This window comes from Streptomyces cyslabdanicus (genome assembly GCF_052663305.1).
On the sequence record NZ_JBQRUW010000048.1, the window covers coordinates 1 to 57,671 of the forward strand.

The 57,671-nt window shown below is 71.7% G+C and carries 49 protein-coding genes and 2 pseudogenes (1 of these 51 running past the window's edge); 28 read left to right on the forward strand and 23 right to left on the reverse strand.

Going from position 1 to position 57,671, the window contains the following annotated elements:
- Nucleotides 1-445: 445 nt before the first annotated feature.
- On the reverse strand, nt 446-712 hold the full coding sequence (gene rpsT, locus ACTYVM_RS27605) for a 30S ribosomal protein S20 (RefSeq protein WP_400025241.1): 267 nt from the start codon (nt 710-712) through the stop codon (nt 446-448).
- Nucleotides 713-933: 221 nt separating this feature from the next.
- Between rpsT and lepA the strand changes: the two genes are divergently transcribed.
- From lepA to hemW, 4 genes are all read left to right on the forward strand, one after another.
- Nucleotides 934-2,802 (forward strand): translation elongation factor 4, encoded by a 1,869-nt coding sequence (lepA, locus tag ACTYVM_RS27610; RefSeq protein ID WP_445528551.1) that lies wholly within the window; start codon nt 934-936, stop codon nt 2,800-2,802.
- 291 nt (nt 2,803-3,093) lie between these two features.
- Nucleotides 3,094-4,968: an AMP-dependent synthetase/ligase gene (locus ACTYVM_RS27615; RefSeq protein ID WP_445528552.1), complete on the forward strand. Its 1,875-nt coding sequence runs from the start codon at nt 3,094-3,096 to the stop codon at nt 4,966-4,968.
- Between the two features lie 229 nt (nt 4,969-5,197).
- Nucleotides 5,198-7,147, forward strand: coding sequence for a SpoIIE family protein phosphatase (locus ACTYVM_RS27620; protein WP_445528553.1), 1,950 nt, complete (start codon nt 5,198-5,200; stop codon nt 7,145-7,147).
- 82 nt (nt 7,148-7,229) lie between these two features.
- Nucleotides 7,230-8,462 carry a radical SAM family heme chaperone HemW gene (gene hemW / locus ACTYVM_RS27625; protein WP_400025248.1) on the forward strand — a complete coding sequence of 411 codons (1,233 nt, stop codon included), beginning with the start codon at nt 7,230-7,232 and terminating at the stop codon, nt 8,460-8,462.
- Between the two features lie 108 nt (nt 8,463-8,570).
- On the opposite strand, the gene ACTYVM_RS27630 is transcribed toward hemW, so the two are convergent.
- Both ACTYVM_RS27630 and ACTYVM_RS27635 read right to left on the reverse strand, forming a co-directional pair.
- Entirely contained in the window at nt 8,571-9,338 is a 768-nt protein-coding gene (locus ACTYVM_RS27630) for a DUF3097 domain-containing protein (protein WP_445528554.1), read from the reverse strand.
- A gap of 198 nt (nt 9,339-9,536) precedes the next feature.
- A complete protein-coding gene (locus ACTYVM_RS27635; protein WP_445528555.1) occupies nt 9,537-10,268 on the reverse strand; it encodes an MBL fold metallo-hydrolase in 732 nt (243 codons plus the stop codon).
- A gap of 258 nt (nt 10,269-10,526) precedes the next feature.
- On the opposite strand from ACTYVM_RS27635, the gene hrcA reads away from it, so the two are divergent.
- The 13 genes from hrcA to ACTYVM_RS27700 all read left to right on the forward strand — a co-directional run bounded on the left by hrcA (nt 10,527) and on the right by ACTYVM_RS27700 (nt 27,295).
- Nucleotides 10,527-11,543, forward strand: a complete 1,017-nt coding sequence (gene hrcA / locus ACTYVM_RS27640) for a heat-inducible transcriptional repressor HrcA (RefSeq protein WP_445528556.1) — start codon at nt 10,527-10,529, stop codon at nt 11,541-11,543.
- Nucleotides 11,544-12,683 (forward strand): molecular chaperone DnaJ, encoded by a 1,140-nt coding sequence (dnaJ, locus tag ACTYVM_RS27645; RefSeq protein WP_445528557.1) that lies wholly within the window; start codon nt 11,544-11,546, stop codon nt 12,681-12,683.
- 241 nt (nt 12,684-12,924) lie between these two features.
- Nucleotides 12,925-14,013, forward strand: coding sequence for a nitronate monooxygenase (locus ACTYVM_RS27650; protein ID WP_445528558.1), 1,089 nt, complete (start codon nt 12,925-12,927; stop codon nt 14,011-14,013).
- Complete coding sequence (locus tag ACTYVM_RS27655) at nt 14,010-14,750, forward strand: 16S rRNA (uracil(1498)-N(3))-methyltransferase (RefSeq protein WP_445528559.1); 741 nt, start codon at nt 14,010-14,012, stop codon at nt 14,748-14,750. Before ACTYVM_RS27650 ends, ACTYVM_RS27655 begins: the two co-directional genes overlap by 4 nt.
- A 214-nt stretch (nt 14,751-14,964) precedes the next feature.
- Nucleotides 14,965-15,498: a hypothetical protein gene (locus ACTYVM_RS27660; RefSeq protein ID WP_445528560.1), complete on the forward strand. Its 534-nt coding sequence runs from the start codon at nt 14,965-14,967 to the stop codon at nt 15,496-15,498.
- Between the two features lie 109 nt (nt 15,499-15,607).
- Nucleotides 15,608-18,859 (forward strand): S41 family peptidase, encoded by a 3,252-nt coding sequence (locus tag ACTYVM_RS27665; protein ID WP_510187051.1) that lies wholly within the window; start codon nt 15,608-15,610, stop codon nt 18,857-18,859.
- Between the two features lie 100 nt (nt 18,860-18,959).
- Nucleotides 18,960-19,313 carry a histidine triad nucleotide-binding protein gene (locus ACTYVM_RS27670; RefSeq protein ID WP_445528562.1) on the forward strand — a complete coding sequence of 118 codons (354 nt, stop codon included), beginning with the start codon at nt 18,960-18,962 and terminating at the stop codon, nt 19,311-19,313.
- Nucleotides 19,314-19,319: 6 nt separating this feature from the next.
- Nucleotides 19,320-20,225: a ribonuclease Z gene (locus ACTYVM_RS27675; RefSeq protein WP_445528563.1), complete on the forward strand. Its 906-nt coding sequence runs from the start codon at nt 19,320-19,322 to the stop codon at nt 20,223-20,225.
- Between the two features lie 20 nt (nt 20,226-20,245).
- A complete protein-coding gene (locus tag ACTYVM_RS27680) occupies nt 20,246-21,238 on the forward strand; it encodes an adenosine deaminase (protein ID WP_445528564.1) in 993 nt (330 codons plus the stop codon).
- Nucleotides 21,239-21,437: 199 nt separating this feature from the next.
- A complete protein-coding gene (locus ACTYVM_RS27685; protein ID WP_445528649.1) occupies nt 21,438-22,403 on the forward strand; it encodes a 5-dehydro-4-deoxyglucarate dehydratase in 966 nt (321 codons plus the stop codon).
- Nucleotides 22,400-23,689: a glucarate dehydratase family protein gene (locus ACTYVM_RS27690; RefSeq protein ID WP_445528565.1), complete on the forward strand. Its 1,290-nt coding sequence runs from the start codon at nt 22,400-22,402 to the stop codon at nt 23,687-23,689. The genes ACTYVM_RS27685 and ACTYVM_RS27690 overlap by 4 nt, the downstream gene beginning before the upstream one ends.
- Nucleotides 23,690-23,857: 168 nt before the next feature.
- Nucleotides 23,858-24,979, forward strand: a complete 1,122-nt coding sequence (locus ACTYVM_RS27695; RefSeq protein ID WP_445528650.1) for a carbohydrate kinase family protein — start codon at nt 23,858-23,860, stop codon at nt 24,977-24,979.
- Between the two features lie 210 nt (nt 24,980-25,189).
- Nucleotides 25,190-27,295, forward strand: a complete 2,106-nt coding sequence (locus ACTYVM_RS27700; RefSeq protein ID WP_445528566.1) for a glycoside hydrolase family 31 protein — start codon at nt 25,190-25,192, stop codon at nt 27,293-27,295.
- Nucleotides 27,296-27,353: 58 nt separating this feature from the next.
- Here ACTYVM_RS27700 and era read toward each other — a convergent pair whose 3' ends face one another.
- The 9 genes from era to ACTYVM_RS27745 form a co-directional block, all read right to left on the reverse strand.
- On the reverse strand, nt 27,354-28,307 hold the full coding sequence (era, locus tag ACTYVM_RS27705; RefSeq protein WP_445528567.1) for a GTPase Era: 954 nt from the start codon (nt 28,305-28,307) through the stop codon (nt 27,354-27,356).
- A 124-nt stretch (nt 28,308-28,431) separates the two neighbouring features.
- On the reverse strand, nt 28,432-28,794 hold the full coding sequence (locus ACTYVM_RS27710) for a cytidine deaminase-like protein (protein ID WP_445528568.1): 363 nt from the start codon (nt 28,792-28,794) through the stop codon (nt 28,432-28,434).
- Between the two features lie 66 nt (nt 28,795-28,860).
- Nucleotides 28,861-29,220, reverse strand: a complete 360-nt coding sequence (locus ACTYVM_RS27715; RefSeq protein WP_445528569.1) for an MmcQ/YjbR family DNA-binding protein — start codon at nt 29,218-29,220, stop codon at nt 28,861-28,863.
- On the reverse strand, nt 29,217-30,524 hold the full coding sequence (locus ACTYVM_RS27720) for a hemolysin family protein (protein WP_445528570.1): 1,308 nt from the start codon (nt 30,522-30,524) through the stop codon (nt 29,217-29,219). The genes ACTYVM_RS27715 and ACTYVM_RS27720 overlap by 4 nt, the downstream gene beginning before the upstream one ends.
- Nucleotides 30,525-30,532: 8 nt before the next feature.
- Nucleotides 30,533-31,030, reverse strand: a complete 498-nt coding sequence (gene ybeY / locus ACTYVM_RS27725) for an rRNA maturation RNase YbeY (RefSeq protein ID WP_141361081.1) — start codon at nt 31,028-31,030, stop codon at nt 30,533-30,535.
- Nucleotides 31,031-31,042: 12 nt separating this feature from the next.
- Nucleotides 31,043-32,134 (reverse strand): PhoH family protein, encoded by a 1,092-nt coding sequence (locus ACTYVM_RS27730; RefSeq protein WP_445528571.1) that lies wholly within the window; start codon nt 32,132-32,134, stop codon nt 31,043-31,045.
- 199 nt (nt 32,135-32,333) lie between these two features.
- The gene (locus ACTYVM_RS27735; protein WP_445528572.1) at nt 32,334-33,698 is read right to left on the reverse strand and encodes a GH1 family beta-glucosidase; all 1,365 of its coding nucleotides are present in this window, start codon (nt 33,696-33,698) and stop codon (nt 32,334-32,336) included.
- 46 nt (nt 33,699-33,744) lie between these two features.
- Complete coding sequence (locus ACTYVM_RS27740; RefSeq protein ID WP_445528573.1) at nt 33,745-34,011, reverse strand: protealysin inhibitor emfourin; 267 nt, start codon at nt 34,009-34,011, stop codon at nt 33,745-33,747.
- A gap of 20 nt (nt 34,012-34,031) precedes the next feature.
- Complete coding sequence (locus tag ACTYVM_RS27745) at nt 34,032-35,105, reverse strand: M4 family metallopeptidase (RefSeq protein WP_445528574.1); 1,074 nt, start codon at nt 35,103-35,105, stop codon at nt 34,032-34,034.
- A gap of 310 nt (nt 35,106-35,415) precedes the next feature.
- On the opposite strand from ACTYVM_RS27745, the gene leuA reads away from it, so the two are divergent.
- From leuA to ACTYVM_RS27760, 3 genes are all read left to right on the forward strand, one after another.
- Nucleotides 35,416-37,137, forward strand: a complete 1,722-nt coding sequence (gene leuA / locus ACTYVM_RS27750) for a 2-isopropylmalate synthase (protein WP_445528575.1) — start codon at nt 35,416-35,418, stop codon at nt 37,135-37,137.
- Between the two features lie 195 nt (nt 37,138-37,332).
- A complete protein-coding gene (locus ACTYVM_RS27755; protein ID WP_445528576.1) occupies nt 37,333-38,031 on the forward strand; it encodes a TerB family tellurite resistance protein in 699 nt (232 codons plus the stop codon).
- Between the two features lie 93 nt (nt 38,032-38,124).
- The gene (locus tag ACTYVM_RS27760; RefSeq protein WP_445528577.1) at nt 38,125-38,622 is read left to right on the forward strand and encodes a protein-tyrosine phosphatase family protein; all 498 of its coding nucleotides are present in this window, start codon (nt 38,125-38,127) and stop codon (nt 38,620-38,622) included.
- Nucleotides 38,623-38,713: 91 nt separating this feature from the next.
- Here ACTYVM_RS27760 and ACTYVM_RS27765 read toward each other — a convergent pair.
- Nucleotides 38,714-38,942: pseudogene (locus tag ACTYVM_RS27765) on the reverse strand (Scr1 family TA system antitoxin-like transcriptional regulator); the annotation flags it as partial.
- A 71-nt stretch (nt 38,943-39,013) separates the two neighbouring features.
- Here ACTYVM_RS27765 and ACTYVM_RS27770 point away from each other — a divergent pair.
- On the forward strand, nt 39,014-39,976 hold the full coding sequence (locus tag ACTYVM_RS27770) for an FAD-dependent oxidoreductase (protein ID WP_445528578.1): 963 nt from the start codon (nt 39,014-39,016) through the stop codon (nt 39,974-39,976).
- On the opposite strand, the gene ACTYVM_RS27775 is transcribed toward ACTYVM_RS27770, so the two are convergent.
- A complete protein-coding gene (locus ACTYVM_RS27775; protein ID WP_445528579.1) occupies nt 39,966-41,183 on the reverse strand; it encodes a GNAT family N-acetyltransferase in 1,218 nt (405 codons plus the stop codon). The two genes, ACTYVM_RS27770 and ACTYVM_RS27775, sit on opposite strands and share 11 nt — an antisense overlap.
- A 379-nt stretch (nt 41,184-41,562) precedes the next feature.
- Nucleotides 41,563-42,437, reverse strand: a pseudogene (gene bla, locus ACTYVM_RS27780) (class A beta-lactamase).
- 182 nt (nt 42,438-42,619) lie between these two features.
- Between bla and recO the strand changes: the two are divergent.
- The 3 genes from recO to ACTYVM_RS27795 all read left to right on the forward strand — a co-directional run bounded on the left by recO (nt 42,620) and on the right by ACTYVM_RS27795 (nt 44,844).
- Nucleotides 42,620-43,366, forward strand: coding sequence for a DNA repair protein RecO (gene recO, locus ACTYVM_RS27785; RefSeq protein ID WP_445528580.1), 747 nt, complete (start codon nt 42,620-42,622; stop codon nt 43,364-43,366).
- A 32-nt stretch (nt 43,367-43,398) separates the two neighbouring features.
- Nucleotides 43,399-44,232 carry an isoprenyl transferase gene (locus tag ACTYVM_RS27790; protein WP_445528581.1) on the forward strand — a complete coding sequence of 278 codons (834 nt, stop codon included), beginning with the start codon at nt 43,399-43,401 and terminating at the stop codon, nt 44,230-44,232.
- A gap of 72 nt (nt 44,233-44,304) precedes the next feature.
- A complete protein-coding gene (locus ACTYVM_RS27795; protein ID WP_445528582.1) occupies nt 44,305-44,844 on the forward strand; it encodes a YcxB family protein in 540 nt (179 codons plus the stop codon).
- 7 nt (nt 44,845-44,851) lie between these two features.
- Here the strand turns inward: ACTYVM_RS27795 and ACTYVM_RS27800 are convergent, their stop codons facing one another.
- Genes ACTYVM_RS27800 through ACTYVM_RS27815 form a run of 4 tightly spaced genes read right to left on the reverse strand, consistent with a single transcriptional unit; the run spans nt 44,852 to nt 47,992 of the window.
- Entirely contained in the window at nt 44,852-45,268 is a 417-nt protein-coding gene (locus ACTYVM_RS27800; RefSeq protein WP_445528583.1) for a Fur family transcriptional regulator, read from the reverse strand.
- 59 nt (nt 45,269-45,327) lie between these two features.
- The gene (locus ACTYVM_RS27805) at nt 45,328-46,230 is read right to left on the reverse strand and encodes a metal ABC transporter permease (RefSeq protein WP_445528584.1); all 903 of its coding nucleotides are present in this window, start codon (nt 46,228-46,230) and stop codon (nt 45,328-45,330) included.
- Nucleotides 46,230-47,012, reverse strand: coding sequence for a metal ABC transporter ATP-binding protein (locus ACTYVM_RS27810; protein ID WP_445528585.1), 783 nt, complete (start codon nt 47,010-47,012; stop codon nt 46,230-46,232). The genes ACTYVM_RS27805 and ACTYVM_RS27810 overlap by 1 nt, the downstream gene beginning before the upstream one ends.
- 17 nt (nt 47,013-47,029) lie before the next feature.
- Complete coding sequence (locus tag ACTYVM_RS27815) at nt 47,030-47,992, reverse strand: metal ABC transporter substrate-binding protein (protein ID WP_445528586.1); 963 nt, start codon at nt 47,990-47,992, stop codon at nt 47,030-47,032.
- Nucleotides 47,993-48,165: 173 nt separating this feature from the next.
- Here ACTYVM_RS27815 and ACTYVM_RS27820 point away from each other — a divergent pair, with 173 nt between their 5' ends.
- Nucleotides 48,166-49,548 (forward strand): glycine--tRNA ligase, encoded by a 1,383-nt coding sequence (locus ACTYVM_RS27820; RefSeq protein ID WP_445528587.1) that lies wholly within the window; start codon nt 48,166-48,168, stop codon nt 49,546-49,548.
- 106 nt (nt 49,549-49,654) lie between these two features.
- On the opposite strand, the gene ACTYVM_RS27825 is transcribed toward ACTYVM_RS27820, so the two are convergent.
- Complete coding sequence (locus ACTYVM_RS27825) at nt 49,655-50,707, reverse strand: chitinase (RefSeq protein ID WP_445528651.1); 1,053 nt, start codon at nt 50,705-50,707, stop codon at nt 49,655-49,657.
- A 234-nt stretch (nt 50,708-50,941) separates the two neighbouring features.
- Between ACTYVM_RS27825 and ACTYVM_RS27830 the strand changes: the two genes are divergently transcribed.
- Both ACTYVM_RS27830 and ACTYVM_RS27835 read left to right on the forward strand, forming a co-directional pair.
- Entirely contained in the window at nt 50,942-51,958 is a 1,017-nt protein-coding gene (locus ACTYVM_RS27830; RefSeq protein WP_445528588.1) for an aldo/keto reductase, read from the forward strand.
- Between the two features lie 25 nt (nt 51,959-51,983).
- Nucleotides 51,984-52,574 carry a TetR/AcrR family transcriptional regulator gene (locus tag ACTYVM_RS27835; RefSeq protein ID WP_445528589.1) on the forward strand — a complete coding sequence of 197 codons (591 nt, stop codon included), beginning with the start codon at nt 51,984-51,986 and terminating at the stop codon, nt 52,572-52,574.
- A gap of 19 nt (nt 52,575-52,593) precedes the next feature.
- Here ACTYVM_RS27835 and ACTYVM_RS27840 read toward each other — a convergent pair whose 3' ends face one another.
- Both ACTYVM_RS27840 and ACTYVM_RS27845 read right to left on the reverse strand, forming a co-directional pair.
- Nucleotides 52,594-53,013 (reverse strand): hypothetical protein, encoded by a 420-nt coding sequence (locus ACTYVM_RS27840; protein WP_445528590.1) that lies wholly within the window; start codon nt 53,011-53,013, stop codon nt 52,594-52,596.
- A gap of 359 nt (nt 53,014-53,372) precedes the next feature.
- Nucleotides 53,373-54,818, reverse strand: a complete 1,446-nt coding sequence (locus ACTYVM_RS27845; protein WP_445528591.1) for an MFS transporter — start codon at nt 54,816-54,818, stop codon at nt 53,373-53,375.
- A 118-nt stretch (nt 54,819-54,936) separates the two neighbouring features.
- On the opposite strand from ACTYVM_RS27845, the gene dusB reads away from it, so the two are divergent.
- Nucleotides 54,937-56,076, forward strand: coding sequence for a tRNA dihydrouridine synthase DusB (gene dusB / locus ACTYVM_RS27850; protein ID WP_445528592.1), 1,140 nt, complete (start codon nt 54,937-54,939; stop codon nt 56,074-56,076).
- Nucleotides 56,077-56,178: 102 nt separating this feature from the next.
- Here dusB and ACTYVM_RS27855 read toward each other — a convergent pair whose 3' ends face one another.
- Nucleotides 56,179-57,671, reverse strand: the 3' portion of a protein-coding gene (locus ACTYVM_RS27855) for an alkaline phosphatase family protein (protein WP_445528652.1). 202 nt of this gene lie beyond the right edge of the window; the window shows 1,493 of its 1,695 coding nt (coding positions 203-1,695); the start codon falls outside the window, past its right edge; it ends in the stop codon at nt 56,179-56,181.

The following is a 57,671-nucleotide window of genomic DNA, read 5'->3' on the forward strand; positions in this document are numbered from 1 at the left end:
GTACATCCAGTACGAGGGCCAGGGCCCGGCACTCCCCCAAGCTCTTCGAGCAGGGGGGACCCCCAGAGCACGCACCTGACGCCGCGAGGCCCGCCCTCCGGGCGGACGACGGGAGTTTGACGACAGGACCTAGGACCTGCTGCGAAAGTCCCGCCCACGAAAGTCCCGCCCACCCCGCGACACCCCGGCTTCCTTGCCCGTCACGCCTGCGCGCCCTTCGCGGCCCCGCACGCCTCCGCGACACGCCGAAGACCCCGTCGCTCTCCCTGGGGAAAGGGAGTGCGGCGGGGTCCTCGGTTCACGCCGGTCGGATCCGCGCCCGCGTGGCGAACGCAGGCCGCGCGCGGATCCGGGGGGCCGGTCGGGGGCGGATGAGAGAGGGCCCGCCCTCAGTCCTCCCGGCCAAGTCGGATCCCTGGGGATCCGTTCAGATCAAGAAAGGGGTTCAGCCCTTGAGGGCGACGACCTTGGAGGCCAGCGCCGACTTCTTGTTGGCGGCCGCGTTCTTGTGGATGACGCCCTTCGAGACGGCCTTGTCGAGCTGACGCGCGGCAGCGCGCTGGAGCTCGGTGGCCTTCTGGACGTCACCCGCGGCGGCGGCCTCGCGGGCCTTGCGGATCGCGGTCTTCAGAGAGGACTTGACGGCCTTGTTGCGCAGCCGGGCCTTCTCGTTGGTCTTGTTCCGCTTGATCTGGGACTTGATGTTCGCCACGAATGAGCCTTTTCAGGTTCTGGCACGGGGCCGCACGGGACCCGCACCGGTGATTTCTTGAGGTCGTGCCTCGCGCGTAGAGGGCATGAGACACAGTCGCCCAGGCTACCAGCGGCCCGCTGGGCGGCCCAAACCGGTCGCCGGTCCCCACCCGTGGGACCATGGAAGCTACGTATCGTTCCGACCCGAGGCACAAGGCGCCTCAAGAAACAGGACCCTGCGTGCCCGCGACCCCTGACAACGTGCCCGAGCCGAGCCGTACCGCCCCGGCTCTGATCCGCAACTTCTGCATCATCGCGCACATCGACCACGGCAAGTCCACGCTCGCCGACCGGATGCTCCAGCTGACCGGGGTGGTCGAGCAGCGGCAGATGCGCGCTCAGTACCTCGACCGCATGGACATCGAGCGCGAGCGCGGCATCACGATCAAGTCCCAGGCGGTGCGCCTGCCGTGGGCTCCCACCCACGACCCCGGCAACACGCACATCCTCAACATGATCGACACCCCGGGGCACGTCGACTTCACCTACGAGGTCTCGCGGTCGCTCGCCGCCTGCGAGGGGACCGTCCTGCTCGTCGACGCGGCCCAGGGCATCGAGGCCCAGACCCTCGCCAACCTCTACCTGGCGATGGAGAACGACCTCACGATCATCCCGGTCCTCAACAAGATCGACCTGCCGGCCGCGCAGCCGGAGAAGTTCGCCGAGGAGCTGGCCAACCTCGTCGGCTGCGACCCCGAGGACGTGCTGAAGGTCTCCGCCAAGACCGGCCTCGGCGTCGAGGCGCTGCTCGACCGGGTGGTCAAGGAGATCCCGGCCCCGGTCGGCGTCGCCGACGCCCCCGCCCGCGCGATGATCTTCGACTCCGTCTACGACTCCTACCGCGGCGTCGTGACCTACGTCCGTGTCATCGACGGTCAGCTCAACAAGCGCGAGCGGATCCGGATGATGTCCACCGGCGCCACCCACGAGCTGCTGGAGATCGGCACCAACTCCCCGGAGATGCTGCCGGCCGACGGTCTCGGCGTCGGCGAGGTGGGCTACCTGATCACCGGTGTGAAGGACGTCCGCCAGTCCAAGGTCGGTGACACCGTCACCAGCCAGCACAAGGGGGCCGAGGAGGCGCTCGGCGGCTACAAGGACCCCAAGCCGATGGTCTTCTCCGGCCTGTATCCGCTGGACGGCTCCGACTACCCCGAGCTGCGCGAGGCGCTGGACAAGCTCCAGCTCAACGACGCCGCCCTGGTCTACGAGCCGGAGACCTCCGCCGCCCTCGGCTTCGGTTTCCGCGTCGGCTTCCTCGGCCTGCTCCACCTGGACGTGATCCGTGAGCGTCTCGAGCGCGAGTTCGGTCTCGACCTGATCGCCACCGCCCCCAACGTGGTCTACCGCGTGCTGATGGAGGACGGCAGCGAGCACACGGTCACCAACCCCAGCGAGTTCCCCGAGGGGAAGATCGACGAGGTGTACGAGCCGGTCGTGCGGGCCACGATCCTCGCGCCCACCGAGTTCATCGGTTCGATCATGGAGCTGTGCCAGACCCGCCGCGGCACCCTCCTCGGCATGGACTACCTCTCCGAGGACCGGGTGGAGATCCGCTACACCCTCCCGCTCGCCGAGATCGTCTTCGACTTCTTCGACCAGCTCAAGTCCAAGACCCGCGGCTACGCCTCCCTCGACTACGAGCCCACCGGCGAGCAGAGCAGCTCCCTGGTCAAGGTCGACATCCTGCTGCACGGCGACAAGGTGGACGCCTTCTCGGCGATCACCCACAAGGACCAGGCGTACGCGTACGGGGTCCGGCTCGTGGCCAAGCTCAGGGAGCTCATCCCGCGGCAGAGCTTCGAGGTGCCCGTCCAGGCCGCCATCGGCTCCCGGGTGATCGCCCGCGAGACCATCCGCGCCATCCGCAAGGACGTCCTCGCCAAGTGCTACGGCGGTGACATCTCCCGTAAGCGGAAGCTGCTGGAGAAGCAGAAGGAGGGCAAGAAGCGCATGAAGATGGTGGGTTCCGTGGAGGTCCCGCAGGAGGCCTTCATCGCGGTGCTCTCCAGCGACGACAGCGCGGGGTCGGCCAAGGGCAAGAAGTGACCGCCTGGTAGCTCCGGGTGTGCGGCCGCCCACCCGGCGAAGCGGGTGAAAAAGGGGCCCGTCGTGCGAAAGCGCGGCGGGCCCTCGCGCATCCGCGCGGTAGCTCTGTGTGGTGGCTCTCCGGGGGAATGGCCGGGCGCGGCCCCTTACGCGGTGGCCGGTCGCGCCTTAGTCTGATCCTGCTCGTTAGTTACTCGTGAGTTAAGCAACAGTTCGAACCACCGAACCGCCACCCGAGAGTCACCCAGCCGCAAAGAGCCAGCCGCACTGCCGCGGGCCCCGGAGGATGTCGTGAGCGACGCACAGACCCTGATCGAGAACCGTCCGCCGTCCGTGGCGGCCCTCTTCCTGGAGCGCGTGGCGGCCACACCGGACGCCGAGGCCTACCGTTACCCCGTACCCGCGTCCTCCGGCGAGGGCCCGGACGACTGGAAGTCGCTGAGCTGGGCGCAGACCGCCGAGCGGGTCTACGCCATCGCCGCCGGACTCGTCGAACTGGGCGTGCGGCCGCAGGAGCGGGTCGCGCTCGCCTCCTCCACCCGTGTGGAGTGGCTGCTGGCCGACCTCGGCATCATGTGCGCGGGCGCGGCCACGACCACGGTCTACCCGCAGACCAACGCCGACGAGTCGGCCTTCATCCTCTCGGATTCCGGGAGCAGGGTGCTCGTCGCCGAGAACGCCGAGCAGCTGGCCAAGGCCGAGGAGAAGCGCGCCGAGCTGCCCGAGCTGCACCATGTCGTCGTCATCGACCCCGACGGCGTCGAGACCAGTGACCGGGTGCTCACCCTGGCCGAACTGGAGCGGCGCGGCGCCGCGCACCTGGGCGAGCACCCCGAACTGATCAAGGAGCGGGTCGGCGCGATCACCGGGGACCAGCTCGCCACCCTCATCTACACCTCCGGCACCACCGGCCGCCCCAAGGGCGTCCGGCTGCGCCACGACAACTGGTCGTACATGGCCAAGGCGATCGCCGCCACCGGCCTGGTCGGCGCCGACGACGTGCAGTACCTGTGGCTGCCGCTCGCCCATGTCTTCGGCAAGGTCCTCACCTCCGGTCAGATCGAGGTCGGGCACGTCTGTGCCGTGGACGGCCGCGTCGACAGGATCATCGAGAACCTGCCGATCGTCCGGCCCACCTACATGGCGGCCGTGCCGCGCATCTTCGAGAAGGTCTACAACGGCGTCGCCGCCAAGGCCCGCGCGGGCGGCCCGGCCAAGTACAGGATCTTCCAGTGGGCCGCCGAGGTCGCCCGCGAGTACGCCAAGGTCACCCAGGACAACTTCAAGCGCACCGGTACCCGTTCCGCGCCCTTCGGCCTTGCCGCCAAGCACAAGGTCGCCGACGCGCTCGTCTACGCCAAGATCCGCGAGGCCTTCGGCGGCCGGCTGCGCGCCTGCGTCTCGGGCAGCGCCGCCCTGGCCCCGGAGATCGGCTACTTCTTCGCCGGCGCTGGCATCCACATCCTGGAGGGCTACGGCCTCACGGAGTCCTCCGCCGCCTCCTTCGTCAACCCCGGCGAGGCCTACCGCACCGGCACGGTCGGCAAGCCGCTGCCCGGCACCGAGGTGCGCATCGCCGAGGACGGCGAGATCCTGCTGCGCGGCCCCGGCATCATGGAGGGCTACCACAAGCTGCCCGAGAAGACCGCCGAGGTGCTGGAGGCCGACGGCTGGTTCCACACCGGCGACATCGGCGAGCTCTCCCCGGACGGCTATCTGCGCATCACCGACCGCAAGAAGGACCTCATCAAGACCTCCGGCGGCAAGTACATCGCGCCCGCCGAGGTCGAGGGGCGGTTCAAGGCGGTGTGCCCGTACGTCTCCAACATCCTCGTGCACGGCGCCGACCGGAACTTCTGCACCGCGCTGATCGCCCTCGACGAGGTCGCGATCCTGGACTGGGCCAAGGAGAACGGCCTGGAGGGCAGGTCGTACGCCGAGGTCGTCGCCGCGCCGCGGACCGTCGAGATGGTCGACGGCTACGTCAGGCAGCTCAACGAGGGCCTTCAGCGCTGGCAGGCCATCAGGAAGTTCCGCCTGCTGCCGCGCGACCTCGACGTCGAGCACGGCGAGGTCACCCCGAGCCTGAAGCTGAAGCGGCCCGTGGTGGAGCGGGAGTACAAGCATCTGATCGACGAGATGTACGCGGGCGCGCGTGAGGCGTGATCGCTGAGCCGGTGCGGCCGGTGAACTCCCCGCGCACCTCGGACGCGCGGGGAACGATCACCGAACACGTTCACCGGCGCTCGGACCTGTCCGGCTTTGATCGATTCGATGGCGCAGATCTCCTGCAAGGCGGCACACTTCGGTAACTCGTTGCATATGGACGCAGTCGGTCTGTCACCCTGTCGGCATCGACCGAACCGATTCGTCCGGAGCGCCGGGGGAGCCGCAGATGGGGGCCATTCCGACACAGCGGGAGACCGTCTCCCGTGCCTTCGAGGTGCCCGCGCACGCGTCCGGCGCTCCCGCGCACGGCGCGGGCACGTGTCCGCAGGCACACGCCGCACTGCCGGGGTGTGCCCTGGCGCCCGGCTCCGCCCGCGCACTGCTGCGCGCCGCCCTGGCCGAGTGGGCGGACCTCGGGTTCGAGATCGGCGAGCGACTGGCCGACGACGCCCTGATCGTGGTGAGCGAGCTGGTCACCAACGCCGTCGTGCACGCGGGCACCGATGTCGAGCTGACCTGCCGGCTGGAGCCGGAGACCGGCGCCTGCGTGGTCGAGGTGGGCGACCAGCATCCCTCGCGCGCCCCCCGCGACCACGGCTCCGGGGCACCGCACGAACCCCCCGAGTACGGCCGCGGCCTGCGGCTGGTCGCCACGCTCTGCGAGGCGTGGGGCGTCACCTACCGGACCGGCGCCAAGACGGTGTGGGCACGGCTGCCCGCCGACGGCGGCACGGTGGAGGAGGACGAGGAGGCGTACGCCGCGGACGGCGGGCTCGGCATCGCCGAGGTCCTCGCGCCCGAGCCGCAGCGCGTCGGGCGGGAGCAGGACTGGCTGGGGCGCGGCGCGCTGTCCTTCCTCGCCGAGGCCTCCGACCTGCTCGCCGGGCAGCTCGACGAGGACCTGGTCGCCTCGCTGACCGGGCAGTTGCTCGTGCCCCGGCTGGCCGACTGGTGCGCGGTGTGGCTGGAGGACGAGTCCACCGGCCGGCGGGGGCCTTCGCGCTGGAGCTCGGGCGAGGGCGGCGGAGGCTGGAGCGACGGGACCGGCGCGGCCGGGCCGCGGCTCGCCCGGGTCTGGCACGGCTGCGAGAGCCGCATCGAGGAACTGCGCCGGGCCCTGGAGAAGGACCCGCCGCGCCCCGCCGACGGCCTGCGGTCCGGGCCCGCCCCCTACCCCTGGCCCGGGGAGGCCCTCGGCCCGCACGCGGGCCACGGCGAGGCGCTGGCGTACCGCCTGATCGCGGGCGGCCGTCCGCTGGGCACGCTGGTCATCGGGCGGACCGGGCTGCTCCGCTTCCCCGACGAGGTCACCGGGCTGGTCGAGGACCTCAGCCGCCGGGTCGCCCTCGCCATCGGCGCGGCCCGGCAGTACGCCCGCCAGGCCACCATCAGTGCCGTGCTCCAGCGCGGCCTGCTGCCCGGCGCGGTCGCCGAGATCCCCGGCCTGCGCAGCGCGCTGGTGTACGAGCCGTGCGACAAGGGCGGCCCCAGCGGCGACTTCTACGACCTCTTCCCGGCCGGCGACGGCCGCTGGTGCTTCGCCGTCGGCGACGTGCAGGGCAAGGGCCCCGAGGCCGCCGTCGTCATCGGGCTCGCCCGGCCCTGGCTGCGGCTGCTGGCCCGCGAGGGCTACGGCGTGGCCGACGTCCTGGACCGCCTCAACCAGCTCCTCCTCGACGACGCCACCGAGGCCGCCGACGCCGCCGCGCGTGTCCTGGTGGCGGTCGGTGGACGGACCCCGGTCCCCGGTGACACCCAGACCCGCTTCCTGTCCCTGCTGTACGGCGAGCTGGCCCCCTTCGACGGCGGCGTGCGCTGCACCCTCGCCTCCGCCGGGCACCCGCTGCCGCTGGTCCTCGGGGGCGCGGGCGGTGTGCGTACGGTGGCCCGGCCGCAGGCGCTGCTCGGGGTGATCGAGGACGAGACGTACTCCTGCGAGACCTTCGAGCTGAGGCCCGGCGACACCCTGCTGTGCGTCACCGACGGCGTCACCGAGCGGCGCTCCGGCTCCCGCCAGTTCGACGACGGCGACGGCCTCGCCACGGCCCTCGCCGGCTGCGCCGGGCTCGACGCGGAACCGATCGCCGACCGCATCCGCCGCCTCGTCCACGACTTCGGCACGGGCCCACCGGAGGACGACCTGGCCCTCCTGGTGCTCCAGGCCGAGCGCGACTAGCGGAACACGACGGCGGCGCCCAAGGAGCCGACCCGGCTCTCCGGACCGCGGGTTCCCTCCGGCGTGCTGGACAATGGAAGGCATGCCTTCCGCACTTCCCGATGGTGAGCCCGTTCCCGATGACGGGGCGCTGCCCGTGCAGGCGTTCGCCGGGGCGGCCGAGCGGCCCCTCGGGTTCTACCTGCACGTCCCCTACTGCGCGACCCGCTGCGGGTACTGCGACTTCAACACCTACACCGCCACCGAGCTGCGCGGCACCGGCGGGGTGCTCGCCTCCCGGGACAACTACGCCGGGACGCTGACCGACGAGGTCCGCCTCGCCCGCAAGGTCCTCGGCGACGACCCGCGCGAGGTCCGCACGGTCTTCGTCGGCGGCGGCACGCCCACGCTGCTGCCCGCCGAGGACCTGGTGCGGATGCTGGGGGCGATCCGCGACGAGTTCGGCCTCGCGGCCGACGCCGAGATCACGACGGAGGCCAACCCGGAGTCGGTCGACCCGGCCTACCTGGCCACGCTCCGCGAGGGCGGCTTCAACCGGATCTCCCTCGGCATGCAGAGCGCCCGGCAGCACGTACTGAGGATCCTCGACCGCACCCACACGCCCGGCCGCCCCGAGGCCTGCGTGGCCGAGGCGCGCGCCGCCGGCTTCGAGCACGTCAACCTCGACCTGATCTACGGCACCCCCGGCGAGTCCGACGACGACTGGCGGGCCTCGCTGGACGCGGCCCTCGGCGCCGGCCCCGACCACGTCTCGGCGTACGCCCTGATCGTGGAGGAGGGCACCGGGCTCGCCCGCCGCATCCGCCGCGGGGAGGTCCCGATGACGGACGACGACGTGCACGCCGACCGCTACCTGATCGCCGAGGAGACCCTGTCCGCGGCGGGCTTCGAGTGGTACGAGGTGTCCAACTGGGCCACCTCGGAAGCCGGCCGCTGCCTGCACAACGAGCTGTACTGGCGCGGCGCCGACTGGTGGGGCGCGGGTCCCGGCGCGCACAGCCACGTGGGGGGCGTGCGCTGGTGGAACGTGAAGCATCCGGGTGCGTACGCGGCGGCCCTGGCGGCCGGCCGCTCGCCGGGCGCCGGCCGGGAACTCCTCACCGAGGAGGACCGCCGGGTGGAGCGCATCCTGCTGGAACTGCGGCTCCGGGAGGGCGTCCCGCTGGACCTGCTGCGCCCGGACGGCCTGACCGCGTCCCGGCGCGCACTGTCCGACGGGCTGCTCCAGGAGGCGCCGTACGAGGCGGGCCGCGCCGTGCTCACCCTGCGGGGCAGGCTCCTGGCCGACGCGGTGGTGCGGGACCTGGTGGACTGAGGCATTACCCCCGCAGCGGCGGGGAGGACGAACTGCTCGGCCGGGTGGACCAGCTGATCGACGGTTCACCCCCGCGTCGGCGGGGAACAGCCCACCGGTCCCGACATGTCAACGGCCCGGAGCACCCAGGGTTACGGTCACATGGTCGATGAGGCGCTCCACACTTCCCAGTAGCGCGGGCTCCAGGTCCTTGTACGAGTGGACCTTGGACAGGATCCCCTGCCAGGCCGCGCCCGTGTTGTCCGGCCAGCCCAGGGCGCGGCACACACCCGTCTTCCAGTCCTGGCCGCGGGGGACGCGGGGCCAGGACCCGATCCCGAGCGAGGACGGCTTCACGGCCTCCCAGACGTCGATGTACGGGTGGCCGACCACCAGGGCGTGCTCGCTGGTCACCGACTCGGCGATGCGCCACTCCTTGCTGCCGGGGACCAGGTGGTCCACGAGGACCCCGAGGCGGGCGTCCGGACCGGGCGCGAACGCCTCGACGACCGCCGGCAGGTCGTCGACGCCCTCCAGGTACTCCACGACCACGCCCTCGACGCGCAGGTCGTCGCCCCACACCTTCTCGACCAGCTCGGCGTCGTGCCGGCCCTCGACGTAGATGCGCCCGGCGCGGGCCACGCGCGCGCGTGCCTCGGGCACGGCGACCGAACCGGATGCCGTACGGGTGGGCCGTACCGGGCCGGACGACGGCTTCACCAGGGTGACCACCCGGCCCTCCAGCAGGAAACCGCCGGGTGCGAGCGGGAACACCCGGTGCTTGCCGAAGCGGTCCTCCAGCGTCACCGTGCCCGCCTCGCAGCGGATCACCGCCCCGCAGAAGCCGGTCCCGGGCTCCTCCACCACCAGACCCGGACCGGCGGGAACCTCCGGCACGGTCCGGGGCTTCTTCCAGGGGGGAGTGAGATCGGGCGAGTACACACGGGTGTGCGGGCCCGAAGGGCCCTCGTTGGAAGGGCGGTGGTGGGAGACGGGTGGGCGGGGGTGCGGGCCCGAAGGGCCCTCGTTGGAAGGGCGGTGGTGGGAGACGGGCGGGCGCATTCGAGTGACTATATGGACAGGGTCCGGGTCCGATCAGCGCGACACGCCGAAGCGCGCGGCCAGCGCGTCCCGCTGGGCGCGGACGAAGGCGGCGTCCACCACCGCTCCGTGGCCGGGGACGTACAGCGCGTCCTCGCCGCCGAGGGCCAGCAGCCGGTCGAGGGCGGCGGGCCACCGGGACGGCACGGCGTCCGGGCCCGCCTGGGGTTCGCCGGACTCCTCGACCAGGTCGCCGCAGAACACCACGGTCGGGTCGCCCGGCACCACCACCGCGAGGTCGTGCGGGGAGTGCGCCGCACCCATGTTCGCCAGCAGCACCTCCCGCCCGCCGCCGAGCCGGAGGGTGAGCCGGTCGCGGACCTCGCGGCCGGGCCGTACCAGGACGGCCGCCGCCTCCTCGGCCTCCCTGGCGTCCAGCCCCTGGCGCACCGCGTCTTCGCGCAGCTCCGCGCGCTCGCCGCGGTCGCCGAACACCGCGTTCGCGCCCTCGGCGGCGAAGATCTCCGCGCCGGTGAACTCCGCCGCCCCGAAGACGTGGTCGAAGTGGGCGTGGGTGAGCGCGAGATGTGTCACATCACCACCGGCGAGCGTTCGCGCCCACGCACGCAGCCGTGCGCCCTCCGCGCGGCTCGAACCCGCGTCGACCAGCAGCGCGGTGCCCTCCCCGAGCACCAGCCCGGTCGTGCAGTCCCACACGGGAAGACGGCAGCGCCCGACCCCGTCCGCCAGCGGTTCCCAGCCCGGCTCTTTCCCCGTCACGGTCATGGTCGCGTTGATACCACGGTCATGGTCACGGCCACAGGGTGACGCCAAGGTCTCAAGGGGGAGGGGTGACGGCAAGGCCCCAAGAGAGGCGACATCCCGGCCGATCCCGGGTGATCCCGGTCCCGACCTCGCAGGCTGTCGGGGCCCGGCCTTGCCGGGGGCGTACCCGGCGGCCGTACACTGGGCCGGGTAGAGCTGGCACTCCTATGCGCAGAGTGCCAGGCGGGTGGCCGAGGAACGACCCTGGAGGTGTGCGCGATGCTCAGCGAGCGGCGGCTTCAGGTGTTGCGCGCCATCGTCCAGGACTACGTCGGCACCGAGGAGCCGGTGGGTTCCAAGGCCCTCACCGAGCGGCACGGCCTGGGCGTCTCACCGGCCACGGTCCGCAACGACATGGCGGCCCTGGAGGACGAGGGCTACATCGCCCAGCCGCACACCAGTGCCGGCCGTATCCCCACCGACAAGGGGTACCGCCTGTTCGTCGACAAGCTGGCCGAGGTCAAGCCGATGACCGCGCCCGAGCGGCGCGCCATCCACCACTTCCTCGACGGCGCCGTCGACCTCGACGACGTGGTGGCCCGCACGGTGCGGCTGCTCGCGCAGCTGACCCGGCAGGTCGCCGTCGTGCAGTACCCGTCGCTGACCCGTTCGACCGTGCGGCACGTGGAACTGCTGGCGCTCGCGCCCGCACGCGTGATGCTCGTGCTGATCACGGACACCGGCCGGGTCGAGCAGCGGATGATCGACTGCCCGGCGCCCTTCGGGGAGACCTCCCTGGCCGACCTGCGGGCGCGGCTGAACAGCCGGGTCGCGGGCCGCCGGTTCACGGACGTCCCGCACCTCGTCGAGGACCTGCCCGACGGCTTCGACGTCGAGGACCGGGGCACCGTCGCGACCGTGCTGTCCACCCTGCTGGAAACGCTCGTCGAGGAGAACGAGGAGCGGCTGGTCATCGGCGGCACCGCCAACCTCACCCGCTTCGCGCACGACTTCCCGCTCACGATCCGGCCCGTACTGGAGGCGCTGGAGGAGCAGGTCGTGCTGCTGAGGCTGCTCGGTGAGACGCAGAATCCGGGCATGACCGTGCGCATCGGTCACGAGAACGCCCATGAAGGACTCAACTCCACGTCCATCGTGTCGGTCGGCTACGGTTCGGGCGGCGAGGCAGTGGCCAAGCTCGGCGTGGTCGGACCGACCCGCATGGATTACCCGGGAACGATGGGAGCGGTACGCGCAGTGGCACGGTACGTCGGACAGATCCTGGCGGAGTCTTAGGTGGCCACGGACTACTACGCCGTACTCGGCGTACGCCGCGACGCGTCGCAGGACGAGATCAAGAAGGCGTTCCGCCGGCTCGCCCGCGAGCTGCACCCGGACGTCAATCCCGATCCCAAGACGCAGGAGCGGTTCAAGGAGATCAACGCCGCCTACGAGGTGCTCTCCGACCCGCAGAAGAAGCAGGTCTACGATCTCGGCGGCGACCCCCTCTCGCAGTCCGGTGGGGGCGGCGCGGGCGGCTTCGGAGCCGGCGGTTCCTTCGGGAACTTCTCCGACATCATGGACGCCTTCTTCGGCACGGCGTCGCAGCGCGGACCGCGCTCGCGCACGCGCCGGGGCCAGGACGCGATGATCCGGCTCGAGGTCGAGCTGGACGAGGCGGCCTTCGGCACCACGAAGGACATCCAGGTCGACACGGCCGTCGTCTGCAACACGTGCAGCGGCGAGGGCGCGGCCCCGGGCACCACCGCGCAGACGTGCGACATGTGCCGCGGCCGGGGTGAGGTCTCGCAGGTCACCCGGTCCTTCCTGGGCCAGGTCATGACGTCGCGCCCGTGCCCCCAGTGCCAGGGCTTCGGCACGGTGGTGCCCACCCCGTGCCCGGAGTGCGCCGGTGACGGCCGCATCCGCGCCCGCCGCACCCTGACCGTGAAGATCCCGGCCGGTGTCGACAACGGCACGCGCATCCAGCTCGCGGGTGAGGGCGAGGTCGGCCCCGGCGGCGGTCCGGCCGGTGACCTGTACGTCGAGATCCACGAGCTGCCGCACTCGACCTTCCAGCGGCGCGGTGACGACCTGCACTGCACGGTCACCATCCCGATGACCGCGGCGTCCCTCGGCACCAAGGTGCCGCTGGAGACCCTGGACGGCCTGGAGGAGGTCGACATCCGTCCGGGCACCCAGTCCGGCCAGTCGATCCCGCTGCACGGCCGGGGCGTCACGCACCTGCGTGGCGGCGGCCGGGGCGACCTCATCGTGCACGTCGAGGTCCAGACCCCGACCAAGCTCGACCCCGAGCAGGAACGCCTGCTGCGCGAGCTGTCCAAGCTGCGCGGCGAGGAACGCCCACAGGGCCAGTTCCAGCCGGGGCAGCAGGGTTTGTTCTCGCGGCTGAAGGACGCGTTCAACGGGCGCTGACACCGGGTGGGTCTGCCGGGGGTCCGGGGGTCGTCCCCCGGGCAGGCACAGTCAGCCGGGGCAGCAGGGGTTGTTCTCGCGGCTGAAGGACGCGTTCAACGGGCGCTGACGCGGGACTGGGGCCAGCCGGGGCCCGGGGGATCGTCCCCCCGGGCCGGTGCGGTCTGGAGGGGTTTCCTCCGGCATATGCCAGAGGTCGCCCGGATGTGGACTCGTCCCAAGGACGTGACAACATGCCGTCATGTCCTCCGCACTGACCGATCTCTTCCCGCACCCGATCGTGCAGGCGCCGATGGCGGGCGGTCCCGCGGTGCCGCCGCTCGCCGCGGCGGTGTCCGATGCCGGCGGACTCGGGTTCCTCGCCGCCGGTTACAAGACCGCCGACGGCATGTACCAGGAGATCAAGCAGCTGCGCGGACTGACCGGCCGCCCCTTCGGCGTCAACGTGTTCATGCCGCAGCCGGAGAGCACCGAGACCGCCGCCGTCGACCTCTACGCGCACCAGCTCGCCGGCGAGTCCAGCTGGTACGAGACCGAGCTCGGCGACCCGGAGTCCGGACGCGACGACGGCTACGACGCCAAGCTCGCCGTGCTCCTGGACGACCCGGTGCCGGTGGTCTCCTTCCACTTCGGCGTGCCCGCCCGCGAGGTCGTGGACTCCCTGCACCGGGTCGGCAGCTTCGTCCTGGCCACCGCCACCACCGTCGAGGAGGCGCTCGCCGTGGACCGGTCGGGCGCGGACGCGGTGATCGCCCAGGGCGTGGAGGCCGGCGGCCACCAGGGCACCCACCGCGACGTGCCGGAGCAGGACGGCGCCGGGATCGGCGTGCTCTCGCTCGTCGCCCAGATCCGTGAGGCGGTCGGCCTGCCGATCATCGCCACGGGCGGCATCATGCGCGGCAGCCAGATCGCCGCCGTGCTCGCGGCGGGCGCCGGCGCGGCCCAGCTCGGCACCGCCTTCCTGGCCACCCCCGAATCCGGCGCGCACGACCGGCACAAGCAGGCGCTGACCGACCCGGTGTTCCCGCGTACGGAGCTGACCCGGGCGTTCTCCGGGCGGCCGGCCCGCGGGCTGGTCAACCGTTTCATGCGGGAGCACGGCCCGTACGCCCCCGCCGCCTACCCGGAGGTCCACCACCTCACCGCCCCGCTGCGCAAGGCGGCCGCCAAGGCGAAGGACGCGCAGGGCATGGCACTGTGGGCGGGCCAAGGCCACCGGATGGCCCGCGACCTGCCCGCCGGGCGACTGGTGGAGGTGCTGGTCGCCGAACTCGACGAGGCACGGGCGGCGCTGGCGGCCGGGCCGGCGGCAGGAGGTGACGCGCGATGACCGCGCCGGTGTTCGTCGTGGACGAACTGAAGGACCTGGGCACGGAGTTCGTGCTGGACGGCCCCGAGGGGCGGCACGCGGTCTCGGTCAAGCGGCTGCGGCCGGGCGAGGACGTGGTGCTCACCGACGGCCGCGGGCGCTGGACCGAGGGCGTGGTGAAGGCCGCCGAGGGCAAGGACCGGCTGGTGATCGCGGATCTGGCGGCCCTCGTCGAGGAACCTCCGGGGTCCCCCCGCATCACCGTCGTCCAGGCCCTGCCCAAGGGCGACCGCGGTGAACTCGCCGTGGAGACCATGACCGAGGTCGGCGTGGACGCGATCGTGCCGTGGGCCGCCTCCCGTTGCATCACGCAGTGGAAGGGCGACCGCGGTCTGAAGGCGCTCGGCAAGTGGCGCTCGACGGCGCGCGAGGCCGGCAAGCAGTCCCGCAGGGCGCGCTTCCCCGAGGTCGCGGACGCGGCGACGACCAAACAGGTTGCCGCACTTCTGGCCGAAGCCGACTTCGCCGCCGTGCTCCACGAGAGCGGCGATGAACGCCTGGCCACCGTCGAACTCCCCGCCGAGGGTGAGATCGTGCTGGTCGTCGGCCCCGAAGGCGGTGTCTCCCCCGAGGAGTTGGCGCAGTTCGGGGACGCCGGCGCGAAGGCGTACGTGCTCGGGCCCACCGTGCTGCGCACGTCGACCGCCGGCACCGCCGCGGCCGCCCTGCTGCTGGGCCGTACCGGCCGCTGGTCCTGACCGGCAGGTCACGCCCCAACCGGCCGGCCCCACGACCGCAGACACGGCCGCACGCACGGCCGACCGGTCGGCCGCACGAGCACGGTCACGCGCGGCGCGCACGTGACCGTATGCGCTCTACCGCCCCGGACGCGGCGGTGGCAGTCTGCCGTACGTGGGGGCATTGAGACGGATTCGGCACCTGGCGCGCGGGCGGCGGGTGAGGGGTGCGGCGGTGCTCGTGGTGGTCGCCGCGGGCGGGGCCGTCGCCTGTGATCCCGGCGGGCTCAGCGCCGCGTCCGCGGCGTACACGACCGGCAGGACGGCGACGGCGGAGCTGAACCGGCGGCACGCTCCCGTGAACTGGCTCAGCTGCACGGGCAGCGACGACGGCGGCGGCCGGACACGCACGGCGGGGAATCAGGGGAATCAGGGGAACCGGTCGCCGTCGGCGTCCGGGGCCACCGTGGTCTCCGTGGACTGCCAGGGGGAGACCAAGGACGGCCGGAAGATCACCGTCACCGGGAAGGTCACCCGGGCCGTCGACGGGGCCTGTGTGCGCGGGGACCTGACCGCCAAGGTGGGCGGCAAGGTGTGGTTCCACGTGCGCGGCCTCGGCGACTGCGGCGCCACGACCCGGCCGGCGTACCGGCCGCCCGTCACCTACCGGCCCACCCACGGGCAGCCGGAGCCGGCGGTCACGGTGACCGTCACGCGCACGATCTGGTGCCAGGGCGGTCCCACCTGCTGGCCCGTCCGCGGCAAGTGAGGCCGCGCCGCCGCCGGTTGACGTGCGAGGGTCCTTCCGACCCCTGTCCGCGGCGGCCGCCGCTGCGTAGGGTGATCACGTGACTCAGCCCGCATCGTCTTCGCCGCCCCTGTCATCCGTATCGTCCGCCTCCGCCGCGTATCTCCGGTACCCGCATCTGCGTGGCGAGTTGGTCGCCTTTACTGCCGAGGACGACGTGTGGCTCGCGCCACTGGACGGCGGCAGGGCCTGGCGGGTCAGCGCCGACAACGTACCGGCGAACCATCCCCGCATCTCGCCCGACGGCACCCTCGTCGCCTGGACCTCCACCCGTGACGGCGCACCCGAGGTGCACATCTCCCCGGTCGACGGCGGCCCCGCCAAGCGGCTCACCCACTGGGGGAACGGGAAGACCAGGGTGTGCGGCTGGACCCCCGACGGCGAGGTCCTCGCGATCAGCACCCAGGGCCAGGCGAGTCTGCGCCGCACCTGGGCGCGCGCCGTGCCGCTCGACGGCGGACCGGCCACCACCCTGCCGTACGGGCCCGTCGGCGACATCGCGTACGGCCCGCACACCGTGCTGCTGTCCGCGGGGAGCCGCGAGGCGGCCTGGTGGAAGCGGTACCGCGGCGGCACGGCGGGCAAGCTGTGGATCGACCGTGAGGACACCGGGGAGTTCGTCCGGCTGCACGAGGACCTGGACGGCAACATCGAGTACCCGCTGTGGGTGGGGATGGGGGTACCCCCTGGTCGAGCGGATTCGAGACCTTGGGGGAGGATCGCGTTCCTCTCCGACCACGAGGGCACCGGCGCGCTGTACTCCTCCCTCGCCGACGGCTCCGACCTGCGCCGGCACACCCCGTTGGACGGCTTCTACGCCCGGCACGCCGCCACCGACGGCACCCGGGTCGTCTACACCAGCGCCGGTGAACTCTGGCTCCTCGACGACCTGGACGGCGCCGAGCCGCGCCGCATCGACGTCCGGCTCGGCGGGCCGCGCGTGGACCTCCAGCCCTATCCGGTGAGCGCCTCCCACTGGTTCGGCTCGGCGTCCTCCGACCACACGGCGCGCGGCAGCGCGGTCGCCGTGCGCGGCGCCGTCCACTGGGTCACCCACCGCTCCGGCCCCGCCCGCGCGCTCGCCGCCGAGTCCGGCGTACGCACCCGGCTGCCGCGCACCTTCCGTGCCGAGGGCGAGGAGTGGGTGGTGTGGGTGACGGACGCCGAGGGCGAGGACGCCCTCGAGTTCGCGCCGGCCACCGGCCTGGCGCCCGGCGCGACCCCGCGCCGGCTGGGTGCCGGACAGCTCGGCCGCGTCCTGGAACTCGCCCCCGCCCCCGACGGCAGCCGCGTGGCCGTCGCCTCCCACGACGGCCGGCTGCTGCTCGTCGAACGCGACAGCGGCGAGGTGCGCGAGGTCGACCGCAGCGAGGACGGAGACGTCAGCGGCCTCGCCTTCTCCCCCGACTCCGCCTGGCTGGCCTGGTCGCACCCCGGCCCGCAGCCGCTCAGCCAGCTCCGCCTGGCCAACACCACCGACCTGTCGGTCACCGAGGCGACCCCGCTGCGCTTCAGGGACCACGCGCCCGCGTTCACCCTCGACGGCAAGCACCTCGCCTTCCTCTCCCACCGCTCCTTCGACCCGGTCTACGACGAGCACGTCTTCGACATGGCGTTCGTCGAGAGCTCCCGCCCGCACCTGATCACGCTCGCCGCGGCGACCCCCTCGCCGTTCGGCCCGCAGCGCCACGGCCGGCCCTTCGAGGCGCCCGACAAGGAGGAGACCCCGGACAGCGAGGGCGTCCCGACGACCCGGATCGACCTGGAGGGCCTGGCCGACCGCATCGTGCCGTTCCCGGTCGAGGCCGCCCGCTACTCCGACCTGCGCGCCGCCAAGGACGGCGTGCTCTGGCTCAGGCACCCGGTGCGCGGAGTCCTCGGCACCTCCCGCGCCACAGCCGACGACCCCGACCCGAAGACCGAGCTGGAGCGCTACGACCTTCTCCAGCAGCGCCTCGAGTCCCTCGCCGCCGACGCCGAACACTTCGCGGTCAGCGGCGACGGCAAGCGGGTCCTGCTGTGGACGGACGGCAAGCTCAAGGTCGTGCCCAGCGACCGGCGTGCCTCCGGCGACGAGGACAGCGACACCAACATCACCGTCGACCTCGGCCGGGTCCGGCAGACCGTCGACCCGGCCGCCGAGTGGCGGCAGATGTACGAGGAGACCGGCCGCATCATGCGGGACCACTACTGGCGGCCGGACATGGGCGGCGTCGACTGGGACGGCGTCCTCGACCGCTACCGGCCCGTCCTGGACCGGATCGCCACCCACGACGACCTGGTCGACCTGCTGTGGGAGGTGCACGGCGAACTGGGCACTTCGCACGCCTACGTCATGCCGTCCGGCGGCCTCGGGCACGACGGCACCCGGCAGGGGCAGCTCGGCGCGGACATCTCCCGGCACGAGGACGGAAGTTGGCGCATCGACCGGATCCTGCCCTCGGAGACCTCCGACCCGGGCGCGCGCAGTCCGCTCGCCGCGCCCGGTGTCGCGGTGCGCGCCGGGGACGCGATCGTCGCGGTCGGCGGCCGGCCGGTCGACCCGGTGACGGGCCCCGGACCGCTGCTGGCCGGCACCGCGGACAAGCCGGTCGAACTCACCGTCCTGCCGGCCGGCGGGGGCGACCCGCGGCACGCGGTCGTGGTTCCCGTCGCCGACGAGGAGCCCCTGCGCTACCACGCGTGGGTGGCCGACCGCCGGGCCTACGTCCACGAGCGGTCCGGCGGTCGCCTCGGCTACTTCCACATACCGGACATGATGGGGGCCGGCTGGGCACAGATCCACCGCGACCTGCGCGTCGAGATGGCCCGCGAGGGACTCGTCGTGGACATCCGGGAGAACCGCGGTGGCCACACCTCCCAGCTCGTGGTGGAGAAGCTGGCCCGGCGGATCGTCGGCTGGGACCAGCCGCGCGGCATGCGGGCGTACAGCTACCCGCTGGACGCGCCCCGCGGCCCGGTCGTCGCCGTCGCCAACGAGTTCTCCGGCTCCGACGGCGACATCGTCAACGCGGCGATCAAGGCGCTGGGCATCGGGCCGGTCGTCGGCACCCGCACCTGGGGCGGCGTGATCGGCATCGACAGCCGCTACCACCTGGTCGACGGCACGCTGATCACCCAGCCCAAGTACGCGTTCTGGCTCGAGGGTTACGGGTGGGGCGTGGAGAACCACGGGGTGGACCCGGACGTCGAGGTGGCGCAGCGCCCGCAGGACCACGCGGCGGACCACGACGCCCAACTGGACGAGGCGATCCGGATCGCACTGGAGGCGCTGCAGGAGACGCCGGCCAAGACCCCGCCGTCCCTGCCGTCCCTGCCGTGACCGTCCGGGGTCCGGGGGCCGCGGCCCCGGACCCCGCTGGGTCTCGCCGCCCTGGATACCATGCCCCCGTACTCGACCAACCCGGCGTGAGGAGCACCGCATGGCAGGGGAACCGCAGGACGACTGCCTGTTCTGCAAGATCGTCGCGGGACAGGTCCCGGCCACGATCGTCCGCGAGACGGAGACGACCGTCGCCTTCCGCGACATCAATCCCCAGGCGCCGACCCATGTCCTGGTGATCCCCAAGGCGCACTACAAGGACGCCGCCGCCCTCGCCGCCGAGGCCCCCGGGCTCGCCGCGGACGTCCTGCGCGAGACGCAGGCGATCGCCGACGAGGACAAGCTGGACAGCTACCGCGTCGTGTTCAACACCGGTTCCGGCGCGGGCCAGACCGTCTGGCACGCCCATGCCCACGTGCTCGGCGGCCGCGGCCTCCAGTGGCCCCCCGGGTAGACCGCCGTGTCCGTCCGTGAACTGGTCGTCCTCGGCACCGCCAGCCAGGTGCCCACCCGGCACCGCAACCACAACGGCTATCTGCTGCGCTGGGACGGCGAGGGCGTCCTGTTCGACCCCGGCGAGGGCACGCAGCGCCAGATGCTGCGCGCCGGGGTCGCGGCGCACGACCTGAACCGGATCTGCGTCACCCACTTCCACGGCGACCACAGCCTCGGCCTGGCCGGGGTGATCCAGCGGATCAACCTCGACCAGGTGCCGCACGGGATCACCGCCCACTACCCGCGCTCCGGCAAGCGCTTCTTCGACCGCCTGCGGTACGCCACCGCCTACCGCGAGACGGTCGAGCTCACCGAGGCCCCGGTCGACGCGGACGGCGTCCTCGCGACCACCCCTGCGTACACCCTCGAGGCCCGCCGGCTCTCCCACCCGGTGGAGTCCTTCGGCTACCGGCTCGTCGAGCCGGACGGGCGCCGCATGCTGCCCGAGCGGCTCGCCGCGCACGGGATCAAGGGCCCGGACGTGGGCCGCCTCCAGCGCGAGGGCTCCCTGGACGGGGTGCCGCTGGAGGCCGTCAGCGAGGTGCGGCGCGGACAGCGGTTCGCGTTCGTCATGGACACCCGGCTGTGCGAGGGCGTGCACGCGCTCGCCGAGGACTGCGACCTGCTGGTCATCGAGTCGACCTTCCTCGACGAGGACGAGCGACTCGCCGTCGAGTACGGCCACCTGACGGCCGGGCAGGCGGCGCGGGTGGCGCGGGACGCGGGCGTGCGGCATCTGGTGCTCACCCACTTCAGCCAGCGCTACACCGAGTCCGGGGACTTCGAGCGGCAGGCGCGGGCGGCCGGGTTCGACGGCGAGCTGACCGTGGCGTACGACCTGCTCAGGGTGTCGGTTCCGAAACGCCGCTGACCAGGTCGTACGATGCTCTGATGCCCCTGCCGAAAGCCGAACTGCACCTGCACATCGAAGGCACCCTGGAGCCCGAGCTGGCTTTCCGGCTGGCCGCGCGCAACGGTGTCGAGCTGCCGTACGCGGACACCGACGCGCTCGGCAAGGCCTATCGGTTCGAGGACCTGCGGTCCTTCCTGAACCTGTACTACGAACTCATGGCCGTCCTGCGCACCGAGCAGGACTTCGAGGACCTGGCCGACGCCTATCTCGCGCGTGCCGCCGCGCAGGGTGTGCGGCACGCGGAGATCTTCTTCGACCCGCAGGCCCACCTGGCCCGGGGCGTCGGCATGGGCACGGTCGTCGAGGGGCTGTGGCGGGCGCTGGCGCGCAGCCAGGAGCGGCACGGCGTGTCCACCCACCTGATCATGTGCTTCCTGCGCGACGAGTCCGCCGAGTCGGCCATGGAGACGCTCGACGCCGCCAAGCCGTACCTCGACCGGATCGTGGGCGTCGGCCTGGACTCGGCCGAGGTGGGGCACCCGCCGGCGAAGTTCCGCGAGGTGTACGAGGCCGCCGCCGCCCTCGGGCTGCGCCGGGTGGCGCACGCCGGTGAGGAGGGCCCGCCGGAGTACATCAGGCAGGCCCTCGACCTGCTCGGCGTCGAGCGCGTCGACCACGGGCTGCGCTGCATGGAGGACCCGGAGCTGGTCGCCCGCCTGGTGCGCGACCGGATCCCGCTGACCCTGTGCCCCCTGTCGAACGTCCGCCTCCGCGCGGTCGACACCCTGGCCGACCACCCGCTGCCCGCCATGCTGGACGCCGGCCTGCTGTGCACGGTCAACTCCGACGACCCGGCCTACTTCGGCGGTTACGTGGGCGAGAACTTCCACGCCGTACGCGACGCCCTGGGGCTGAGCAAGGACCGGCTGCGCGAACTGGCCCGCAACTCCTTCCTCGCCTCCTTCCTGGAACACGACGAGGAGCGGCGCCGGCGGTACCTCGCCGAGGTCGAGGCGTACGAGTTCCCGTAGGTTCACGCCGAACCCGTCCTCCCCCCCCCGCATGCGCCGGGCGCCCCGTGCGCCCCGCGCATGCGGGCTTTCCGGCCGAACACCGCGGCGCACGGGCGGGTTTCGTGGGGCCAACGACGTTCCCACGCAGGCCCGTTGACGCGGCATGTTCGCGTTTCTAAACTCCGTTCCCATACATGGATGGCGTCTATGTGGGGAGCTGGCCAAGGTGAGTCCGGAGACGAACACCGCGGGTCCGTCCGATGTGGTGCGCAGACTGCGGGACGGGATGGCGGGCGGCGTGCTGTCCTTCCCGCTGACCGCCTTCCACGACGACGGCTCGCTCGACCCCGACGGCAGCCGCGCCTACCTGGCGGCCCAGCTCGCCACCGCACCCGGCGCCGTCTTCCCCGCCTGCGGCACCGGCGAGTTCTTCTCCCTGGACGAGGACGAGTACCGCCAGGTCGTCTCGATCGCCGTCGAGGAGGCGGCGGGCCGGGTGCCCGTGGTGGCGGGCGCCGGGTACGGCTGGGCGCAGGCCGCACGGTTCGCGCGGATCGCGGAGGAGGCCGGCGCCGACGCGCTGCTCGTCCTGCCGCACTACCTCGTCGCCGCCCCGCAGGACGGTCTGGCCGCCCAGCTCGAACAGCTCGCGGCCCGCACCCGGCTGCCGCTCATCGCCTACCAGCGCGAACAGGTGGCGTACCGCCTGGAGACGTTCCGGCGCATCGCGCGGATCCCCTCGCTCATCGGCCTCAAGGACGGCCGCAGCGACCTCGACGCCCTCCAGCGGCTCACCCTCGCCGCCCCTGAGGGCTTCCTGTTCTTCAACGGCGCCCCCACCGCCGAGATGCAGGCCCGCGCCTACGCCGCCGTCGGCGTCCGCGCCTACTCCTCCGCCGTCCACGCCTTCGCCCCGGAGATCGCCAACGCCTTCTTCGCCGCGCTGCGGTCCGGCGACGGCGGCTCCGCCGACAAGCTGCTGCGCGACTTCTACGTCCCCTTCGTCGAACTGCGCGACCGGGCACCCGGATACTCCGTGTCCCTGGTGAAGGCGGCCGCCCGGCTGCGCGGGCGCCCCGTCGGACCCGTACGGGCCCCGCTCACCGACCCCTCACACGCCGACCTGGCCGACCTGAGGGAACTGCTGTCCTCCGGACTCGACATGGTGGGAGCCGCCCTGTGACCCGCGACCTCACCGTCACCGAGGTACGGCTGACCCCGATCCTGGTCGCCGACCCGCCGCTGCTGAACACCCAGGGCGTCCACCAGCCGTACACGCCCCGCCTGATCGTGGAGGTGGTGACGGCCGACGGGATCACCGGATACGGCGAGACCTACGGCGACACCAAGTACCTGGAGCTGGCCCGCCCGCTCGCCGACCGGCTGACGGGACACCGGATCACCGATCTGAACGCCCTGTTCGCCCTCGACGTCGCCGTGGACGCCTCCCGGGTGGAGAACGCCGTGGACGTCGGCGGGCTGCGCGGCGTCCAGACCGCCGACAAACTGCGCCTGTCCGTCCTGTCCGGCTTCGAGGTCGCCTGCCTGGACGCCCTCGGCAAGGCGCTCGGCCTGCCCGTGCACGCGCTGCTCGGCGGCAAGGTGCGGGACTCCGTGGAGTACAGCGCCTACCTCTTCTACAAGTGGGCCGCGCATCCGGACGGCGTCGCCTGCGAGAAGGACGACTGGGGCGCCGCCCTCGACCCGGCGGGGGTGGTGGAGCAGGCGCGCAGGTTCACCGAGCGCCACGGCTTCACCTCCTTCAAGCTCAAGGGCGGTGTCTTCCCGCCCCAGGAGGAGATCGCCGCCGTACGGGCCCTGGCGGAGGCCTTCCCGGGACACCCGCTGCGCCTGGACCCCAACGGGGCCTGGTCGGTGGAGACCTCGCTGGAGGTGGCCCGGGAACTCGGGGACGTCCTGGAGTACCTGGAGGACCCCACCCTCGGCACCCCGGCCATGGCCGAGGTGGCGGCCCGAGCCGGCGTGCCGCTGGCCACCAACATGTGCGTGACGACCTTCGCCGAGATCAAGGAGGCGTTCACCTCGAACGCGGTCCAGGTGCTGCTCTCCGACCACCACTACTGGGGCGGCCTGCGCAACACCCAGCACCTGGCGGCCCTGTGCGCCGCCTTCGGTGTCGGCGTGTCCATGCACTCCAACACCCACCTGGGGATCAGCCTGGCCGCGATGACCCACGTGGCGTCCACCGTGCCCGGTCTCCACCACGCCTGCGACAGCCACTACCCCTGGCAGTCGGAGGACGTCCTGACCGAACGGCTCACCTTCGACGGCGGCCGGGTCACCGTCCCCGACGCCCCCGGGCTCGGCGTCGAACTCGACCGGGACAGGCTGGCCTTCCTGCACCGCCGCTGGGCCGAGGACGACGGCCGCCTGCGGGACCGGGACGACGCGGCGGCGATGCGCGTCGCCGAACCGGGCTGGACCGCGCCGCCGACCCCCCGCTGGTAGACGCGGCCGCGCTCCCCGGCGCGAGCGCCGACGCGTCGTCGGCGCTCTGGTGCACACTGGCCGGACCAGCACCACGTCAGGGAGCGCACCGTGACCGCGTCCAACACGTCCGCCGGAACGGGACCGGAGGGCCGGGAGTACCCGGAGGACCCGGAGGGCCGGGAGTACATCGTCGGGGCACCGCACGTCCACGTCGAACCCCCGGTCGACCCGCTGGCCGGACTGCGCGCGGCGGACGACCCGCCCTGGGACGTGTACCTCACGGGCACCGTCTTCCTCGACATCGTCTTCACCGGACTCGAATCCGCCCCGGTGCGCGGGACCGAGTCCTGGGCACGCGGGATGGGGTCGAGCCCCGGCGGGGTGGCCAACATGGCGACCGCGCTGGCCCGCCTGGGACTGCGGACGTCCCTTGCGGCGGCCTTCGGCGACGACCACTACGGCGACTACTGCTGGGACGCGCTGGAACAGGGCGAGGGCATCGACCTGTCCCCGTCCGGCACCGTGCCCGGCTGGCACTCCCCGGTCACCGTCTCCATGGCGTACGAGGGCGAGCGCACCATGGTCTCGCACGGCCACGAGCCGCCCCCGGAGGCCGTGTTCCTCCAGGAGGGCGTCCCGGAGTGCCGGCCCCGCGCGCGGGCCGCCGTGGCCTCCCTGACGCCGGGCCGGCGCTCCCCGTGGATCGCCCAGGCCGCGGCCGAGGGCACGCGCGTCTTCGGGGACGTCGGCTGGGACGACACCGGCGCCTGGGACCTGGCGGGCCTGGCCGACCTGGAGCACTGCGAGGCGTTCCTGCCCAATGCCGAGGAGGCGATGCGCTACACGGGCACGGACTGCCCGCGCGCCGCCGCGCACGCGCTCACCGCGTTCGTACCGCTCGCGGTGGTCACCCTCGGCTCCGAGGGCGCCTTCGCGGTCGACCGGCGCACGGGGGAGAGCGCCGAGGTGCCCGCCATCGCGGTGGAGGCCCTGGACCCGACCGGCGCGGGCGACGTCTTCGTGGCCGGCTTCGTCACCGGCACCCTGGCCGGCTGGCCGCTGGCCGACCGCCTCGCCTTCGCCGGCCTCACCGCCGCCCTGTCCGTGCAGGAGTTCGGCGGCTCCCTGTCGGCCCCCGGCTGGTCCGAGATCGCCGCCTGGTGGCGCCGGGTCCAGTCGGTCGAGGGCCAGGACCCGGCGGCCCTGCGGCGGTACGCGTTCCTGGAGGACCTGGTCCCCGAGGTGAGCGTCGAGCCGTGGCCGCGGCGCCGGGCCGTGCCGACCATCGGCTTCCGCCGGCCGGCGTGACCGGCGCGACGACCGCGCGTCGAGGCGTCCACCGCGGCACATTCGGCGTATCCAGCGCATTCGGCGGATCCGGCTGATTCCGCCACGGCGTTCCGGCCGGGAACGGTCGTTGACAGGTGACGTCCGCCGCCCGATCATCGGCGCGACCGAGCACGGAGGGGCAAGCGCCCGCCGGGCTCCCGACTCCCCCTCCGGCGAAGGACACGCGTCGTGCGCAGACCATCACGCAGACTCGGAGTGCTCCTCGCCGTTTCCGGCCTCGTCCTCGCGCTGCCCGTCGCGTTGACCGCGCCGGAACCGGCCCAGGCGCGGACACGGACCGGGACCGCGGCCGGCCGGCACGCGCCCCGCCTCACCCACTCGGCGGACCGGCTCACCCTGACCGTACCGGCGGACCGCACCACTCCCGGATACACATTACGGGTGACGAGGAATCAACTCGGCTTGACGACGGGACGTTCGGGCGGCACGGTCCTCGCCACCGCGGGCGGCGCCACCGGCGCCCTGCGCTTCCAGACCGCCGGCGGCTGGCGGCACGCCACCCGCGTCACCGACTGGACCTGGAAGAACGGCACGCTCACCGTCACCGCCGCCACGACGGCGCCCGGCGCCACCGTACGGGCCCGTATCACCCCGGCCGCCGACCGCTACCGGCTCGACTGGCAGGTCCTCGGCACCGCACCCGAGCGCCTCGGCCTCGCCTACGACCTGTCGTCCGCCGGCCACTGGTACGGCCACGGCGAGACCCGGACCCCGCACGGCGGACCCGCCACCGACCAGCCCTGGCCGCTCGACAGCGGGCAGGTCGCCGACCCGGCCTTCGGGCCCGCCTCCTACTACATGGTCGACCCGTTCTGGTACACGTCCTCGGCGGCCGGACTGCACGTGGACACCGGGCACGTCATGAACGTGGCCGTCAACCAGGACGAGGACGGCCTCGGCCGCTTCGACATCGAGTCCGCAGGCCCCTACCGGGCCACGGTCTTCGTCGAGTCCACGCCGCTGGAGGTCTACCGCGACTACGTCGGCGTCGTGGGCAGGCCGGACAAGAGCGACGCCACCCGGCGGCAGTTCGCCCAGCCGGTGTGGAACTCCTGGGCGCAGTTCTACACCCACGTCGACCAGGCGCGGCTCCTCGGCTACGCCCAGGACCTGCACGACCACAAGATCACCGGGCACACCCTCCAGCTCGACGACCGGTGGGAGTCCGACTACGGGAACCTGACCTTCGACCCGAAGGCCTACCCGGACCCCGGGGCGATGTCCCGCCGGATCCACGACCTCGGCTTCGACTTCGGCCTCTGGGTGACGCTGTGGATCAACCTGGACTCCGACCAGTACCGGTACGCCGCCGACCACGGCTATCTGCTCGGCGCCGCCACCGATCCCGCCGAGCCGTGCCGGGTCACCTGGTGGAACGGCACCGCCGGCATCGTCGACCTCGCCAACCCGGAGGCCAGGGCCTGGTACGAGGGCCGGCTCCGGGGCCTGATGCGCACCTACGGCGTCGACGGGCTGAAGTTCGACACCCGCTTCTTCGACGAGCGGTGCGTTCCGCGTGCCGGCCACCAGCCCACCGACTACCAGCGCCTGGGCGCGCAGCTCGCCGACGAGTTCGACCTCCAGGGCGTCGGCATCCGCGTCCACTGGGACACCACCGCGCACCGGGCCGGGTTCGTCACCCGTCAGCTGGACAAGGGCACCGGCTGGGACTCCCTGCGGGCCGCCGTGACGCAGAACCTCGCCATCTCCACCATCGGCTACCCCTTCGTCACCACCGACATGATCGGCGGCTCCGGCGGTCAGCCCGCCCCCACCAAGCAGGTCCTGGTCCGCTGGGCCCAGGCCGCGTCGCTGATGCCGCTCATGTACTCCTCCACGTCCCCCGTCGAGACCGTCGACGTGACGACCGGCGGGAAGGTGGTGTACGACGCGCAGACCGCCGTCCTGTACCGCGAGGCCATCGCCCGCCACGGCCGTCTCGCGTCCTACCTCGGCGACCAGGTCCGGCACACGCTGAGCACCGGCGACCCGATCATGCGCCCGCTCTTCTTCGACTTCCCGCACGACGGGCAGGCGTACACGATCACCGACGAGTGGATGCTGGGCCCCGCGGTCCTGGCGGCCCCCCAACTGACCGACGCCGCCAGCCGCTCCGTCCACCTTCCCGCGGGCACCTGGTACGACGTGACCCACGCCCGAACCCTGCACGGCCCGCAGACCATCCCGGCCTACCCCACCCCCCTGAACGCCACCCCGGTCTTCGTCAACCTGAAGGCGAAGGACGCGAAGAAGGTCCTACGAGCCCTGCGCTGACCTCCTACAGGAAAGCGGGGTCCGAGTCCCGAGGAGGGACCCTCGGCGAACCGAGCCGTCAGAAGCCGAGGCGGCGCAACTGCTTGGGGTCCCGCTGCCAGTCCTTGGCGACCTTCACATGAAGGTCGAGGAACACCGGCGTCCCCAGCAACGCCTCGATGTGCTTGCGGGACTTGATCCCGACCTCCTTCAGCCGCTTGCCCTTGGGGCCGATGACGATCCCCTTCTGGCTCGGCCGCTCGATGAAAACGTTGGCGTGGATGTCGAGAAGCGGCCGGTCCGCCGGGCGGTCCTCGCGGGGCAGCATCTCCTCCACCACCACCGCGATGGAGTGGGGCAGCTCGTCCCGCACCCCCTCCAGCGCCGCCTCCCGGATCAGCTCGGCCACCATGACCTGCTCGGGCTCGTCCGTGAGATCGCCCTCGGGGTAGAGCGCGGGCCCTTCCGGCAGCAGCGGGACCAGCAGCTCGGCCAGCAGATCCACCTGCTTGTTCGCCGTCGCCGACACCGGCACGATCTCCGCCCAGGTGATCCCCAGCTCCTCGCCCAGCCGGTCGATCGCGATCAGCTGCTCGGCGAGCGTCTTGGAGTCCACCAGGTCCGTCTTGGTGACGATCGCGACCTTGGGCGTCTTCCTGATCCCGGCCAGTTCCTTCGCGATGAACCGGTCACCGGGCCCGATCTTCTGGTCGGCCGGCAGGCAGAAGCCGATCACGTCGACCTCGGCCCACGTGGCCCGCACGACGTCGTTCAGCCGTTCCCCCAGCAGCGTGCGCGGCTTGTGCAGCCCCGGCGTGTCCACCAGGATCAGCTGCGCGTCCGGGCGGTGGACGATACCCCGCACGGTGTGCCGCGTCGTCTGCGGCCGGTTCGAGGTGATCGCCACCTTCTGCCCGACCAGAGCGTTCGTGAGGGTGGACTTGCCCGCGTTGGGACGGCCCACGAAGCAGGCGAAGCCCGCCCGGTGGACAGTCTCTGCCGGCTGCTCGGATGACTGGGTACGAACGCTCATGGCGCCCATTGTCCCTGATCGACAAGGCCTGTCCGTACCACCGGCGGAACGGGCCGCCCCGGCCGAGGACCCGGCCGGGGCGGGCCGGTACCCACACCGTCCAGGAGGCCTCCGGGGGCCGGCCTCAGCCGGCCTCGCCCGCCGGCAGCGTGAGCCGGACGGTGCCGTCCGGGCCGGCCAGCAGGACCGGCGTTCCGGCGCCGCCCAGGTCCCGTACGGCGGCCCGGTCCTCCGGGGCGATGCCCTCCGCCTCGCTGACCACCGCGGCCGCCTCCAAGGACGTCGCCCCGGACGCGACGGCCATCGCCACCGCCGTCCGCAGGGCGCTCAGCTTCAGTGAGGCGAGGTGCACCGACCCGGCGACATACGTACGCCCCGTCTCGTCCCGTACGGCCGCGCCCTCCGGCACACCGTTGCGGGCCCGGGCCGAACGGGCCAGGGTGACGATCTTGAGGTCCTCGGGATCAAGCGCGTTGGTCTCGGTCATGCCCCGAGCATAGGAGCCGCCCGGGTGGCCGCCGAGATCACCCCGGCGGCAGCGGAGTCCGAGTGCTCACGCCCGGTCGAGCCGGAGCCGGTCCGCGCGCGGCAGCCCCGCCACGACCAGGTCGTAGGAGTCCTCGACGAGCTCGCGGACCAGACGGTCCGGGAGCCCGGCGTCAACCGTGACCGTGTTCCAGTGGCGCTTGTGCATGTGCCAACCCGGGACGACCAGGCCCTCGTACTCGGCGCGCAGCCGGACCGCGTCCTCCGGGTCGCACTTGAGGTTGACCCTCAGCGGGCGGGAGTCCAGGGCCGACAGTGCGAACAGCTTGCCCCGCACCTTGAACACCGAGGTCTGCGGGTTGAAGGGGAAGTCCTCCACCGCCGCGTTGAACGACAGGCACAGGGCGCGCAGCTCCTCGGGGCTCACGCCGGCTTCCTCTCCCCTTCCCCGGCGGGCGCCGCCGGGCCCACCGGCTCCGCGAGCACGGTCACGATCTTGTTCCGGCGGCCGGCCGCGGCCTCCGCGGTCAGCCGCAGCTCCCGGCCGTCGGGCAGCTCCACGACCGACGACGCGCCCGCGATGGGAACCCGGCCCAGGGCCTTGGCGAGCAGTCCGCCGACCGTCTCCACGTCCTCGTCGTCGTACTCCTCCAGGCCGTACAGCTCGCCCAGGTCCGTGATGTCCAGGCGCGCGGTGACGCGGTAGCGGTCGTCGCCGAGCGGCTCCACCGGCGGCAGCTCGCGGTCGTACTCGTCGGTGATCTCGCCGACGATCTCCTCGAGGATGTCCTCGATGGTGACGATGCCGGCCGTGCCGCCGTACTCGTCGATGACGACGGCGACGTGGTTGCGTTCCTTCTGCATCTCGCGCAGCAGGTCGTCGGCGTTCTTCGTGTCCGGCACGAAGACGGCCGGACGCATCGCCGACGACACCAGTTCGCTCTCGGCGTCCCGGTTGATGTGCGTCTTGCGGGCCAGGTCCTTCAGATAGACGATCCCGACGATGTCGTCCTCGTTCTCGCCGGTGACCGGGATCCGGGAGAAGCCGGAGCGCAGCGCCAGCGTGAGGGCCTGGCGGATGGTCTTGTAGCGCTCGATCACCACCAGGTCGGTGCGCGGCACCATGACCTCGCGCACGAGGGTGTCGCCCAGCTCGAAGACCGAGTGCACCATGCGCCGCTCCTCGTCCTCGATCAGCGACTCCTGCTCGGCCAGGTCGACCATGGCGCGCAGTTCCGCCTCGGATGCGAACGGGCCGCGCCGGAACCCCTTGCCGGGGGTCAGCGCGTTGCCGATGAGGATCAGCAGTGACGGGATCGGGCCCAGCACCCGCGCGAGCGGCACCAGCACGTACGCCGCGGCGGTCGCCGTGTTCAGCGGGTGCTGGCGGCCGATGGTGCGCGGGGAGACCCCGACGGCCACGTACGAGACGAGCACCATGACCGCGATGGCGATCACCAGCGCCTGACCGGTGCCGGAGAACGCCTCCAGGCACGCGTAGGTGATCAGCGCCGCCGCCGCCATCTCGCACGTCACGCGCACCAGCAGCGCCAGGTTGAGGTAGCGGGTCGGGTCGGCGGCGACCTGGGCCAGCTTGGCGCTGCCGCGGCGGCCCGACTTCACGGCCTCCTCGGCACGGAAGCTGGACACCCGTGCCAGGCCCGCCTCCGCGCAGGCGGCGAGCCAGGCGACGACGAGCGCGATCGCGCCGACGACGATCTGGGGGCTCATGGGCGGGCTTACGAGACGGTGGGTGCCGGGGACGGGCCGTGCAGGCCCTGCTCCGCGCGCCAGCCGTCCACGATCGCTGCCTGAAGGCCGAACATCTCGGCCTTCTCGTCCGGCTCCTCGTGGTCGTAGCCGAGCAGGTGCAGCACGCCGTGGACGGTGAGCAGCTGGAGCTCCTCGTCCATGGAGTGCTGCGTCGGGGCCTCGGCCCCCTGCTTCGCGGCGACCTCGGGACACAGCACGATGTCCCCGAGGAGGCCCTGCGGGGGCTCTTCGTCGTCCTTGGACGGCGGCCGCAGCTCGTCCATCGGGAAGGACATGACGTCCGTGGGCCCCGGCAGGTCCATCCACTGGACGTGCAGCTGCTCCATGGCGTCGGCGTCCACGACGATCACCGAGAGCTCGGAGAGCGGGTGGATGCGCATGCGGGTGAGTGCGTAGCGGGCGATGTCGAGGATCGCCCGCTCGTCGACCTCGGTTCCCGACTCGTTGTTGACGTCGATCGACATGGTGGTGCTGGTCTACTTCCCCTTGTGCCCGTGTCCGTGCGCGTGCCCGGTCCTGCCGTGGCCGCCGGTGCTGGCCGCGCCGGTCTCGGTGCCGTTCCTGCTGTCGTACTTCTCGTACGCGTCGACGATACGGCCCACGAGCTTGTGCCGTACGACGTCGTGCGACGACAGACGGGAGAAGTGGACGTCCTCGACCCCCTCCAGGATCTCCTGCACCTGCCGCAGCCCGGACTTCTGGCCGCCTGGCAGGTCCACCTGGGTGACGTCACCCGTGATGACGATCTTCGAGTCGAAGCCGAGCCGGGTGAGGAACATCTTCATCTGCTCGGGGCTGGTGTTCTGGGCCTCGTCCAGGATGATGAAAGCATCATTGAGCGTTCTGCCGCGCATATACGCCAGCGGTGCGACCTCGATCGTGCCCGCCGCCATCAGACGTGGGATGGAGTCCGGGTCGAGCATGTCGTGCAGCGCGTCGTACAGCGGGCGCAGGTACGGGTCGATCTTCTCGTAGAGCGTGCCGGGCAGGAAGCCCAGGCGCTCGCCGGCCTCGACCGCCGGGCGGGTCAGGATGATGCGGTTGACCTGCTTGGACTGCAGGGCCTGCACCGCCTTGGCCATGGCCAGGTAGGTCTTGCCGGTGCCGGCGGGGCCGATGCCGAAGACGACCGTGTGCTTGTCGATCGCGTCGACGTACCGCTTCTGGTTGAGCGTCTTGGGGCGGATCGTACGGCCGCGCGAGGACAGGATGTTCTGCGTCAGGACCTCGGCGGGGGTCTCGTGGCCGTCGCTCTCGCCGTTCTCGCTCGCCTTGAGCATGGCGATGGAGCGTTCCACTGCGTCCTCCGTCATCGGCTGCCCGGTGCGGAGCACCAGCATCATCTCGTCGAACACGCGCTGGACCAGGGCGACGTCCGCCGGATCGCCGACCGCGCTGATCTCGTTGCCCCGGACATGGATGTCGGCCCCCGGGAAGGCCTTCTCGATCACGCGCAGGAGAGAGTCGCCGGACCCCAGGACGGTCACCATGGGGTGCTGGGCGGGGACGGTGAACTGTGCTCTGGCCTGCCCCTGCGCGGGGGTCTTGGCTGCGGGTGTCTGAGTCATGGGCCGGCGCTGAAGGCCTGCGGATCCTCCTCGTCACGGCCGCACAAGTAAGCGCGGCCTCGCGCTTCCAGGGTACGACGGGGGCGCGACAACACCGTAGGACTTTTCGACGACCCCGACGACCCCGACGACCCCGACGACCCCGACGACCTCGACGACCCCGACGACCCGGGTGGTCCTGGACGGTCCCCGGGTGGGATCAGTCCGGTGCGGGGGGTGGGACGGACGCCGGCGCCGGGGTCCGCTGGGTTCGTAGCAGGTTCTGGAACCAGTGGTAGGACGCCTTCGGAGTGCGCTTCAGGGTCTCGTAGTCGACGTGTACCAGGCCGAAGCGGCGGGTGAGGCCTTCCGCCCACTCCCAGTTGTCCAGGAGCGACCACACGAAGTAGCCGCGTACGTCCACGCCCGCCTCCAGGGCGAGGTGCAGGGCGCGGACGTGTCCGTCCAGGTAGGCGATGCGGTCCTGGTCGTCGAGGCCCCCGTAGGAGCATCCGTTCTCGGTGATGACGACGGGCGGGAGCCGGTCGCCGTAGCGGTCGCGGAAGCCGGTCAGCAGCTCGGTCAGCCCCTCCGGGACCACCGGCCAGCCGAAGTCCGTGACCTGGCGGCCCTCGATCTCCTGCACCGAGAAGGGCAGTTCGGCGGGCAGCGTGACACCGCCGAACTCGATCTCCGTGCCGCGCGGAGCGCCCACCCGCGTCGGGGCGTAGTAGTTGACGCCGTACCAGTCCAGCGGCTCCGCGATCACCTCCAGATCCGAGTCGGCGCCCCCGGAGCCGCCCGGCATCAGCTCGCCCAGCCCCTCGGGGTACCGGCCGAGCAGCAGCGGGTCGGCGAACAGGCGGTGCAGCAGCAGGTCGTAGAAGCCGGCCGCCTCGACGTCCGCCTGCTCCCCGGACGCCGGCCAGACGGGCCCGTGCGAGTTGGCGATGCCGATGTCCGCGGCGCCGGCCGCGCGCAGCGCCCGGACCGCCAGGCCGTGGGCGAGCAGTTGGTGGTGGGCGGCCGGGAGCGCGTCGAACAGCAGCCGCCTGCCCGGCGCGTGCACGCCCAGGGCATGGCCCAGCAGGGTGTGCTCGGCGGGCTCGTTGAGCGTGATCCACTTCGTCACGCGGTCGCCCAGGCGCGCGGCGACCACCGACACGTGGTCGGCGAACCGCGCGGCCGTGTCCCGCTCCAGCCAGTCCAGCCGGGCCGGCAGGTCCCAGTGGAAGAGGGTCGGGACGGGGCGGACGCCGGCCGCGCACAGTTCGTCGACCAGGCGGTCGTAGAAGTCCAGGCCGCCGGGGGAGTTCACCCGGGGCCAGGAGACGGAGAAGCGGTACGCGTCGACGCCGAGGCCGGTCAGCAGCGCCACGTCCTCGCGGTGGCGGTGGTAGTGGTCGCAGGCCACCGCCGCCGTCGAGCCGTCCTTGACCCGCCCCGGCTCGGCCGAGAACGTGTCCCACACGGACGGCTCGCGCAGGTCGGCGGCCCCCTCGATCTGGTGGGCCGAGGTGGACACGCCCCACAGGAAGCCGTCCGGGAACCGGGGCATCGGGTTCGTCGCCATGGGCGGGATCATCCTTACCGTCGGTAACGGAAGTCAACGCCCGGACGGGAAAAGGGCCTCACGCGCCCTCCTTGAGCACGCGGGAGATGAGCTCGCGCTGCTCCCCGGTCAGCCGGGGGTCGGCCGCGTACACCGTCCGGCCGTCCACGGTGATCTCGTAGCTGAAGCCGTCGGGCACCCCGGCCGGCGGGGCGGCCCCGCCGGCGGCCAGCGCCCGCTCGGCGAGCTCCCGCCACCGCGGGGCGTCGGGCCGCCCCGAGACGTCCACCTCGGCGCGGCGCTCGATGCCCGCGAACCCTCCCGTGCGCCTCACTCGAATCCGCATGGTCCGTGTCTAGTACGGAACTAAAGCGTCCGCACCCCCACCTGCTCCCAGGCCTTCTGTACGGCCTCGAATTCGCCGCCGTCCGCGCCGTACCGCTCCCGCGCGGCCCGCACGGTGAGCGTGGCGAAGTCCGCGAACTGCGCGTCCGCGTGCAACGCGCCGCCCGTCAGCACGTCGTACCAGAGCTGCCCCGCCTTCTCCCAGGCGTGGCCGCCGAGCGCCGTGGCGACCAGGTAGAAGGCGTGGTTGGGGATGCCGGAGTTGATGTGGACGCCGCCGTTGTCGCTGCCGATGTGCACGTACTGGTCCATGGTGGCCGGCTGCGGGTCCTTGCCGAGCACGTCGTCGTCGTACGCCGTGCCGGGGGCCTTCATGGAGCGCAGCGCGGTGCCGTGGACGCCCGGGGCGAGCAGTCCGGCCCCGATGAGCCAGTCGGCCTCGGTGGCGGTCTGGCCGAGCGTGTACTGCTTGATCAGCGAGCCGAAGACGTCGGAGACCGACTCGTTGAGCGCGCCGGACTGCCCGAAGTAGGCCAGGTTGGCGGAGTGCTGGGTGACGCCGTGGGTCAACTCGTGGCCGATGACGTCCACCGGGATGGTGAAGTCCAGGAAGACCTCGCCGTCCCCGTCGCCGAACACCATCTGCTCGCCGTTCCAGAAGGCGTTGTTGTACTTCTCGTCGTAGTGGACGGTCGCGTCCAGCGGCAGGCCGGCGCCGTCGATCGAGTCGCGCCGGTAGGCCGTGAGGTACAGCTCGAAGGTGGCGCCGAGGCCGGCGTAGGCACGGTTGACCGTGGCGTCCTGCCCGGGCTCCTCGCCCTCGCCGCGGACCTTGCCGCCGGGCAGGTCGGTGCCGTGCCGGGCGTCGTAGACGGTGCGGTGCGGCTGCCCGCCCTGCCTGCCCGCGGGCGCGGCGACGGCGGGTGCGCCGATGACGGTGGTCAGCCGCCGCCGGGTGCGCTCGAAGGCGTCGCGTTCCAGGGTCCGGCGGGCGGGTCGGGCGAGCGCGGGGTCCTCGTTGCGTGCGAGGCGGTCGAGGACGTGCGGCGGCACGATGGTGCAGAAGACGGGCTCGAAGCCCCCGTTGGTCGTCATACCCGGCACCCTTGCACTGTGTGGTCGCAGTGTCACCACCCGCAACCGTGGCGGCGGGAATGTGTCGCGTGACATCGCGCACTTTTTGTCCCGTTTGTCCCTTCGATTTCGCATACTGGGACAGGACCGCGCACCCGGCGCGGCTCGGCTAGGCTGCACAGCATCATGCGTTTCGGGCTGCTTCTTCTTAGCTGCCGCGGCGAGGGCCTGTAGTCGAGGCCGACCCCCTCCCCGCGGAGTTCGGCGTTGCGCCGTCGGCCGTTCTCCGGCACCCGCGGACCCGCGGATTTTTCGAGGAGCCCACGCAATCATGGCCAACCGCCAGCAGCCCAGTTCCATGCCGACCCACAAGTACGGCCGCTACGAGCAGGTCGACATCCCCGACCGCACCTGGCCCGACCGCCGGATCACCGTCGCCCCCCGCTGGCTCTCCACCGACCTGCGCGACGGCAACCAGGCCCTGATCGACCCGATGTCGCCCGAGCGCAAGCGCCGGATGTTCGACCAGCTCGTCGCGATGGGCTACAAGGAGATCGAGGTCGGCTTCCCGGCCTCTGGCCAGACCGACTTCGACTTCGTGCGCTCGATCATCGAGGAGGAGGGCGCGATCCCCGAGGACGTCACGATCTCCGTACTGACCCAGGCCCGTGAGGACCTGATCGAGCGGACCGTGGAGTCCCTGAAGGGCGCCCGGCGTGCCACCGTCCACCTCTACAACGCCACCGCCCCGGTCTTCCGTCGGGTCGTCTTCCGCGGCTCCCGGGACGAGATCAAGCAGATCGCCGTCGACGGCACCCGCCTGGTGGTGGAGTACGCCGAGAAACTGCTGGGCGAGGAGACGGAGTTCGGCTACCAGTACAGCCCGGAGATCTTCACCGACACCGAGCTGGACTTCGCGCTGGAGGTCTGCGAGGCGGTCATGGACGTGTACCAGCCGGGTCCGGGCCGCGAGATCATCCTCAACCTGCCGGCCACGGTGGAGCGTTCGACGCCGTCCACGCACGCGGACCGCTTCGAGTGGATGCACCGCAACCTGTCCCGCCGCGAGTACGTCTGTCTGTCCGTCCACCCGCACAACGACCGCGGTACGGCCGTCGCCGCCGCCGAGCTGGGGCTGATGGCCGGCGCCGACCGCGTCGAGGGCTGTCTGTTCGGGCAGGGCGAGCGCACCGGCAACGTCGATCTGGTCACCCTGGGCATGAACATGTTCTCGCAGGGTGTCGACCCGCAGATCGACTTCTCCGACATCGACGAGATCCGCCGTACGTGGGAGTACTGCAACCAGATGGAGGTCCACCCGCGCCACCCGTACGTGGGCGACCTGGTCTACACGTCCTTCTCCGGCTCCCACCAGGACGCCATCAAGAAGGGCTTCGACGCCATGGAGGCCGACGCGAAGGCCAAGGGCGTCACGGTCGACGACATCGAGTGGGCGGTGCCGTACCTGCCCATCGACCCCAAGGACGTCGGCCGTTCCTACGAGGCCGTCATCCGCGTCAACTCGCAGTCCGGCAAGGGCGGTGTCGCCTACGTCCTGAAGAACGACCACAAGCTGGACCTGCCGCGCCGGATGCAGATCGAGTTCTCGAAGATCATCCAGGCGAAGACGGACGCCGAGGGCGGCGAGGTCACGCCGAAGGAGATCTGGTCGGCCTTCCAGGACGAGTACCTGCCGAACCCGCGGAACCCCTGGGGCCGCATCCAGGTCAGGACCGGCCAGTCGACGACGGACACCGACGGCGTCGACACCCTCACCGTCGAGGCCACCGTCGACGGCGAGGACACCGTCCTCACCGGCTCCGGCAACGGTCCGATCTCGGCCTTCTTCGACGCCCTGCACTCCGTCGGTGTCGACGTACGCCTGCTGGACTACCAGGAGCACACGATGAGCGAGGGCGCCTCCGCCCAGGCCGCCTCCTACATCGAATGCGCGATCGACGACAAGGTTCTGTGGGGGATCGGCATCGACGCGAACACGACACGTGCGTCGCTGAAGGCGGTCGTCTCGGCCGTCAACCGCGCGACGCGCTGACCGCTCTGACCGGCGCTTTCGGGGCCCCGGCCGCCTGCTGAGGCGGTCGGGGCCCCGTCGTGTGCCCGGCGAGTATCGGCCAGTCTCCGGCACAGGTCACGGAAAGGTCTCCTCCGGGGTGCTGACTACACCTCGACAATGTGGCTAACATCACGCCAGTGCGGCGATGTTGCCGTGCGGTTACGGAGGTGGGACGTGCTGCCAGTACGGGGACGAAACGGCCGTGTCACCAGGCTTGCCCGGCTGCTGGGCACCCGCACCGCGTGGACGCCGGTCGGCGACGGCGCGTTCTTCTGCCCCGACTGTGGCGGGGACCGCAACTACCAGCGCCTGACGGGGCGCCGGCGCTTCACCGTCCTCGGCGTACCGCTGCTGCCGCGCGGCACGACCGGGCCGGTCGTCGCGTGCGCCGCGTGCGCCGGGCACTTCGGCACGGACGTCCTGGACCACCCGACGACCACCCGCTTCTCCGCGATGCTCCGCGACGCCGTGCACACCGTCGCCCTGGCGGTGCTCTCCGCGGGCGGAACCGGCTCCCGTACGGCCCTGGAGACCGCCGCGGTCACGGTCCGCGCGGCCGGCCTGGCCGACTGCACCGAGGAGCAGCTGGCCGCCCTGGTCGAGGCGCTGGCCGCGGACACCGGACGCGCCTACGGCGACCAGCCGTGCGGCGCGGGCCTGGCCATAGAGCTGCACGAGGCACTCGACCCGCTCGCCCCGCACCTGGCCCCCGCGGGCCGGGAGTCGATCCTCCTCCAGGCCGCCCGCATCGCCCTGGCCGACGGCCCCTACACCCCCGCCGAACACGACACCCTCGGCACCGTCGGCGCGGCCCTGACCATCCACACGGACGAGGTGACCCGCCTCCTGACGGAGGCCCGCACACCGTCGTGACACGTCAGGGCCGGGATTCGAGACCGCGTATCCGGATCCGGCTTGTACAGTCGCCGTGCCGCGACGGACAGGTTGGAAGGGGATGCCGGGCCCGTGGACGGGGAGTACGAGCAGTTCGCCGGACGTGAGGAGCCGTGGGACGAGCGGGCCGCGGGTGTGCTGCGGCTGCCGTCCGGCCGGCTGGTCCGCGGGAGAGGGCTGAGACGAGCCCTCGATCCGGGCGCGCCGCTCCCGTCGTACGGCGTCCACCTCCTCGGCAAGCAGCCCCCGGACGTCCCCTGGGAGTCCCGCTGGCTGCGCTGGCCCGACTTCCGGCTCCCGGCCGACCGCGTCGCCACCCGGGCGGTCCTTGTCGACGCCTGGCGCCGGGCCGGTACCGAGCGCGTCGAGGTCGCCTGCGCCGGCGGCCGCGGCCGTACCGGTACGGCGCTGGCGTGCCTCGCGGTCCTCGACGGCGTACCGGCGGGGGAGGCCGTGGCGTATGTACGCGCCCACTACGACCGGCACGCCGTGGAGACCCCGTGGCAGAAGCGGTACGTACGGAACTTCCCGCCGATGCGGGGTGTCAGCTCCGGCCCAGGCCGTCGATGAAGTCGGCCCAGGCGCAGGCCCCCACCACCAGCACGGCACCGCCGGGCACCCACCTTGCTGTCCCGGACGGGGACACCGTCGGCGACTACAAGGGGCGTGCAGCGCTCTTGAGGATGCGGGCGCGCTCCAGGCGGCCGGCTACCTTCTCCTCGATGAACGTGTCCGTGGCGAACGGGTTCATCGCCACGGTGACCGCCCACGCGTCATCCCTGGTCTGCAGCAGCCCAGGCACCAGAGCGGGCGCGAACTCGTAGAACCTCGTCGATCCGCTGGGCCACGTCCAACTGCGGTTTTCTGATCGCCTGCTCGAACTGGCCGATATAGCCGCCGGAGACGAAGACCCGTGAGGGTTACCTTGGAGATGCGAAGCGTGAAAGAAGGAAGGTGAACGTTGCCCGCCGACGTGGTGGTGATCGGCGCCGGAGTCTCGGGGCTCACCACGGCCGTGTGCCTGGCGGAGTCCGGCATGGACGTACGCGTGGACACCGACCGGGCTCCCGGTGAGACGACCTCGGCGGCCGCGGGCGCGATGTGGGACCCGTATCTGGTCGAGCCCGCTCGTCGGGTCGAGGCCTGGAGCCGGGTGACCCTGTCGGTGCTGAAGGCGCTCAGCGCCGAGGCGGACACCGGGGTCCGGGTGCTGGACGGCACCCACGAGTCCACGGTCCCCTGCCCCATGCCGGCGTGGGGCAGCCTGGTCGAGGCGAGCGTCTGCGCGCCCGGCGAACTGCGTCCGGGTTTCGTGACCGGGTGGCGCTACCGTGCTCCCGTCGTCGACATGCCCCGGTATCTGCACTACCTCGCCCGTCGCTTCGAGCGGGCGGGCGGTCACCTCCGGCGGCACCGTTACGGGACGCTCGAGGAAGCGCTGGGCGAGGCGCCGGTCGTCGTCAACTGCTCAGGTGTGGGAGCCCGTTCGCTCGCGGCGGACCCTGCGGTCGAGGCGGTGCGCGGCCAACTGGTGGTGGTGGAGAATCCGGGGCTCCGGTCGTTCTTCGCCGACGACACCCCGGGCGCGGAGGAACTGGTCTACATCTACCCCCACTCCGATGCCGTGGTCCTGGGCGGAACAGCAGGGTCGGGGAACTGGGACCTGCGCCCCGACGCGGCCGCGGCACGCGAGATCGTACGACGCTGCGTCGCGGTCGAGCCGTCCCTCGCGGGCGCCCGGATCCTGGGGCACCGGGTCGGGCTGCGGCCCGTGCGGTCGGAGGTCCGGCTCGCGGAGGAAGCACGCGAGGACACACTGCTCGTGCACAACTACGGTCATGGCGGAGCGGGAGTGACCCTGTCGTGGGGATGCGCCCGCGAGGTCGCCGAGCGGATCGGCAGAGCAGGGGAACTCACCTTCTGATCTGCCACTGACGACGCTCCGTGATGCCCTTCTCCGCACCTCTGCGCGCCAGGTACAGCCAGGTCCTGGCCGCCAGCGTGACGGTCAGGCCGGCGGTCCACGGCCAACTGGTGGTCTTCGTCGAGACCAGTACCGCACCGACGGTCGGGGAGAGGGCGGTGAGCACCAGCAGGGCCCTCTCGGTCCGACTCCGCCGGAACCTGTGGGCGATGGAGAACTCGGAGTGCTCGTACCAGGCGATCGCGGCGCTGAGCACGGCCGCCAGGACCAGGGTCGTCCAGGGATCGCTGCTGACTTGGGCGTAGGTGACGGGCAGCGAGATCAGGAACGGCAGTACCCCGCCGTACTCCGACAGTACGTTCCCCCATTTCATGATCCTGCCGAACGAGTTCGAACGGATCCGGGCCAACTCGCCGGAGGCGCTCGCGTACACGATCAGGGAGAGCGTGGTGCTGAAGGTCGCCCCGATGAGCAGCAGCCGGACGTCGTCGGGGAATCGCTCCGACGAGAAGGCGAAGCCCAGGAGGAAGGTCACGGCGGCGAGCACGGAACCCGAGAAGGCGATGCCCGCGGCGGCCTCCCCGGACTGGAGGGTCGCCGGGTCGTCCTGCTCGAACCGGGCGATCTCGAAAGCGGGTTCACCGGACAGGGAGACCAGGGCGGTCACGGCGTGGTCGGGCGGAGCCAGGGACTCCACGAGCTGCTCCCGGGCGCTCACCTGCACGAGGTGACGTGCGTCCGGATCGATGTACTCCACCCGGAACTTGTACTGGTAGTGGACGACGAGCGGATCGTCGGCGCCGCCGGAGCGCATGACCCGGGTGCCGATGAAACCGCACGCCAGTAGGAGGCCCGTCACCGGCGACTGCTCGGTGCTCGCCAGGGCGGAGACCAGGGGCGGTTCGCCCGAGCGCCGCGGAACCCGTTGCACCGTCTCGGTCAGGAGCCGCGAGGCCATGCCCTGCCGGCGCATATCGTCCCGGACCGCTATCACCGACAGGCGCACATGTCCCGGGGACGGCATCTCCACGGCTATGCAGCCCACCAACTCCTCGGCGGACTCGGCCACTCGGACCAGATTGCGTTCGAGTGCCTCGGCGAGGAGCGTCCGCGACGGTATGGACGCGGTCGCGCACGTACCGGTCAACAGGGTCCGGATCCGGGGCAGATCGGCTGGGCGCGCCAGACGGGTAGACCATGCAGCCATGTCCATGGGGTCCGTTCAGCCGGTCGGAGTGTGGGGGGATCCTACAGATCGCGACTGGCTGTGCGTTCTCGAATTCCGTGAGGTGCGGCAGCCCCTTGCGCTGCCTCGCTCTTGCAGGGCTCGAGACTCTTCCGAGCGTGGGCGCGGAGCGTCACCGTCGAGATGCGAAGCGTGAACGACGGAAGGGGGAGTGCACAGTGGCAGCACGGAACCCGGTTCACTCGGCGGCCTGCGTGCAGGAGGCGGAGGGCATCCTCGCGGAGTCGCGGACCGTACTCCGCCGGAGCGGGTGCGCGCCGCGACCCCGGCCGAGCGGCTCAGCGCCGCGACGGCGTACGCGAACGCCCGCAGTCGCGGCGAGGTGCCCTGAGCGCCGTGCCTATCCCAGGGCCCGAGCCACCGCGGCGGCGGCCCGCGCCACGAGGGCGTCGTCGTACGGGCGTCCTGGGCGGGCTTGGTCGACAGGACGGCCAGGACCACGGGGGAGCCGGACTCGGTCCACGCGACGCCCACGTCGTTGGCGGTGCCGTGGGAACCGGAACCCGTCTTGTCCGCGACCGTCCAGGCCGGTGGCAGGCCCTCGCGGAAGCGCTTCGCGCTGGTGGTGTTGTTCAGCAGCCAGTGGGCCAGCAGCCGGCGGTCGCGACGGTTCAGCGTGTCCCCGAGGACGAGGCGGGCGTAGGTGCGGCCGATCGCGCGCGGGCTCGTGGTGTCCGTGCGCCGCCAGGGCTCGGCGGTGTTGAGGTCCGGCTCCCAGCGGTCCAGGCGGGTCACCGGGTCGCCGAGCGAACGGGCGAAACGGGTGATGGCCGTCGGGCCGCCGAGCTCGCGCAGGAGCAGGTTGCCGGCGGTGTTGTCGCTGTGGCGGATGGCGACGTCGGCGAGTTCGGCGACGGTCATGCCCGTGGCCAGGTGCGCACGGGTCTGCTCGGAGCCCTCCGGCACCAGGTCGGCCTCGGTGTAGTGGATGCGGCGCGAGAGGACCTCGCCGTGGCGGTCCAGGTCCCGCAGGACCGCTGCCGCCGCCAGGGTCTTGAACACCGAGCACATCGGGAAGCGTTCGTCGGCGCGGTACCGGACGGTCCGGCCGGTGGCGGGGTGGTGGGCGAAGACGCCCAGCCGCGCGCCGTGGCTCTGCTCCAGGGCGCGCAGTCGCGCGGTGGTGTCGTCGGCCTCCGGCAGGGCGTACGCGGGCGTGGCCGTGGTGACGGCCGCCGTCGCCGCGGCGAGAGCGGAGACGGCGGTGGTGGTCAGGACGGCACGTCGGGTCGGGGCGGCCTTCTTCGGGGCTCGGATGGCACTCTCCTTCGGTCGGTCCGGTCCGGGCGGAACGCTCTCCACGGTGACGGGCCGGAGCCCGTCGCGGTTGCGCCACGCCGGAAGCCGGGCCGGAGGTGCGGTCTCACCCACGGCGCATGTGGGCGAGAATGGACGCCATGAGCCTGTTCCGCGACGACGGCATCGTGCTGCGCACCCAGAAGCTGGGTGAGGCGGACCGGATCATCACGCTGCTCACCCGCGGCCACGGGCGGGTACGCGCCGTGGCGCGAGGCGTGCGGCGGACCAAGTCCAAGTTCGGGGCCAGGCTGGAGCCGTTCTCGCACGTGGACGTGCAGTTCTTCGCGCGGGGGAGCGATCTGGTCGGGCGCGGGCTGCCGCTGTGCACGCAGAGCGAGACCATCGCCCCCTACGGCGGCGGGATCGTGACCGACTACGCCCGCTACACCGCCGGGACGGCCATGCTGGAGACCGCCGAGCGGTTCACCGACCACGAGGGCGAGCCGGCCGTCCAGCAGTACCTGCTGCTCGTGGGCGGCCTGCGCACCCTCGCCCGGGGCGAGCACGCCCCGCACCTCGTGCTCGACGCCTTCCTGCTGCGTTCGCTGGCCGTCAACGGCTACGCGCCCAGCTTCGGCGACTGCGCCCGGTGCGGGATGCCCGGCCCGAACCGCTTCTTCTCGGTGGCCTCCGGCGGCTCCGTCTGCGCCGACTGCCGGGTGCCCGGCAGTGTCGTACCCTCGCCGCAGACGCTGGAACTGCTCGGCGCGCTGCTCACGGGGGACTGGGAGACGGCCGACGCCTGCGAGCCGCGGCATGTCAGGGAGGGCAGCGGACTGGTGTCCGCCTATCTCCACTGGCACCTGGAGCGCGGGCTGCGCTCACTCCGGTACGTGGAACAGTAGTACGCACAAAGACCTAGGGAGACGAGAAGCACATGGCCGTACGCGGGATCCTTGGGCGTCGGCGCCGCGAGTACACGGCGCCCGAACCGCATCCGTCCGGTGCCCGCGCGCCGAAGCTCCCCGGCGAGCTGGTCCCCGAGCACGTGGCGATCGTCATGGACGGGAACGGACGCTGGGCCAAGGAGCGCGGGCTGCCCCGCACCGAGGGGCACAAGGTCGGCGCCGAGCGGGTGCTGGACGTGTTGCAGGGCGCGATCGAGATCGGCGTCGAGAACATCTCCCTGTACGCCTTCTCCACCGAGAACTGGAAGCGCTCGCCCGAGGAGGTGCGCTTCCTGATGAACTTCAACCGCGACTTCATCCGCAAGAGCCGCGACCAGCTCGACGGGCTGGGCATCCGGGTGCGCTGGGTGGGCCGTATGCCCAAGCTGTGGAAGTCCGTCGCCCAGGAGCTCCAGGTCGCCCAGGAGCAGACCAAGGACAACGACCTGCTCACGCTGTACTTCTGCATGAACTACGGCGGCCGGGCCGAACTCGCGGACGCGGCGAAGGCGCTCGCGGAGGACGTCAGGGCGGGTCGGCTCGACCCGGCCAAGGTCACCGAGAAGACGATCCAGAAGTACCTGTACTACCCGGACATGCCGGACGTCGACCTGTTCCTGCGCCCGAGCGGTGAGCAGCGCACGTCCAACTACCTGCTCTGGCAGAGCGCGTACGCGGAGATGGTCTTCCAGGACGTCCTGTGGCCCGACTTCGACCGCCGCGACCTGTGGCGGGCCTGCGTCGAGTTCGCCTCCCGCGACCGCCGCTTCGGCGGCGCCATCCCGAACGAGGAGCTGCTGGCCATGGAGGGCAGGCAGGAGTAGTCCCCGGGCCACGCCGCTGTCACCCGCGGTGGTTACGATCACGGCTCGTCACCATGATCCCTGGGAGGGGCCGTGACCGAACAGACGGTGGAGCAGCGCGAGACCGAGGTCGTGCTGGAGTACGAGTACCGGCAGGACGAGCTGACGGACGCCGTGCGGCTGATGCTGCGCAAGCGCGGCCGGGCCGGCATCCTCTACCGCCCGGTCTTCCTGGTCTGCGTCGGGCTGCTGGGGGCCGCGCAGTTCGCGTTGGGCGTGCTCCAGGACGACGTCGTCTTCTGCATCTTCGGGGGGATGTTCGTCTTCTGGCCGGTGCTGATGGCCCGGGTACCCCGGATAACGGCCCGGCAGCTGCTGAGGGCCAACCAGCACCACGGCGTGATGCGCGTGACCGTGGGCGAGCAGGGGGTGCGGACGGTGAGCACCCACGCCGACATACGCCTGGGATGGGCCAACTACGGCAGCTATGCCGAGACCGACCGCTGCTTTGTGCTCCGCAGCCCCGACCGCATCGGGGCCTGCGCCGCGGTGCTGGTCAAGCGGGGCGCGCACACCCCTGAGGACGTGGACCGGCTGCGGGCCCTGCTGGACCGCAGCCTGTCCCGGGTCTGAGGCCCGCTCAGCCCTGCGCGGCCGCGCAGTCCGCGCAGGTGCCGAAGATCTCCACCGTGTGGGCGACGTTGACGTAGCCGTGCTCCGCGGCGACGGCCTCCGCCCACTTCTCCACCAGCGGACCCTCGACCTCGACCGCCTTGCCGCAGACGCGGCACACGAGGTGGTGGTGGTGTTCGCCGGTGGAGCAGCGGCGGTAGACCGACTCGCCGTCGGAGGTGCGCAGGACGTCGACCTCGCCCGCGTCGGCGAGGGACTGGAGGGTGCGGTAGACCGTCGTCAGGCCCACCGAGTCACCCTTGTGCTTGAGCATGTCGTGGAGTTCCTGCGCGCTGCGGAACTCGTCGACCTCGTCGAGGGCCGCCGCGACTGCGGCACGCTGCCGGGTGGCGCGGCCCTTCACGGGCGGTCCAGCGGTGGTCACCGGTCGGCCTCCTCACGTCTCGCCTGTGGGCCATTGTGCCAGTTGCGGCCCGCGGACGGTCAGGCGCCGGTTGCGTCACCGGCCGCCCGGGTGGCCGGAATCGCGCACTCGGCGGGGTCCCCGGCGGGCTGCGCCGCGGCGAGTGCCCGCGCGCGTCGCCGGGCCAGCGGTGTGGCCAGCGCGGTGAGCGCGATGAATGCCGCGATGGTGAGCAGCACGATCGTCGCGCCGGGCGGCACGTCCTGGTAGTACGAGGTGACCGTGCCGCCGATCGTCACGCTCACCCCGATGGCGACGGCGATCGCGAAGGTCGCGGCGAAGCTGCGGGTGAGCTGCTGGGCGGCGGCCACCGGGACCACCATCAGCGCGCTGACCAGCAGCAGCCCCACCACGCGCATCGCGACCGTCACCGTCACCGCCGCCGTGACCGCCGTCAGCAGGTTCAGGGCGCGCACCGGCAGCCCGGTCACCCGCGCGAACTCCTCGTCCTGGCTGACCGCGAACAGCTGGCGGCGCAGGCCCAGGGTGACCAGGACGACGAAGGCGGCCAGCAGGCAGATCGCGGTGACGTCGGACTGCGAGACCGTGGAGAGCGAGCCGAACAGGTACGACGTCAGGTTGGCGTTGGAGCCGCCGGGGGCGAGGTTGATGAACATGACGCCGCCCGCCATGCCGCCGTAGAAGAGCATCGCGAGGGCGATGTCGCCGCGGGTGCGGCCGTACCAGCGGATCAGCTCCATCAGGATCGCGCCCAGCACGGAGACGGCCGTCGCCATCCACACCGGGGAGGTGGACAGCAGGAAGCCCAGGCCGACGCCGGTCATGGCCACGTGGCCGATGCCGTCGCCCATCAGGGCCTGGCGGCGCTGGACGAGGTAGATGCCGACGGCGGGCGCGGTGATGCCGACCAGGACGGCGGCGAGCAGGGCCCGCTGCATGAAGGCGTAGTTCAACAGGTCCATCAGCTCAGCAGTCCTGTGCGGATCGGGTCGGCGCCCGAGGCGTCGTGCGGGTGTACGTGGTCGTGGCCGGGCAGGGCATGCTGGCCGACGGCCTTCGGGGGCGGGCCGTCGTGTACGACGCAGCCGTCGCGCAGCACCACCGCCCGGTCGATCAGCGGCTCCAGGGGGCCCAGCTCGTGCAGCACGAGCAGCACCGTCGTACCGGCCGCCACCTGCTCCCTCAGCGTGCCCGCCAGCACCTCCTGGCTGGCCAGGTCGACGCCGGCCATCGGCTCGTCCATGATCAGCAGCTCGGGCGCGGCGGCGAGCGCGCGGGCGATCAGCACGCGCTGGTGCTGACCGCCGGAGAGGGCGTTCACGGAGTCCTTCGCGCGGTCCGCCATGCCGACCAGCTCCAGGGCGTGCCGCACGGCCGCGTGGTCGGCCTTGCGGAAGATCCCGAAGCGGGTGCGGGAGAGCCGGCCCGAGGAGACGATCTCGGTGACCGTCGCCGGGACGCCGCCCGCGGCGGTCGTGCGCTGCGGTACGTAGCCGACGCGCGCCCAGTCGCGAAAGCGGCGCCGGGGTGTGCCGAACAGCTCGATCTCGCCGGCGCTCACCGGCACCTGGCCGATGACGCTGCGCACGGCCGTCGACTTGCCGGAGCCGTTGGCGCCGAGCAGGGCGACGACCTCGCCGCGGCGCACGGTGAGGTCGATGTCGCGCAGGACGGGGCGCGAGCCCAGCTCGGCGCGCACACCGCGCAGGGAGATGACGGAATCGGGCTCGTTCCTGACGTCCATGACGCCCTCCGTAGGGGTCACTTGGCGCCCAGGGCCGTCTGCAGCGCCTTGAGGTTGGCGTCCATGACCTGGAAGTAGTCGGTGCCGCGGGACCGGTCGGTGATGCCCTCGATCGGGTCGAGGACGTCCGTCTTCAGGTTCGCGTCCTTGGCGATGGTCTTCGCGGTCTTGTCGCTGACCAGCGTCTCGTAGAAGACCGTGGTGACCCCGTCGGCCTTCGCCATCTTCTCCAGGTCCCTCACCCGGGCGGCGCTGGGCTCGGAGTCCGGGTCGAGGCCGTTGATGGCCTCCTCGGTCAGGCCGTAGCGCTCGGCGAGGTAGCCGAAGGCGGCGTGGGTGGTGATGAACACCTTGCTCCTGGTGTTCTTCAGCCCGGTCTCGAACCGGGTGTTGAGCGCGTCGAGCTTCTTGACCAGGGCCTCGGTGTTCTTGCGGTAGTCGGCCGCGTGGTCCGGGTCGCCCTTCTCGAAGGCCTTGCCGACGCCCTCGGCGACCTGCGCGTAGCGCACCGGGTCGAGCCAGATGTGCGGGTCCAGGCCGCCGGCCTCCTCGCCGGGGTGGTCGTCGTGGGCGGCGGCGTGGCCGCCCACCTCGTTGCCGTGCTCCTCCAGGGTGGTCAGGGAGGCCGCGTCGATCTTCGTCCTGATCGAGGACTGGGCGACGGCCTTGTCCACGAAGGGCTGGAGGTTCTTGAGGTAGAGAACCGCGTCGGACCTCTCGAGCCGCGCGGTCTGCTGGGCGCTGATCTCCAGGTCGTGCGGCTCCTGGCCGGGCTTGGTGAGACTGGTGACGTGCACGTGGCTCCCGCCGATCTGCTCGGCGAGGAAGGCCATCGGGTAGAACGACGCGACGACGTCGTAGGTGCCGCTGCCCCCTCCTGCGGCCGCGTCGGAGGAGGAGCAGGCGGAGAGGGCTCCGAGGCCGAGGGTCGTGGCCGCAAGCGCGGCGGAACCAGTTATGAGGCGTCGTCGTACGTTCATGACAGTCATTTTCAACGAAGATGGAAACCGTTGTCAACAAGCCTCGTGAGAGACCCGAAAAGGGCCGTTACCCGGCACCGATTTGGTCGAGGGGGAGCCACCGCCGGTACCCTGAAGCATTCGCTCGTGAAGCGTCTCGCTTCGTCGCCCGTCGTCGTAATGAAGAGAGCACCGTGGCCGCCGACAAGATCGACACCATCGTCAGCCTGAGCAAGCGCCGTGGCTTCGTATTCCCCTGCAGTGAGATCTACGGCGGCCAGCGTGCCGCCTGGGATTACGGGCCCCTGGGTGTCGAGCTCAAGGAGAACCTCAAGCGTCAGTGGTGGCGCTACATGGTGACGTCCCGCGAGGACGTGGTCGGCATCGACTCGTCCGTGATCCTGGCGCCCGAGGTCTGGGTCGCCTCCGGTCACGTCGCCACCTTCACGGACCCGCTGACGGAGTGCACCTCCTGCCACAAGCGGTTCCGCGCCGACCACCTGGAAGAGGCCTACGAGGAGAAGAAGGGCCGCGCCCCGGAGAACGGCCTGGCGGACGTCAACTGCCCCAACTGCGGCAACAAGGGCCAGTTCACCGAGCCCAAGCAGTTCTCGGGCCTGCTCTCCACCCACCTCGGCCCGACCCAGGACTCCGGCTCCGTCGCCTACCTGCGCCCCGAGACCGCCCAGGGCATCTTCACCAACTTCGGCCAGGTGCAGACCACCTCGCGCCGCAAGCCGCCGTTCGGCATCGCCCAGATGGGCAAGTCCTTCCGCAACGAGATCACGCCGGGCAACTTCATCTTCCGTACCCGCGAGTTCGAGCAGATGGAGATGGAGTTCTTCGTCAAGCCGGGCGAGGACGAGGAGTGGCAGGAGTACTGGATGGAGCAGCGCTGGAGCTGGTACACCGGTCTGGGCCTGCGTGAGGAGAACATGCGCTGGTACGAGCACCCGAAGGAGAAGCTCTCCCACTACTCCAAGCGCACCGCCGACATCGAGTACCGCTTCCAGTTCGGCGGCAGCGAGTGGGGCGAGCTCGAGGGTGTCGCCAACCGCACCGACTACGACCTCTCCTCCCACGCCAAGGCCTCCGGCCAGGACCTCTCCTACTTCGACCAGGAGGCCGGCGAGCGCTGGACGCCGTACGTCATCGAGCCGGCGGCCGGTGTCGGCCGGGCGATGCTCGCCTTCCTGCTCGACGCCTACGTCGAGGACGAGGCGCCCAACGCCAAGGGCAAGATGGAGAAGCGCACGGTGCTGCGCCTGGACCACCGCCTGGCCCCGGTGAAGGTCGCGGTGCTGCCCCTGTCGCGCAACCCGGAGCTGTCGCCCAAGGCCAAGGGCCTGGCCCAGGCCCTGCGCCAGAACTGGAACATCGAGTTCGACGACGCCGGCGCGATCGGCCGCCGCTACCGCCGCCAGGACGAGATCGGCACGCCGTACTGCGTCACGGTCGACTTCGACACCCTCGAGGACAACGCGGTCACCGTCCGCGAGCGCGACACCATGAAGCAGGAGCGCGTCTCCCTCGACCAGATCGAGGGCTACCTGGCCGGCCGTCTCGTCGGCTGCTGACCCGGTAACCCGGCAGTACCCCAGCGCCGGACGGCCGCCGAGTGTCCCACTCGGCGGCCGTCCGGCGTTCGCCGTCGCTCAACGGCTGTTGCTCAGCGACCGTTCCTCAACGGCCTTGCAGCGCCTTCACGTTGTCGCCGAAGGTCCAGTTCTGCGACCCGTCCCAGTTGATCGACCAGGTCATCAGGCCCTTCAGGCTCGTGCCGTAGTGGCTCCAGGCCTCGGAGACCAGCGCGGGCGCCATGTGACCGCCGCCCGCGCCGGGTTGGGCGGGCAGGCCCGGGACCTGCTTGTCGTAGGGGACCGTGATCGTCGTGCCCTGCACCACCAGGCCGCTCGCGAGGCAGTCGGTCTGGGCGGTGAAGCCGGCCACGGTGCCCGCCGCGTAGGAGTCGCCGGAGCAGCCGTACATGCTGCCGTTGTAGTACTGCATGTTCAGCCACCACAGGCGGCCGTTGTCGGCGTACTTCTTGATGATCGGCAGGTACGCGCCCCAGATCGAGCCGTAGGTGACGCTGCCGCCGGTGACGTAGGCGGTCTCCGGGGCCATCGTCAGGCCGAAGTTCGACGGCATCTGCGCGAGGATCCCGTCGATGATCCGGATCAGGTTGGCCTGGGCCGGGGACAGCTCGTTGATGTTCCCGCTGCCGGTCAGGCCCGTCTCGATGTCGATGTCGATGCCGTCGAAGTTGTACTCCTTCAGGAGCGGGACGATCGTCGCGACGAACCGGTCCGCCACGGCCGGCGAGCTGAGGTCGATACCGGCCGTCGCGCCGCCGATGGACAGCAGGATCGTCTGCCCGGACGCCTTGGCCGCACACATCTCCGCGGGCGTCGCCACCTTCACGCCCACGTCCATGCCGTCCTCCCACAGGGCCGTCCCGTCGGAGCGGATGACCGGGAAGGCCGCGTTGATCACGTTGTAGCCGTGTGCGGCGATGCGCGAGTCGGTGATCGGTGTCCAGCCGAAGGGCGGATGGACGCCGTTGGCGGAGCCGTCCCAGTTCTCCCAGTAGCCCTGGAGGACCTTGCCGGTGGGCCTGGACTTGACGGCGCAGGTGTCGGCGGCCGAGGCGGTGGGGGCCAGGGCGACGGAGAGCTGGGTGAGACAGGCGGTGGCCAGAGCGGCGGCGAGCAGACGCAGTCTGCGGCGGATCATGCGGAGCCTCCCGGTGGGGGTGCGGTGAGGTGTCGTAGGCATGACAGTGCTCATGGTCCAGACCTCTCGTCAATAGGTCTGGACCAAATCGGCCCGGCGGTGCGTCGGCGGAGGGCGGGTGGAAAGGCGGGTGACAGGTGACAACTGACAGATATTGAAATCTGTCAGTTGTCATGCCAAGCTCTTTTCGGGTACCCGTACACCCCGCCCTCCGAGCCACCCCAAGGAGCCCCCATGGACACCCGCCGCCTCGGAACCACCGGACCCCAGGTCTCCGCCCTCGGCCTCGGCTGCATGGGCATGTCCGCGCTGTACGGCGAGGCGGACCGGACCGAGTCCGTCGCCACCGTGCACGCCGCCCTCGAAGCGGGCGTGACCCTGCTCGACACCGGCGACTTCTACGCCATGGGCCACAACGAGATGCTGGTCGGTGAGGCCCTGCGCACCGCCCCCGCGGCCCGCCGCGAACAGGCCCTGCTCAGCGTGAAGTTCGGCGCCCTGCGCGACCCGGACGGCAACTGGGCCGGCTACGACGGCCGTCCGGCCGCCGTGAAGAACTTCGCCGCCTACTCCCTCCAGCGCCTCGGCGTCGACCACATCGACGTCTACCGGATCGCCCGGGTCGACCCGGACGTGCCGATCGAGGAGACGGTCGGCGCCATCGCGGAACTCGTCGAGAAGGGACACGTCCGGCACATCGGCCTCAGCGAGGTCGGCGCCGACACGATCCGCCGGGCCGCCGCCACCGCGCCGATCTCGGACCTCCAGATCGAGTACTCGCTCGTCTCCCGCGGCGTCGAGGACCGGATCCTGCCCACCACCCGCGAACTCGGCATCGCCGTCACGGCCTACGGCGTGCTCTCGCGCGGTCTGATCTCCGGGCACTTCGCCCGCGACCGCAAGCTCGCCGCGCACGACTTCCGGGCCCATTCGCCACGCTTCCAGGGCGAGAACCTCCAGCACAACCTGGACCTCGTCGAAGCCCTGCGCAAGGTCGCCGAGGGCAAGGGCGTCACGGTCGCGCAGGCCGCCATCGCCTGGGTGCTCTCCCAGGGCCCGCGGCACGACACGGTCATCGTCCCGCTGATCGGCGCCCGCACCCGGGAGCGGCTGGCGGAGGCGCTGGGCGCGACCGCCGTCACGCTGGAGGAAGCCGATCTCACGGCCATCGAGGAGGCCGTCCCGGCGGACGCGGCGGCCGGCGCGCGCTACCCCGAGGCGCAGATGACCCACCTGGACAGCGAACACTGATCAGGGCGCGGGTACGGTCTAGGACATGCCACCCACCACCGAGACCCTGACCGCCGAGCGCATCCTCGAGGCGACCGAGGAGGTGCTGCGCCGCCACGGGCCGGCCAAGGCCACCGTGGTGGACGTGGCCCGCGCGCTCGGTGTCAGCCATGGCAGTGTCTACCGGCACTTCCGTACGAAGGCGGCGCTGCGCGAGGCGGTGACCAAGCGGTGGCTGGACCGCACGTCCGACGCGCTGGCCGGCATCGCCGCCGAGCGGCAAGGCCCGGAGGCCCGGCTGCGCGACTGGCTGCGGGGGCTGTTCGAGGCCAAGCGCCGCAAGGCGGGCGACGACCCCGAACTGTTCGCCACGTACTCGGTGCTCACCGGGGAGAACGGGGTGGCGGTCGCCGAGCACATCGACGACCTGACCGGCCAGTTGACCCGGATCGTCCGGGACGGCGTCGCGACCGGTGTCTTCACGGCCGACGACCCGGCCGTCGCGGCCCGGGCCCTGTTTCATGCCACCGGCCGCTTCCACGATCCGGGTCATGCCCGGGAGTGGAAGCGGCCGGCGATCGAGGAGGAGTTCGAGGCGGTGCTCGAACTGGTGCTGGGCGGGCTACGAGCCCGTTAGCACCGTGTCACCTCCCGGGTCAGGTCACGTTCACGGTGACCGTCTCGGAGCGTGCGTCGCCGTGCACCACGCGCAGCTGCTGCTTGCCCTTGGTCGCGAGCTTGGTGGACACCGTGTAGGTGTCGCCCTTCTTGACCTCGGTGGTCGTGCGCAGCGCGGTCCACTTGCCGTTCTCCATGCGCTCGACGGTCAGCTTGGTGCCGGTCGCCAGGTTCGCGGTGCGCCCGGTGAGCGTGATGCTCTCACCGGCCCGGATCGCGTCGTGGCTGGACCTGGCCGTGATCGACGCGGCCCTGGTCGGCATCGTGGTGTGCATGCGGGTCTGCTTCGGGCTCGGGCTGGTCGCGGCGAAGGCGGCGGCCGATCCGGCCGACACCAGAGCGGCGGACAGGACGCCCGCGGCGACACCACGGGCACAGTGGCGGAGGGTGAGATGCATGGTGGCCTCCCGTTGAATGGTTCCCCCCTGCGTCGCGCCGGGCCCACAGGGCTCGGCGCGCTTCTCCAGATTTGCCGCTGATCGCTCGCGCGGCGACTCGGGAGGAGTAACGCGGGGCTGGGAGTGGGCGGTGCTTTGATGAGAAGCCGCAGCTCAGCCGCCATGATCGCGCTTACTTCTTTCTTACCAAGCGTTCTGGCGGCGCCCCGCTCCGCAGCGGTCGTCACGGCCCGGAAACGCTCGCACACGTCACGTGAGCACTCCCGTGGCCTTCTCGGCGCGGGCCGCCGGACTCCTTTTTGCAGGTCAGGAGGCTTAGGTAGGTCAGGAGGCCCAGCAGGTCGGACGTCTCGGGCGTCTCAGGCGCCGATGCCCGCCGCCTCCCGCACCTCCTGCTCCTGGAGCCGCTCGGCCGTGCGCCGGGCGGTTCCCCTGGCCCACCGGCCGCTGGTGACCGCGCCCAGTGCCAGCACCACGGCGCCGCACACCACCAGCACCCACCATCCGGAACGGGCCGCCGGGACGAACGCGTCCCGGTAGGGCGAGGAGCCGATCCCGGCGGCCAGCAGCGCGCCGACCACCGCGACCCCGAGGGTCTGCCCGAGCTGGCGGCTGGTGGAGGCGACGGCCGCGGCGACGCCGGCCTGGGCGCGCGGCATGCCGGAGACGGCGGTGTTGGTGATGGGCGCGTTGACGAAGCCGAAGCCGATGCCGAACAGGACGTACCCGATGACGAGGGTCAGGTCGGAGGTCTCGGCCTCGAAGGCCGCGAACAGCACCGCGCCCGCGGTCATCGTGATCCCCGCGATCAGCAGGGGCAGACGCGGCCCCCGGCTGCCGACCAGGCGCCCGGACAGCGGCGCGCACAGGAAGGTCGGCGCCGCCAGCGGCAGCATCCACAGGCCCGCGTGCAGCGCGTCCAGGCCGCGCACGTTCTGCAGGTACAGCGTGGACAGGAACAGGAAGCCGCCGAGGGCCGCGAACGCGCTGATCGCGATGACGGTGGCCCCACTGAACGGCGCCGAGCGGAAGAAGCGCAGGTCGATGAGGGGTTCGGCGCGGCGCGGCTCGTACCACAGCAGGGCGAGCAGAGCCGCCGCCGCGGCGACGGCGAACGGCACGACGGTGGTGAGGCCGGACTCCGGGGCCTCGATGATCGCGTACGTCAGCGCGCCGAACAGGACGATGACCAGCAGCTGGCCGACGGGGTCGGTCCTGCGGGCCCTGGGCGCCCGCGACCTGGGCACGAAGCGCAGGGTGAGCAGCAGCGCCGCCGCGCAGATCGGCAGGTTGATCCAGAAGATCGAACGCCAGCCGACCGACTCCACCAGCAGCCCGCCCACCAGCGGCCCCGCGGCCATGGACAGGCCGACCACCGCGCCCCACGCCCCGATCGCGCGGGCCCGCTCACGCGGGTCGGTGAAGGTGTTGGTGATGATCGACATGGCGACCGGGTTGAGCATCGAGCCGCCGACCGCCTGCACCATGCGGAAGACGACCAGCAGCTCCAGGTTCGGCGCGAGGGAGCACAGCAGCGAGCCGACGCCGAAGACGACCAGGCCGGCCATGAAGACGCCCTTGCGGCCGATCCGGTCGGCCGTGGAGCCGGCGAGCATCAGCAGGGAGGCCAGCACCAGTGTGTACGCGTCGATGGTCCACTGAAGGCCGGAGGTACTCGCGTGCAACTCGCGCTGCATCGAGGGCAGGGCGACGTTCAGAACGGTGTTGTCCAGGCTCACGATCAGCAGGCTCATGCAGCAGATCGCGAGAACCAGAAGCCGTCGTCGGGGGCTGAGCTCGGGCATGCGTTCCATGGTACGGGATTTCAATAGTGCGGTTAACTAATGACTATTACATGATCCGTGCCGATTCGCGTACATGATCCGTGCCGATACGGGCCGGTCGATACGCGACAATGGGGGAATGCCCATGCCCGAGTCCCCCCTCCAGATCGGCCCGCACACCGTCTGGCCGCCCGTGGTGCTGGCCCCCATGGCCGGGATCACCAACGCACCCTTCCGCACCCTGTGCCGGGAGTTCAGCCAGGGCAAGGGCCTGTACGTCAGCGAGATGATCACGACCCGGGCGCTGGTCGAGCGCAACGACAAGACCATGCAGCTCATCAGGTTCGACGCGAGCGAGCGCCCGCGCTCGATCCAGCTGTACGGCGTGGACCCGGCCACCGTCGGCAAGGCCGTCCGCATGATCGCGGAGGAGGACCTCGCCGACCACATCGACCTCAACTTCGGCTGCCCGGTGCCCAAGGTGACCCGCAAGGGCGGCGGCTCGGCCCTCCCCTACAAGCGCAACCTGCTGCGGGCGATCCTGCGTGAGGCCGTCAGCGGGGCCGGCGACCTGCCGGTCACGATGAAGATGCGCAAGGGCATCGACGACGACCACCTCACCCACCTCGACGCCGGACGGATCGCCGTCGAGGAGGGCGTGACGGCGATCGCGCTGCACGGCCGCACGGCCGCCCAGCACTACGGCGGCACGGCGGACTGGGACGCCATCGCGCGCCTGAAGGAGCACGTGCCCGAGATCCCGGTGCTCGGCAACGGCGACATCTGGTCGGCCGACGACGCGCTGCGGATGGTGCGCGAGACCGGCTGCGACGGCGTGGTCGTGGGCCGCGGCTGCCTCGGCCGGCCGTGGCTGTTCGCCGATCTGGTGGCGGCCTTCGAGGGGCGCCAGGACCTGGCCCGCCCGTCCCTGCGCGAGGTCGCCGACGTCATGGTCCGGCACGCCACCCTGCTCGGCGAGTGGATCGGCGACGAGTCGCGCGGTGTGATCGACTTCCGCAAGCACGTCGCCTGGTACCTCAAGGGCTTCGCGGTCGGCTCCGAGATGCGCAAGCGGCTGGCGATCACCTCCTCCCTCGAGGAGCTGCGCGCCGGTCTCGACGAGCTGGACCTCGACCAGCCCTGGCCCGCCGGCGCCGACGGGCCCCGCGGGCGCACCTCCGGCAACAACCGGGTGGTGCTGCCGGACGGCTGGCTGAAGGACCCCTACGACTGCGCGGGCGTGGGCGAGGACGCCGAACTGGACACCTCCGGCGGCTGACGCGTCCCGACCGTGGTGCCGGTGATGCCAGTGGCGCCGGTTCGGCAGGTTCCCGCCTGCCGGTCGGTGCCGGCGGGCCGGGACCGACGCGGCGGCGGTCCGTCAGCCCTTCGACGGGTGCGGCGTGGAGCCGTACGCCGTCAGGAAGTGGTCGCGGAAGGAACTCATCTTCCACACCGGGGCGTCGTGGTCGGGGCGCAGGCCCTCGGTCCAGCCCCAGTCGTCGATCCTGTCGAGGACCTTCGGGTCCTTGGCGATGATCGCGCACGGCACGTCCCGGCTGGCGTGGTCGCCGCTGACCCGGGCGATGGGCTGGTGGTCGCCGAGGACCACGAGCACGGTGTCGTCCTTGCCGTAGCGCTCCAGCCACTGGGTCAGGGCGGTCACCGAGTACTCGACCGACTTGCCGTACTCCTCGCGGGAGCGGGTGGAACTGGTGAGGACGTCCGCGGGCTTCTTGCCGGCCGCCTCGATGCCCTTGAACACCGAACCGTCACCGACCTGGTCCCAGCCGACCATCTCCGGCACCGGCGCCCAGGGCTGGTGGCTGGAGGTCAGGATGACGAACGAGGTCAGCGGCTTGTCGCGCTTTTTGCCGTGCTCCAGGCGCTGGAAGGCCTCCAGCGCGTACTGGTCGGGCATGGTCGACCAGCTGAACTTGGGCCCCTCGTACCCCATCTGGAAGGCGTTGTAGACCTTGTCCAGGCCGTACCACTTCGCCTCCGGCCAGCCCTTCTGCACGCCTGGCATGATGCCGACCGTGTCCCAGGCCCCGGTCTTCCTGAACGCCTCGGTCAGGGTGAGGCGGTCGCCGGTGGACACGGTGCGGTAGCGGTTCTGGTTGTCGACCCACAGGCCCGACATGAACGTGGAGTGGCCGAGCCAGCTGCCGCCGCCGTACGTCGCCGACGTCAGCCAGCCGCTCCTGGCGTGGAAGCCCGCCTCGGCCAGGGCCCGCGTACTGGAGTCGAGGGTCCTGTTGACGCCCGGCGCCGTGATCGGGTCCTCGATCGCGGTGCGGCCGTAGCTCTCGATGAACGTGAAGATCATGTCCTTGCCGCGCAGGTCCGGCACGAGCTGGCTGCCCGGGGTGGCGCCGAAGGGGTCGGCCTGCGCCGTCCTCGCGAACTCCCGCTCGTCGCGGAGCGTGGAGCGCAGTGCCTGCTCGTGGTACCTGACCATGACGACCGTGTGCTCGGAGGCCACCGGGACGCCGGCGACCTGGACGTTCAGGGCCGAGCACGTCATCCACACCACGCTGGCGAGCAGCAGCCCGCGCGTGGAGCGGGCCTTGTCGCGGCCCAGGAAGTCGCCGACGCGCACGACCGCGAGGGCCGTCAGGGCGAGCACCGCCAGGACGAGGAGGCCGACGCCGATCGCGGCGAGCAGCGCCGTCGTCCGGCCGAGGGTGTCCGCGAGATACGACTGGGCGTCGTCCAGCAGCTCCCAGTCCAGGATCAGGTCGAAGCTGCGGCCCAGGTACTCGTTGAACTCGATGTCCGTCAGGTTCAGCACGGTCAGCACGCCGAGCGTCAGCCCGCCGAGCACCGCCACGGCCACCCGCGGCCGGCGCGGCAGCACGAGCAGCACGGCCG

Coding starts and splice junctions, on each gene's coding strand:
- ACTYVM_RS27835 (WP_445528589.1), top strand. CDS start 51,984: ATGCCACCCACCACCGAGACCCTGACCGCCGAGCGCATCCTCGAGGCG.
- ACTYVM_RS27635 (WP_445528555.1), bottom strand. CDS start 10,268: ATGACCGTGACGGGGAAAGAGCCGGGCTGGGAACCGCTGGCGGACGGG.
- ACTYVM_RS27710 (WP_445528568.1), bottom strand. CDS start 28,794: ATGACCGAGACCAACGCGCTTGATCCCGAGGACCTCAAGATCGTCACC.
- ACTYVM_RS27840 (WP_445528590.1), bottom strand. CDS start 53,013: ATGCATCTCACCCTCCGCCACTGTGCCCGTGGTGTCGCCGCGGGCGTC.
- ACTYVM_RS27735 (WP_445528572.1), bottom strand. CDS start 33,698: ATGATCCCGCCCATGGCGACGAACCCGATGCCCCGGTTCCCGGACGGC.
- dusB (WP_445528592.1), top strand. CDS start 54,937: ATGCCCATGCCCGAGTCCCCCCTCCAGATCGGCCCGCACACCGTCTGG.
- leuA (WP_445528575.1), top strand. CDS start 35,416: ATGGCCAACCGCCAGCAGCCCAGTTCCATGCCGACCCACAAGTACGGC.
- ACTYVM_RS27815 (WP_445528586.1), bottom strand. CDS start 47,992: ATGAACGTACGACGACGCCTCATAACTGGTTCCGCCGCGCTTGCGGCC.
- ACTYVM_RS27810 (WP_445528585.1), bottom strand. CDS start 47,012: ATGGACGTCAGGAACGAGCCCGATTCCGTCATCTCCCTGCGCGGTGTG.
- ybeY (WP_141361081.1), bottom strand. CDS start 31,030: ATGTCGATCGACGTCAACAACGAGTCGGGAACCGAGGTCGACGAGCGG.
- era (WP_445528567.1), bottom strand. CDS start 28,307: ATGAGCGTTCGTACCCAGTCATCCGAGCAGCCGGCAGAGACTGTCCAC.
- recO (WP_445528580.1), top strand. CDS start 42,620: ATGAGCCTGTTCCGCGACGACGGCATCGTGCTGCGCACCCAGAAGCTG.
- ACTYVM_RS27650 (WP_445528558.1), top strand. CDS start 12,925: ATGTCCTCCGCACTGACCGATCTCTTCCCGCACCCGATCGTGCAGGCG.
- ACTYVM_RS27790 (WP_445528581.1), top strand. CDS start 43,399: ATGGCCGTACGCGGGATCCTTGGGCGTCGGCGCCGCGAGTACACGGCG.
- hrcA (WP_445528556.1), top strand. CDS start 10,527: ATGCTCAGCGAGCGGCGGCTTCAGGTGTTGCGCGCCATCGTCCAGGAC.
- ACTYVM_RS27845 (WP_445528591.1), bottom strand. CDS start 54,818: ATGCCCGAGCTCAGCCCCCGACGACGGCTTCTGGTTCTCGCGATCTGC.
- ACTYVM_RS27680 (WP_445528564.1), top strand. CDS start 20,246: ATGCCCCTGCCGAAAGCCGAACTGCACCTGCACATCGAAGGCACCCTG.
- hemW (WP_400025248.1), top strand. CDS start 7,230: ATGCCTTCCGCACTTCCCGATGGTGAGCCCGTTCCCGATGACGGGGCG.
- ACTYVM_RS27620 (WP_445528553.1), top strand. CDS start 5,198: ATGGGGGCCATTCCGACACAGCGGGAGACCGTCTCCCGTGCCTTCGAG.
- ACTYVM_RS27740 (WP_445528573.1), bottom strand. CDS start 34,011: ATGCGGATTCGAGTGAGGCGCACGGGAGGGTTCGCGGGCATCGAGCGC.
- ACTYVM_RS27720 (WP_445528570.1), bottom strand. CDS start 30,524: ATGAGCCCCCAGATCGTCGTCGGCGCGATCGCGCTCGTCGTCGCCTGG.
- ACTYVM_RS27670 (WP_445528562.1), top strand. CDS start 18,960: ATGGCAGGGGAACCGCAGGACGACTGCCTGTTCTGCAAGATCGTCGCG.
- ACTYVM_RS27745 (WP_445528574.1), bottom strand. CDS start 35,105: ATGACGACCAACGGGGGCTTCGAGCCCGTCTTCTGCACCATCGTGCCG.
- ACTYVM_RS27730 (WP_445528571.1), bottom strand. CDS start 32,134: ATGACTCAGACACCCGCAGCCAAGACCCCCGCGCAGGGGCAGGCCAGA.
- ACTYVM_RS27775 (WP_445528579.1), bottom strand. CDS start 41,183: ATGGCTGCATGGTCTACCCGTCTGGCGCGCCCAGCCGATCTGCCCCGG.
- ACTYVM_RS27805 (WP_445528584.1), bottom strand. CDS start 46,230: ATGGACCTGTTGAACTACGCCTTCATGCAGCGGGCCCTGCTCGCCGCC.
- ACTYVM_RS27655 (WP_445528559.1), top strand. CDS start 14,010: ATGACCGCGCCGGTGTTCGTCGTGGACGAACTGAAGGACCTGGGCACG.
- ACTYVM_RS27825 (WP_445528651.1), bottom strand. CDS start 50,707: ATGATCCGCCGCAGACTGCGTCTGCTCGCCGCCGCTCTGGCCACCGCC.
- ACTYVM_RS27830 (WP_445528588.1), top strand. CDS start 50,942: ATGGACACCCGCCGCCTCGGAACCACCGGACCCCAGGTCTCCGCCCTC.